Source organism: Acidovorax cavernicola, from assembly GCF_003581445.1.
Genome location: NZ_QXMN01000001.1, coordinates 222,592 through 278,562 on the forward strand (window position 1 = coordinate 222,592; position 55,971 = coordinate 278,562).

Below are 55,971 nucleotides of genomic sequence, written 5' to 3' on the forward strand. Positions count from 1 at the left end.
TGGGACAATAGAGGCCTATGAGCGAAGTTGCCTCCCCAGAACGTACTGCCACGCCGACCGCCCCCAAGGTCGGCTTTGTGAGCCTTGGTTGCCCCAAGGCCTTGACCGATTCCGAACTGATCCTGACCCAGCTGAGCGCCGAGGGGTATCAGACCGCCAAGACCTTCGAGGGTGCCGACCTCGTGATCGTCAATACCTGCGGCTTCATCGACGATGCCGTGAAGGAAAGCCTGGACACCATCGGCGAGGCGCTTGCCGAGAATGGCCGCGTGATCGTCACCGGCTGCCTGGGTGCCAAGACCGGCGACCAGGGCGGCAATCTGGTGCGTCAGATGCACCCCAGCGTGCTGGCCGTCACCGGACCGCACGCCACCCAGGAGGTGATGGATGCGGTGCATGCCAACCTGCCGAAGCCGCACGACCCGTTCATCGATCTCGTGCCGAACACCTTCGGTGTGGCGGGCCTCAAGCTGACGCCACGGCACTATGCCTATCTGAAGATCAGCGAGGGCTGCAACCATCGCTGCACTTTCTGCATCATTCCGTCGATGCGCGGCGATCTTGTCTCGCGCCCGGTGGGTGATGTGCTGAGCGAAGCCAAGGCGCTGTTCGAAGGCGGCGTGAAGGAGCTGCTGGTGATCAGCCAGGACACCTCGGCCTACGGTGTCGACGTGAAGTACCGCACCGGCTTCTGGGACGGCAAGCCGGTCAAGACCCGCATGCTCGAACTCGTGCGCACGCTGGGTGAAATCGCCGAGCCCTATGGCGCCTGGGTGCGTCTGCACTACGTGTACCCGTATCCGAGCGTCGACGAAATCATTCCGCTGATGGCGAGTGGCCAAGTGCTGCCGTATCTCGATGTGCCGTTGCAGCACAGCCACCCCGACGTGCTCAAGCGCATGAAGCGGCCGGCCAGTGGCGAGAAGAACCTGGAGCGGATCGCGCGCTGGCGCGAGGTCTGCCCCGAGCTCGTGATCCGCAGCACGTTCATTGCCGGTTTCCCGGGTGAGACGGAGCAGGAATTCGAACACTTGCTCGACTTCATCCGCGAGGCTGAGATCGATCGTGCGGGTTGCTTTGCCTACAGTCCCGTTGAGGGCGCCACCGCCAACGACATTCCGGGCATGCTGCCCGAGGCCGAGCGTGAAGCGCGTCGCGCCCGCTTCATGGAGGTCGCCGAGGCTGTGTCGATTGCCAGGCTGCAAAAGCGCATCGGCTCGACGATGCAGGTGCTGGTCGATTCAGCGCCGGCAATGGGTCGCAAGGGTGGAGTGGGGCGCACGTACGCCGATGCGCCCGAGATCGACGGCACCGTTCGCCTCCTGCCGCCTGAAAAGATCAGCAAGACGATGAAGGTCGGTGAGTTCACGCGTGCTCGCATCGTCGGCGCCGAAGGCCACGACCTGATCGCGTTGCCCGTTTGATGCACCTGATTCAAACGGCCAAGAAAAAAGCCACCGGAGGCCGGTGGCTTTTTTCAGAAGACCTGGTAGGGGTCTGTTCAATCTTGGTGCCCAGAAGAGGACTCGAACCTCCACGATGTTACTCGCTAGTACCTGAAACTAGTGCGTCTACCAATTCCGCCATCTGGGCTGATTTTGCTTTTCAGCAAAGGCTACGATTATATCCACAAATTTGGCGCAATCTTTTCGATGCGTCGAAATTTCAGCTTCTGCGCGACATTGCTCGTGCGGTGGGTGCGCTGCCGAAGGCGGGTGGGTGCGATCGTGCGCGCATGGCCGGCATCGAGGGTTGCGATCTGACGATCGCTTCGCCCATTTGATGCAGTTTCGAGCGGCCATGAAAAAAGCCACCGGAGACCGGTGGCTTCAATCGGATGACCTGGTAAAGGTCTGTTTAAACTTGGTGCCCAGAAGAGGACTCGAACCTCCACGATGTTACTCGCTAGTACCTGAAACTAGTGCGTCTACCAATTCCGCCATCTGGGCCCACATGACTGCAGAAGCAATCACGTTTTGAATTTCAGGAAAGAAGGAGATCATATCAAAAATAATGTCACTTCCAGCAGCTTGTTGGATGAAATCGAAGGAACTGTTCAAGGACATCGCGACGGGCACGGCTTCGTACTGCGCGACGACGGTGAGGCGGACATCTACCTGCCGCCGAATGAGATGCGTGCGGTGTTGCACAAGGATCGCGTCAAGGCGCGCATCGTGCGGCAGGACCGCCGCGGCCGCCCCGAGGGGCGTGTGGTCGAGATCGTGGAGCGCCCCGAGCAGCCGATCATCGGCCGCCTGCTGCACGAAGGCGGCATCTGGCTGGTCGCACCGGAGGACAAGCGCTACGGTCAGGATGTCCTGATCCCGAAGGGCGCCACCGGCCCCGCCAAGGTGGGCCAGGTGGTGGTCGTGCAGCTCACTGAGCCGCCGGCATTGTTCGGCCAGCCCGTGGGCCGCGTGAAGGAAGTGCTGGGCGAGATCGACGACCCCGGCATGGAGATCGAGATCGCCGTGCGCAAGTACGGCGTGCCGCATGAGTTTTCCGCGGAGTGCCTGGCGCAGGCCAAGGCGCTGCCCGAGAAGGTGCGTCCTGCTGACAAGAAGGGACGCATCGACCTCACCGACGTGCCGCTCGTCACCATCGACGGCGAAGACGCCCGTGACTTCGACGACGCCGTGTACTGCGAGCCTGCGAAGGTCGGCCGCGGCAAGGGCTGGCGCTTGCTGGTTGCGATTGCCGACGTGAGCGCCTATGTGCAGACAGGCTCGGCCATCGACATCGATGCGTACGACCGCGCCACCAGTGTCTACTTCCCGCGTCGCGTGATTCCGATGCTGCCCGAGAAGCTGTCGAACGGCCTGTGCTCGCTCAACCCAGAAGTCGAGCGCCTGTGCATGGTCTGCGACATGCTGGTCGCGGCCGACGGCGAGATCTACGCCTACCAGTTCTATCCGGCCGTGATGTTCAGCCACGCGCGCTTCACGTACACGGAAGTCGCGGCCATCCTCGGCAACACACGCGGTCCTGAAGCCGCCAAGCGCAAGGACCGCGTCAAGGACCTGCTGAACCTCGCCGACGTCTACAAGGCGCTGCTCAAGCAGCGCGGCAAACGCGGTGCGGTCGATTTCGAAACCACCGAGACGCAGATCATCTGCGACGACGCCGGCCGCATCGAGAAGATCGTGCCGCGCACGCGCAACGAGGCGCACCGCCTGATCGAAGAGGCGATGCTCGCGGCCAACGTCTGCAGCGCCGACTTCATCGCCGAAGGCAAGCACCCGGGCCTGTTCCGTGTGCACGAAGGCCCGACGCCCGAGAAGAAGGAAATCTTGCGCGGCTACCTGAAGGCCATGGGTGTGGGCCTGAGCATCACCGACGAGCCGCGTCCCGGCGAGTTCCAGGCGATCGCCGAAGCCACCAAGGAGCGTCCCGACGCGCAGCAGATCCACACCATGCTGCTGCGCTCCATGCAGCAGGCGATCTACACACCGATCAACAGCGGCCACTTCGGCCTGGCCTACGAGGCCTATACGCACTTCACCAGCCCGATCCGGCGCTATCCGGACCTGCTGGTGCATCGCGTGATCAAGGCAATCCTCGGCAAGACGCGCTACCAGCTGCCGATGCTGCCCACGCCCGGCGAGGCGCATGCCAAGCTGGCCAAGCGGCTCGCTTCGCGCGTCAAGGCGCCGACCAACAAGCCGCAGAAGGCGACTGTTGCGCCCAGCAAGGAAGTGCTGGCCTGGGAAGCCGCCGGCCTGCATTGCAGCGCCAACGAGCGCCGTGCCGACGAGGCCAGCCGCGACGTCGAAGCCTGGCTCAAGTGCAAGTACATGCGCGAGCACCTCGGCGAGGAGTACGGCGGTGTGGTCACGGCGGCGACCACCTTCGGCATCTTCGTCACGCTCGATGCGATGTATGTCGAGGGCCTGGTCCACATCACCGAGCTGGGTGGTGAGTACTTCAAGTTCGACGAGATGCGCCAGGAACTGCGCGGCGAGCGCACCGGCATCCGCTATGCCATCGGCACGCGGGTGCGGGTGCAGGTGAGCCGCGTCGACCTCGATGGCCGCAAGATCGACTTCCGCCTCGTGCGCGAAGGCGAAGACCTGACCTCGCGCGCCATGAAGGACAAGAGCGGCGCGCCGGTGAAGGCGTCGGCCAAGCGAAGCTCTCGCAACAAGGCGGAGGCCGGTGGCGAAGTGCGTTCGGAGCATGGCGGTGGCGCAGCCGTCATGCCCGCTGGGCCTCAGTCGGCCATGCAGGCTTTCAAGTCGGCGGTGAAGAAAGCCGCCAACAAGATGCAGGGCAAGGGGCGCAAGCCCCGCCGCGGATGAGATGAGCCGTGCACACTACCGGTTTACCGTGTGTATGGATCAGTTGAAAAGGAGACTTGGAGCATGAGCGTGGAAAACAACAAGGGCCGTATTGCCATCGTCACAGGCGCGGGGTCGGGCATCGGCCGGGCGGCCGCGCTGGCCCTGCTGGCTGACGGCTGGAGCGTGGCCCTTGCGGGGCGTCGCCTCGAGCCGCTGGAGCAGGTGGCGGAAGAGTCGGGCGCCGGTGCACGTGCCTTCGCGGTGCCTACCGATGTGGCCAATGCCGAATCGGTGCAGGCGCTGTTCGGCGCCACGGTCGAGCGCTTCGGGCGCGTCGACCTGCTGTTCAACAACGCCGGCGTGGGCAACCCGCCGGGCCCGTTCGAGGACTGGACACCCGAGCAGTGGAAGGGCGTGGTCGACATCAACCTCACGGGCATGTTCTTCTGCATCCAGCAGGCCTTCCGCACGATGAAGACGCAGACGCCGCGTGGCGGGCGCATCATCAACAACGGTTCGATCTCGGCGACCACGCCGCGGCCGAATTCGGCGGCCTACACCTCGACCAAGCACGCCGTCGAAGGCCTGACCAAGACCGCATCACTTGATGGCCGCAAATACGACATCGCGGTGGGGCAGGTGGACGTGGGCAATGCCATGACGGAGCTGGCTTCGCGCATGGCCACCGGCGTGCCGCAGGCCAACGGTGAGCTCGCGATCGAGCCGCTGATCGACGTCAAGATCGTCGGCCAGTCGGTGCTCTACATGGCGAACCTGCCGCTGGAAGCCAACGTGCTCTTCCACACCATCATGGCGACGAAGATGCCCTTCGTCGGGCGCGGCTAAGTCCTGCGTTCAGGCTGGCGTGCGGCGGGCCAGTGCGCCTGCCGTGAGCGGGGCCGCATCGGCCGGCCATGTGTCGGCGATGTGGCCGTGCTGCCAGGCGGCCTCGCACGCCGCCTCGAACGCAGGCCGGCGTCTCGCGAGTGCCGCGCCGATCATGCCGGCGAGCACATCGCCGGTGCCTGCGGTGGCCAGGCGCGCATTGCCGGTCGGATTGATGACTGGCGGCGCGTCGGTCGCATCTGCAATCACCGTCCCCGATCCCTTGAGCACCGTCACCGCGCCGAAGCGCAACGCCAGCGCGCGGGCTGCGGCGAGGCGGTTGGCTTGCACGCCACCTGTCGTGTCGCCGAGCAGGCGCGCAGCTTCCAGCGGATGCGGCGTGAGCACGGTGGGAGCGCCGGTCCGGCCGCGCGCCATCAACTGCGCTTGAAGTGATGGATCGGCGGCGATGGCATTGAGTGCGTCGGCGTCGAGCACCAGCGCGGCGGCTGTCGACAGCGCGCGCGGCAGCAGTTCGCGCACGGCATCGCCGCCACCGCAGCCGCACACGGCGGTCATGCCCGAGAGGTCCAGTGCATGCGCGTCGCGCAGCATCAGCTCGGGCTGCGAGGTGTCGACCGACATTGCGACAGGATCGAGCAGTCCGACGAACACGCGCCCCGCACCTGAATGGAGGGCTGCCGATCCGGCCAGCAGCGCAGCGCCAGTCATTCCCGAGGCGCCACCGATCACGGCGACATCGCCGTAGCTGCCCTTGTGCGAGGCGTGGGTGCGAGGTGCGTGATCGGGTGGGCCGGCGAGGCGGGCCGTAGCACTTTCTTGAATGAAGGTGCTGCAGCCCAGGTCATCGAACCACACCGTGCCGGCCGCGTCGCGGCCTTGGGCCGTGAACAGCCCGGGTTTCAGCGTGAGGAGGGTGAGGGTGGTGCGGGTCGATGCCGGTACGCGATCGGGGTCGGAAGCCAGCGTGCCGGTGTCGGCATCGAGGCCCGAGGGCACGTCGAGGGCGAGCACCGGTTGTGCGCCCGCATGCATTCGCACGAGCCACTCGGCCATCGCACCCGAGGGCGGGCGTGTCGATCCGATGCCGAGCAGCGCATCCACCGCCAGCTCGAAGGTCGAAGGTGGCTCCGAGGTGAAGGTGACGCCCGCATCGCGCGCGCGCTGCAGCGACGCTTTCGCATCCTGTGGCAGTCGGCTTTCATCGCCCAGGAAAGTGACGACCGGAAAGAAGCCTCGATGTCGCAACTGTGCCGCGGCTTCGAAGCCATCGCCGCCGTTGTTCCCTGGCCCGCAGGCGACCCAGATCGTCCGCGCGTGCGGTGTGAGCGCCATCGCGAGCCGTGCCGCTGCAAGGCCAGCCCGCTGCATCAGCGTGTGAGGGGGTAGGGCGGAGGCCGCTGTCTGCTCGATGCGGCGCGTGGCGGCGATATCGAACAGATCGGCGGCGCTGGCGGACGTGATGCGATGCATCGATCCATTGTGCCGCCGACACCGTGCCTCCTATCATCGGCCGATGACGCTCAAGACCTTCGGCTGGTTGCTGGTCTTGCTGGTGGCCGGCCTCGCCGGCTTTCTCGGCACAGCCATGGCGATGATCGCGGGCGTGGCCTGGGCACTCGGGCTGCTGGCTGTGGTGTGGGGGCTGTTCCTGCTGGCCGAGGCGTTGCGTCGGGTGCCGTTGCGCGACCTGGCCTGGGCGTTGGGTGTGGGTTACGGCGTTGGCGTGATCCGGTGGCTCGACGCGCCGGTCGAGGCGGGGTCTGGTGCGCAGTGGCTGATGATGGGCGCGGACCTGCTGGTGCTGCTGTTCTTCGGGTGGATGGCGCCAGCGGTCCTGGGGTTGATCGCTCGCCGATGGGCGCTCCGGCCTGAAGTGCCGGTTGAAAAACTGGCAAGCCCCGAGCAACTGCGCCGCTGGGGTCCTAAAGACTGAGTCGCTCGATGCCCAGGCCTTCGAGGTCGATGCCAGGGTCTTGTCCGGCGATCAGATCGCCCAGCACGCGTGCACTGCCGCAAGACAATGCCCAGCCGCTCGACCCGTGGCCCAGGTTGAGCCACACGCCGGGAATACCGCTGGCGCCCAGGATCGGCGGGCCGTCGGGCAGCATCGGCCGGGCGCCTTTCCATTGCTGGATGCCCGACTGCAGTGTGGCTGCGCCCGGAAACCAGTCGTGCAGCACCTTGTAGAGCGTCTGGATGGCGGCCGGGCTCATGGCGTCCGGCGAACCGCCGATCTCGGCACTGCCGGCCACGCGCACGCGCTGCCCCAGGCGGGAGATCGCGACCTTGTAGCGCTCGTCCATCACCGCGCTGCGTGGCGCATTGAGCGGCTCGCGTACCGGGGCGCTGACCGAATGACCGTAGACCGGCGCCAGCGGAATGCGCAGTCCCAGCGGTCGCAGCAGTGCGGCGGACGAAAGTCCGGCACACACCACGATGGCGTCGTACTTCAATGCATCGGAACCGCTGGCGAGTGCCAGCGAGGTGGGGGCTGCGCGGCTCAACGGAGCGATGTCGCAGTTGAAATGGAACTGCGCACCCAGCGCCTCGGCTTCCCACTTGAGCAGCAGCGCGAACTGGCGGCAGTTTGCCACCTCGTCTTCCGGCAGGTGGATCGCGCCTGCCAGCGGAGTGTCGGGGTTCAGTGCGGGCTCGATCAAGCGGGCCTCGTCGGCGTCGATCTCGCGGAATACGCTGCCGGCCGAGCGCAGCACTTCCAGGCCGGGCTGCACCAGTTTCTTCTCGCGCTTGGAGCGCAGCAGCACCAGATAGCCGTCGCTGCGTTCGTAGCTCAGCTCGCGCGCTTCGGTCACTGCGTGCAGCCGGGTGCGGCTGTAGAAAGCCAGCCGCTGCATGCGGGCGCGGTTGGCCAGGTAGGTCTCGAGCTTGCAGGCCTTCTGCCAGCGCGACATCCAGCCGAGGTCGCGTGAACTCAGCGGCCAGCGCAACTTGATGGCGCCGTGCGAGGACAGCAGCGAACGCAGCACCTTGCCGCGCATGCCGGGTGCGGCCCAGGGGGTGACATAGCCGGGTGCCACCACGCCGGCATTGGCGAAGCTGGCCTCTTCGGCGGCGGCGCCGCGGCGCTCGAACACGGTCACTTCATGGCCGTCGGAAACCAGTTCCCAAGCGGTGGTGACGCCGACGATGCCGGCGCCCACGATCGCGATTTTCATTGAAAGCTTCTAGATAAAGGAGGCGACTGAGGCCCAGGAGGTCGGGCGGTGGCAGCTGTTATTTCTGGAGTGCGCGTTCGGCCTGGAGTGCTACGGCAAGCACGGCGTCATCGTGCATCGCGGCATGCCAGAGCATCAGGCCGACCGGCAGCTCGCCGGCGGTGTGGCAGGGCAGCGAGATGGCGCAGCCGTCGAGCATGTTGACGATCGACGGGTTGCGTAGCAGCAGGGCGTTCACGCGGAAGAACTCGTCGTCACGCTCGGCGCCCGGTGCCACGCTGGCGATGGACGGCGCCGTGATCGGTACGGTCGGCGACACCACGGCGTCGAACGGCGCCAGCGTCTTCTCGATGCGGGCGATCCAGTCGCGGCGGGCGTGGATCAGGTCGATGTACTCGTGAGCCTTCATGCCGGCGCCGCGCAGGATGCGTTGCACCACGCGCGGGTCGTAGCCGGCGCCGCTGCGCTCCAGCAGCAGCCGATGCCAGGCGTAGGACTCGGCCGCCGAGAAGCCACCGGTGGCGTTGATGACCTGCAGGTCCGCCAACTCGGGCAGCTCGATTTCCTGGATGCGGGCGCCCGTTGCGCGCAGGGTGGCCAGGGTGCGCTCGAAAGCTGTTGCCACGACGGGCTCGAGGTCGTCGAGGAACACGTTTTTCACGACAGCCAGCCGGTAGGTCGACAGCGGCACCGAGCCGGGCGTCACTTGCCGAGCCGAAAGGATCTCGTGCGCGGTCACGGCATCTCGCACCGAGCGGGTCATGGCGCAGACGGTGTCGAGCGTGGTCGACAGCGGCAGCGCGCCGTCGGCCGGGGTGAGGCGGGCCGTGTTCTTGAAGCCGACGATGCCGTTCAGCGCAGCCGGAATGCGGATCGAGCCGCCGGTGTCGGAGCCCAAGCCGATGAAGGCCGCGCCGCTGGCCACCGAGATTGCCGCGCCGGACGACGAGCCGCCCGGAATGCGGGGCGTGGCGGTGTCGCTCACGTTGGCCGGCGTGCCGTAGTGCGGATTGACGCCGACGCCGGAAAAAGCGAACTCCGTCATGTTGGTGCGGCCGGTCAGCACGCCACCGGCGGCGCGCAGCCGTGCCACGGCGAGCGAATCGACTTGGGCTGCGGGTGCGTGCGCAAGCACGGCCGAGCCAGCAGGCGTCGGCTGGCCGGCGACGTCGAACAGGTCCTTGCTGGTGAAGGCGAGCCCAGCGAGGCGGCTTTCGGGGGCCGATTCGGCAACTGCCGCGCGGGCCTCGTCGAACATCGTGCGGGTGAAAACGTGGGCGCAGGCCGAGGATTCGGAGAGCGCGATGGCGCGCTCCATTTCGGTGCGCGCATCGGAACCGCCAGCCAGAAGGGTGAAGCGGGTGGCGTGAAGGTCGTTCATGGCTTCGAGGGTACCTTGGAACGGCTCGGTTCGAGGAAGGAGGGGGTGGCCGCCGTGCTATACTCTTTGGGTTTCGCTGGTTATGCGACAGTTTTGTCGCCGCCAGTCAAGCACATCCGCAAACCGGCCCAATCAAGGTGTTGCGACCCCGTCGAAGGGGTGCAAAACGGGCTGGATTTTAGACCCAACCTTTGGAGTAAATTCAATGTCGACCACCATGCGCGAAATGCTGGAAGCCGGTGTCCACTTCGGTCACCAAACCCGCTTCTGGAACCCCAAGATGGCTCCGTTCATCTTCGGTCACCGCAACAAGATTCACATCATCAACCTGGAAAAGTCGCTCCCGATGTTCCAGGATGCGATGAGGTACGCCAAGCAACTCACGGCCAACCGCGGCACGATCCTGATGGTCGGCACGAAGCGCCAAGCCCGTGAAATCGTTGCTGCAGAAGCTCGCCGCGCCGGCGTGCCTTTCGTGGAAACCCGCTGGCTCGGCGGCATGCTGACCAACTTCAAGACCGTCAAGACCTCGATCAAGCGTCTGAAGGACATGAAGGCCCAGCAAGAAGCCGGCCTCGACAGCCTGAGCAAGAAGGAGCAGCTCACGTTCTCGCGCGAAATCGCGAAGCTCGAAAAGGACATCGGTGGCATCCAGGACATGGCTGCTCTGCCCGATGCCATCTTCGTGATCGACGTGGGCTTCCACAAGATCGCCGTGGCCGAAGCCAAGAAGCTGGGCATTCCGCTGATCGGCGTGGTCGACTCCAACCACTCGCCCGAAGGCATCGACTACGTGATCCCCGGCAACGACGACTCGTCGAAGGCCGTCACGCTGTACGCCCGCGGCATCGCCGACGCGATCATCGAAGGCCGCAACAGCGCCGGTGGTGACGTTGTCAAGGCTGTCGCCGAAGGCAGTGGCGACGAATTCGTCGAAGTCGAAGAAGGCGCTTCGGCCTGATTGGCGCGTTCGCGAGCCTGAAGAAGGGGCTTTGGTGCCCCTTTTTTTTAACCTGATTTTTGGATTTACGGAGATACACAAATGGCTGCAATCACCGCAAGCATGGTCGGCGAACTGCGCGCGAAGACCGATGCGCCCATGATGGAATGCAAGAAGGCCCTGACGGAGGCCGACGGCAACATGGAAAAGGCAGAAGAGCTGCTGCGCATCAAGCTCGGCAACAAGGCTGGCAAGGCTTCGGGTCGTATCACTGCTGAAGGCGTGGTCACGGCGGTCGTCGACGGCGCTGCCGGCGGCATGATCGAAATCAACTGCGAAACCGACTTCGTCACCAAGAACGACAGCTTCCTAGCCATGGCCAATGCTGCCGCGCTGCTGGTCGCGAAGAACAACCCCGCCGACATCGCCGCGCTGGGTGCTCTGGCCTACGAGCAGGACGGTTTCGGCCCCACGCTCGAAGACGTGCGCAAGGGTCTGATCGGCAAGATCGGCGAGAACATGAGCTTCCGCCGCTTCAAGCACTTCGGCGGCAACGGCAAGCTGGCTTCGTACCTGCACGGCACGCGCATCGGCGTGATGGTCGAGTTCGAGGGCGACGACACGTCGGCCAAGGACGTGGCCATGCACATCGCCGCCATGAAGCCGGTCGCGATCTCGCCCGCCGACGTGCCTGCCGACCTGATCGAGAAAGAGCGCGCCGTTGCCAAGGGCAAGGCCGACGAGGACCGCAAGACCGCCGAAGCCGAAGGCAAGAAGCCGCAGCCGGACGACATCGTTGCCAAACGCATCGAAGGTGGCGTGCAGAAGTACCTCAAGGAAGTCTCGCTGCACAACCAGCCGTTCGTGAAGAACGACAAGCAGACCGTCGAAGCCATGCTCAAGGCCGTCAACACCACGATCAAGGGCTTCACCCTGTACGTGGTCGGCGAAGGCATCGAGAAGAAGGTTGACGACTTCGCTGCCGAAGTCGCGGCCCAAGTCGCTGCCGCCAAGGCTGCCGCCTGATCCGGCTGACCTGCCAGCAGCGGTGCGCGACAGCGTGCCGCCGCTTTTTCACCGCCACGTTTTACACTCGCCCCCGCCAACCCTCTAAGGAAAATGCCCATGTCTGATGCCCGTCCAGCCCACAAGCGAATCTTGTTGAAGCTGTCGGGTGAGGCACTGATGGGCGACGATGCCTTCGGCATCAACCGCGCCACCATCGTGCGCATGGTCGAAGAGGTGGCCGAGGTCGTGAACATGGGCGTCCAGGTGGCGGTCGTGATCGGCGGCGGCAACATCTTCCGCGGTGTCGCGGGAGGTTCTGTCGGCATGGACCGCGCCACGGCCGACTACATGGGCATGCTGGCTACCGTCATGAATTCGCTGGCACTCGCCGACGCGATGGACAAGCAGGGCCTCGTGGCCCGCGTGATGTCCGCCATTGCCATCGAGCAGGTGGTCGAGCCCTATGTGCGCCCCAAGGCCCTGCAGTACCTCGAAGAGGGCAAGGTCGTGGTGTTCGCGGCCGGTACCGGCAACCCCTTCTTCACGACCGACACGGCCGCTGCGTTGCGCGGTGCCGAAATCGGCGCCGAGCTGGTGCTCAAGGCAACCAAGGTGGACGGCGTGTACACGGCCGATCCGAAGATCGATCCGCAAGCCACCCGCTACGCCACGCTGAGTTTCGACGAAGCGATCGCCAAGAATCTCGGCATCATGGACGCCACGGCCTTCGCGCTGTGCCGCGACCAGAAGCTGCCCATCAAGGTGTTCTCGATCCTCAAGAACGGCGCTCTCAAGCGCGTCGTGATGGGCGAGGACGAAGGCACGCTGGTGCATGCCTAGGAGTAAATGAGATGACCATTGCAGACATCCGCAGTGCGACCGACGCGAAGATGAACCAGTCGCTCGCCGCCTTTCAGAACAACCTCACCAAGATCCGCACCGGCCGCGCCAACTCGGCGTTGCTCGACTCGATCCATGTCGAGTACTACGGCTCGCAGGTGCCGCTGAGCCAGGTGGCCAACGTGTCGGTGCTCGACTCGCGCACCATCAGCGTCCAGCCCTGGGAAAAGGGCATGGGTGCCAAGATCGAGAAGGCCATCCGCGAAAGCGACCTGGGCCTGAACCCGGCCTCGATGGGCGACCTGATCCGCGTGCCGCTGCCGGCCATGAGCGAAGAGCGCCGCAAGGAAATGACCAAGCTGGTCCGCAACGAAGGCGAAAGCGCCAAGATCGCCACGCGCAATCTGCGTCGCGATGCGAACGAAGCGGTCAAGAAGCTCGTGAAGGACAAGCTGGCCTCGGAAGACGACCAGAAGCGCGCCGAAACCGAGATCCAGAAGGTCACCGACAAGCACATCGCGGAAATCGACCGTCTGGTCGCCGCGAAAGAAGCGGAGATCATGGCCGTTTGAGGCTCCGCATGGCCTCCTCGCCGCAGACGACGACCCCTCCGCACCACGTTGCCATCGTCATGGATGGCAACGGCCGGTGGGCCACCCGACGCTTCCTGCCTCGCGTGGCGGGGCACAAGCAGGGCGTCGAGTCGCTGCGGCGCTGCGTCAAGGCTTGCGCCGACCGCGGCGTGGGCGTGCTCACCGTGTTTGCGTTCTCTTCGGAGAATTGGAACCGTCCCCCTGAAGAAGTCTCCGGGCTGATGCAGCTGATGGTCGGGGCGCTGGCGCGCGAAGTGCCGCGCCTCAACGCCGACGGCGTGCGGCTGCATTTCGTCGGCGAACGCGCCGGCCTGTCCGACAAGATGGTGGCCGGCCTAGTGTTGGCCGAGCAGACCACAGCTCACAACACGCGGCTGATCCTCAACATCTGCTTCAACTACGGCGGACGCTGGGACATCGCGCGCGCTGCGGCCAAGCTTGCCGAGCAAGGCCTGCCGATGACCGAGATGAATCTCGACCGCGCCATGGCGTTGGCCCACGTGCCCGACCCCGACCTGTTCATCCGCACGGGTGGCGAGCAGCGGCTGTCGAATTTCCTGCTTTGGCAGAGTGCCTACGCCGAGCTGTTCTTCAGCGACAAGCTGTGGCCGGAGTTCGACGAGGCTGCGCTGGACGAGGCCATTGCCGCGTTCCAGGGCCGAGAGCGCCGCTTTGGCCAGACCTCGGCGCAGGTTTCGGCTTCTGCGGCCTGACATCGGCCCGACACCACCTTCCGCATGCTCAAACAACGCATCCTCACGGCGATCGTGCTGCTCGCGATCCTGCTGCCGGCGCTGTTCTACCGAAACTACATTCCATTCGCCTGCGTGATGCTGGTGCTCATCGGCGCCGCGGCGTGGGAGTGGGGTCGGCTCAACGGCTACGGGCAGGGCATGTCACTGTTCCTCGGCGCCGAGATGGTGGCGCTTTGCGGGCTTTCGTGGTGGCTGGGTCTGCTGGAGCAGCGTCTGTTCCTCATGTGGGCCCTCGCCAGTGCGGCCTGGGTGCTTGGCGGCGCAGCGCTGCTGCGCGTCGCGGTGCCCGGCTGGCCCCGCATCCCGCGCGGGCTGCGGCTGGTGGGCGGGTTGCTGGCGCTGTGGGTCGCGTGGCTGGCAGCAGTGCAGGCGCGCATGGTCGGCATCAACTTCCTGCTGTCGATCCTGGTGCTGGTCTGGGTGGCGGACGTGTTCGCCTATTTCGCCGGCCGCGCCTTCGGCCTGAAGTTCACGCGCGTCAAGCTGGCGCCGGCCATCAGTCCCGGCAAGAGCTGGGAAGGCGTCTGGGGCGGTATGGCGGGGGTGATCGTGCTGGCGTTTGCCTGGGTCTGGGCCGACAAGAGCCTGGGCGCCACGGTGCCCAGCCTCTATACCCGTCTCCACGAGCGCGGCTGGTGGCTGCTGTTGATCGGGGCGGTGTTCCTGGCGGCGATGAGCGTTGTCGGCGACCTCGTCGAATCGCTGATCAAACGCAGCGCCGGCGCCAAGGACAGCAGCCGCCTGCTGCCGGGGCACGGCGGCGTGCTCGACCGCGTGGATGCCCTCTTGCCGGCCCTTCCCATTGCCATGATGCTGGCTTTCCTGTGAATACGACCCCTCGCCAACGTGTCACGGTGCTCGGCTCGACCGGTTCGGTCGGCGTCAGCACGCTCGATGTCATTGCCCGTCACCCCGAGCGATTCGAGGTGTTTGCGCTGTCGGCGGCTACCAAGGTCGACGAACTGCTGGCTCAATGCGCACAGTTCTCGCCACGCTTTGCCGTCATGGCGAGCGCGCCGCACGCTGCGCAGCTGGCTGAAAAGCTCAAGCAGAACAGTCTCCAGACCCGCGTCCTGATGGGCGAAGATGCTCTCGAAAGAATAGCGTCAGACGACGAAGTGGATGCCGTCATGGCTGCCATCGTCGGCGCGGCCGGCCTGGCGCCGTGCCTTGCCGCTGCGCGCGCCGGCAAGCGCCTGCTGCTGGCCAACAAGGAGGCCCTGGTCGTCGGTGGCGAGCTGTTCATGCGCACGGTGCAGGAAGGCGGCGCCACGCTGCTGCCGATCGACAGCGAGCACTCGGCCATCTTCCAGTCGCTGCCTGAAGACCCGTCGACCTGGTCGCGGCGCATCGACAAGATCATCCTGACGGCGTCGGGCGGCCCGTTCCGCACCCGCGCGCCCGAGACGCTGGGCGCTGTGACGCCCGAGCAGGCCTGCGCCCACCCGAACTGGGTCATGGGCCGCAAGATCTCGGTCGATTCGGCCACGATGATGAACAAGGCGCTCGAGGTGATCGAGGCGCGCCACCTGTTCGGCGTGTCGCCCGAGCAGATCGAGGTCGTCATTCACCCGCAAAGCGTGGTTCATTCGATGGTGCAGTTCACCGACGCCTCGGTCATTGCTCAGCTTGGCACGCCCGATATGCGGGTGCCGATCGCCGTCGGCCTGGCCTGGCCGGAGCGTATCGAGAGCGGGGCAGCCCGGCTCGATTTCCGCCAGATGGGCTCGCTGACCTTCGACGCGCCCGATCCCGCGCTGTTCCCCGGACTCGGGCTGGCGTGGCAGGCCTTGCGTGCCGCGTCGGGCACCACGGCGGTGTTGAATGCGGCCAACGAGGTGGCTGTGGCCGCATTTCTCGACCGGCGCCTGCGTTTCGATCGCATTCATGCGGTCAACCTGGAAACTTTGGAAGCGGTCATGCCCTCCAAGCCGGCATCGCTGGCCGACCTGCTGGCGCTCGACGCCAGCGCTCGCGAAGCGGCCAACGCCGCCGCGGCACGTTTCGCGGCCTGATTCCCTACCGCCCAGAGGACCCCGATGCTCACCGTCATTGCTTTTGTGGTCGCCCTCGGCGTCCTGATCGCGGTCCACGAATACGGCCATTACCGTGTCGCCGTGGCCTGTGGCGTCAAGGTGGAGCGGTTCTCGGTCGGCTTCGGCAAGGCCATCCTTCGCTGGCAGCCCAAGCGCCAACATCCGGGGCAGCAGACCGAGTTCGTGATCGGCGCTTTCCCCTTCGGTGGCTACGTCAAGATGCTCGACGAGCGCGAAGGCCCCGTGGCGCCCGAGGAACGGCATCGCGCCTTCAACACCCAGCCGCTGCGCTCGCGCGCAGCCATCGTGGCTGCCGGCCCGATCGCCAACCTGCTGCTGGCGGTCGTGCTGTACACGGCAGTCAATTGGATCGGTGTCGACGAGCCCGTGGCCAAGCTGGCCCGGCCGGTGGCGGCGTCGCTGGCGGAGGCGGCAGGCCTGCGCGGTGGCGAACACATCACCCAGGCCGGTTTCGATGGCGAGCTGTCGCCGGTCCAGTCCTTCGAAGACCTGCGCTGGCGCATGACGCGTGGTGCGCTCGACGGCCGCGACCTCACGCTCGAAGTGGCGGGCGAGGGCGGTCGGCCCGGCCGCCAGCTGGTCTTGCCCCTGAGCCGCATGCAGGCCAAGGACGCCGATCCGCAGATGTTCCGCAAGATCGGCGTGGTCGCTCCGCTGACCCGCCCCGAGATCGGCGAAGTCATGGCGGGCAGCGCGGCAGAGCGCGCGGGCCTTCGCAATGGCGACCTGGTTCTTTCCATCGGCGATACCCCCATCCTCGACGGTCAGCAACTGCGCGAGGTCATCCGCGCCTCGGTTGACGCAAGCGGGCAAGCACGTACGCAAACTTGGCAGCTTCAGCGCGAAGGACAGCCGCTGTCGCTCGAGGTCAAGCCCGAAGTGCGCGAAGAGGGAACAGCCAAGGTCGCTCGCATCGGCGCCTACGTCGGTGCGCCGCCCGAGATGGTGACGGTGCGCCAGGGCGTGGTCGACGGCGCCTGGCGTGGCGTGGTGCGTACCTGGGAGGTGTCCGCGCTCACGGTTCGCATGATGGGCAAGATGCTGATCGGCGAGGCTTCGATCAAGAACCTGAGCGGTCCCTTAACAATTGCTGACTATGCGGGCAAGTCCGCGAGCCTCGGTTTGACGCAGTATCTGGTCTTTCTCGCTCTCATCAGCGTGAGTCTCGGGGTGCTCAACCTGATGCCGCTGCCGGTCCTCGATGGGGGGCACCTGATGTATTATCTTTGGGAGGGCCTGACCGGGAAAAGCGTCTCCGACGCATGGATGGAACGGCTGCAGCGCGGCGGTGTCGCCTTGTTGCTGGTGATGATGTCGGTCGCACTCTTCAACGACGTCACGCGGCTCTTTGGTTAACTTTCTGCCGGCCCTTTCCGTGCCGGCTCAATTCACAGATGAACACAAACTTCAGTCGCTTTCGCCTGCGTAGCGTTGCCGCGGTGGTAGCCAGCGCGCTGGCGGCCACGGCCGCTTGGGCCGTCGAGCCTTTCACGGTGCGCGATATCCGCGTCGAAGGCTTGCAACGCGTCGAGGCCGGCACGATCTTCGCGTCGCTGCCCCTGCGTGTGGGCGACACCTACAGCGACGAACGCGGCTCGGCCGCGATCCGCGCGCTGTTCGACCTGGGGTTGTTCAAGGACGTTCGCATCGACGTGAACGGCAACGTTCTGGTGGTGATCGTCGAGGAGCGGCCCACCATCGCCGACGTCGACTTCGTCGGCACCAAGGAATTCGACAAGGCCGCGCTGCAGAAGGCGCTGCGCGAAATCGGGCTGGCCGATGGCCGTCCGTACGACAAGGCACTGGCCGACCGCGCGGAGCAGGAGCTCAAGCGCCAGTACGTGAGCCGCAGCCTCTACAACGCGAACGTCGTGACCACCGTCACGCCCATCGAGCGCAACCGCGTGAACCTGACGTTCACGGTGACCGAAGGCGAATCCGCCCGTATCAGCGAAGTGCATGTGGTCGGCAACAAGGCCTTCAGCGAATCGACCCTGCTGAGCCTGTTCGACCAGGACAGCGGCGGCTTCATGAGCTGGTATACCAAGTCGAACCAGTATTCGCGCGCCAAGCTCAACGCCGACCTCGAAACCCTGCGCTCGTACTACATCACGCGCGGCTACCTCGAGTTCCGCATCGATTCGACCCAGGTCGCCATCTCGCCGGACCGCAAGGACCTGACCGTCACGGTCAACATCACCGAGGGCGAGAAGTTCGTGGTGGCGGGCATCAAGCTCGACGGCAACTACCTCGGCCGCGACGACGAGTTCAAGTCGCTCATCACCATCAAGCCGGGCGAGCCCTACAACGGCGAGCAGGTCACGGAGACCACCAAGGCCTTCAGCGACTACTTCGGTACCTTCGGCTATGCCTTTGCCCGCGTGCAGGCCCGTCCGGACATCGATCGTGTGAACAACCGCGTCACGCTGACACTGCAGGCCGAGCCCTCGCGTCGCGTGTATGTGCGACGTGTGTCGGTCGGCGGCAACAACAAGACCCGCGACGAAGTGATTCGCCGCGAATTCCGCCAGTTCGAAGCCTCCTGGTACGACGGCGACAAGATCAAGGTCTCGCGCGACCGCGTGGACCGCCTGGGCTTCTTCACCGAAGTGAATGTCGAGACGCAGGAAGTCCCGGGCTCGCCCGACCAGGTGGACTTGACCGTCAACGTGGCCGAGAAACCCACCGGCACGCTGCAGCTGGGCGCCGGCTACTCGAGCGCGGAAAAAGTCGCGCTGACCTTCGGTATCTCGCAAGAGAACGTGTTCGGCTCCGGCAACTTCCTGGGCGTGCAGGTCAACACCAGCAAGTACAACCGCACGCTGTCGCTGACCACCACCGATCCGTACTTCACGAAGGACGGCATCTCGCGCACGATCAGCGTTTATCACACCACCACGCGCCCGTACTCCACGAACGAAGACGGCGACTACAAGCTGGTGAATCAGGGCGCATCGATCCGTTTCGGCGTGCCGTTCAGCGAACTCGACACCGTCTTCTTCGGTGTTGGCCTGGAGCGCTACGCGTTCGACCCGAACCGCTCGGCACTCGCCGGCCTCACGACGCCGCAGTCGTACCTCAACTACTTCCAGTGCGCGAAGGACGCGACCGGCTGGTTCGTCACCGGCTGCGACCAGAAGAGCGTCTGGGGTGTGCCGCTGACCGTGGGCTGGGGCCGTGACAGCCGCGACAGCGCGCTGGTCCCGACCACCGGCCGTCTGCAACGCGCGAACCTTGAACTGGGCGTCGGCGGGGACATGAAGTACCTCAAGACCAGCTACCAGTACCAGCAGTTCTTCGCGATCAACAAGCAGTACACCTTCGCCATCAACGGCGAAGTGGGCTATGCCAAGGCGTTCGGCGGCAAGGTCTACCCGATCTTCAAGAACTTCTACGCAGGCGGTCTGGGTTCGATCCGCGGCTTCGAGCAGAACTCGCTGGGTCCGCGTGACCAACCGCTGCTCGGCCAGACCGAAGGCGCCGCCATCGGCGGCACCAAGAAGGCCATCTTCAACGCCGAGTTGAGCACGCCGTTCCCCGGCGCCGGCAACGATCGCACGCTGCGCCTGTACGGCTTCTTCGACGTCGGCAATGTGTTCGGTTCCCGTGCGCCCAACATCACGGATGAACAGTGGAAGTCGCAGAAGAAGCTGCGCGCCTCGGTCGGCCTTGGCATCAGCTGGATCTCGCCGCTGGGTCCGCTGCGCCTGGCCTACGCCTTCCCCGTCAAGTCCCAGAAGGAAGTGCTGGACCCCAATACCGGGTTCGTCGTGATCCCGAAGGATAGAATTCAGCGCCTCCAATTCCAGATCGGAACGTCTTTCTAAATGAAGCATTTGATTCGCGCCGCAGCCGGCGCGTTCCTGATTCCCGCTTTCGCCCTGGTGGCTGCGCCCGCGCAGGCCCAGGAGAGCTTTCGCATCGGTTTCGTGAATCCCGACCGCGTGCTGCGTGAAGCACAGCCGGCCAAGACCGCGCAAGCCAAGCTCGAAGCCGAGTTCCTCAAGCGCGAAAAGGACCTGACTGCGCAGGGTGAGGCGCTGAAGTCGGTCTCGGAGAAGTTCGAACGCGAGGCGCCGACCCTTTCGGAGAGCCAGCGCGTCTCGCGCCAGCGTGCGCTGGTCGACCAGGACCGCGATTTCCAGCGCAAGCGCCGTGAGTTCCAGGAAGACCTGAACGCGCGCAAGAACGAAGAGCTCCAGCAGGTCTATGAGCGCGCCAACCGCGTGGTCAAGCAGGTCGCCGAAGCCGAGAAGTACGACGCCATCCTCCAGGAAGCGATCTACATCAACCCGAAGCACGACATCACCGACAAGGTGATCAAGGCGCTGAACGCGTCGGTCGGCTCCTCTGCGCCTGCGGCCGGCAAGTAACGCCGCGAACCGGCGTGTCGCTGCAGCTCGGAGCCATCGTTGACGCCCTCGGGGGCGAGCTTCATGGAGATGCCACGCTGTCCATCGAGCGGCTTGCGCCGCTGCAGAATGCACAGCCCGATGCGCTCAGTTTCCTGAGCCATCCCAAATACCAACAAGAACTGGCCGCCTCCAAGGCGGCCTGTGTCATCGTGTCGCCCGCCATGCGCGAGGCCGCGGCGGCGCGGGGCGCCTACATTGTCACGCCCGATCCGTACTACTACTTCGCGCGCCTGACGCAGCTGTGGAAAGCGCACCATGCGCGCCCGGAAGCCGACCGGATCCATCCGTCCGCCGTCATCCACCCAGAAGCCCTGGTCGATGCCACCGCGCGCGTCGGTGCGCTGTGCGTGGTGGAGCGGGGCGCGCGCATCGGTGCCGACACGGTGCTGAAGTCGCGTGTCACGGTCAGTGAAGACTGTGTCATCGGCGAGCGTTGCCTGCTGCATCCCGGCGTGGTGATCGGGGCCGACGGCTTCGGGCTCGCGCCGCACCAGGGCGCGTGGGTCAAGATCGAACAGCTGGGGGCGGTGCGTATCGGCAATGACGTCGAGATCGGCGCCAACACCTGCATCGACCGCGGTGCGCTCGACGACACCATCATCGAAGACGGCGTGAAGCTCGACAATCTGATCCAGATCGGCCACAACGTGCGGATCGGCAAGCACACCGCCATGGCCGGCTGCGTCGGCGTGGCCGGCAGTGCCACCATCGGCGCCCATTGCACCTTCGGCGGCGGTGCCATCGTGCTTGGGCATCTCACGGTGGCCGACGGCGTTCATGTGTCGGCTGCGACCGTGGTGACACGCTCCATCCGCAAGGCCGGCCAGTACACCGGCATGTTTCCGATCGATGACAATGCGAGCTGGGAAAAGAATGCGGCAACGCTCAAGCAGTTGCACAGCCTGCGCGAACGACTGAAGGCGCTGGAAAAAGCCCCCTCGAATCAATGAAGACGATGCAGGAACAGAACACCATGACGGAAACGACGCTCGATATCCACCAAATTCTCAAACTGCTGCCGCATCGCTATCCGTTCCTGTTGGTGGACCGGGTGCTCGACATGGAAAAGGGCAAGCGCATCACCGCGCTCAAGAACGTGACGATGAACGAGCCGTTCTTCAACGGCCATTTCCCGCACCGTCCGGTGATGCCGGGCGTGCTGATGCTCGAAGCCATGGCGCAGGCCGCGGCGCTGCTGTCGTTCCGTTCGCTGGACATCGTGCCCGACGACAACACGGTCTACTACTTTGCTGCCATCGACGGTGCGCGCTTCAAGCGGCCCGTGGAGCCGGGCGACCAGCTCACGCTGGAAGTCGAGATCGAGCGCATGAAGGCCGGCATCTCGAAGTTCAAGGGCCGTGCGCTCGTGGGCACCGAGCTGGCGTGCGAAGCCTCGCTGATGTGCGCCATGCGCCAGATCAACAGCTGATTCGGCTCATCGTCTTCTGCAAGGCATGACCCAGGTTCATTCGACCGCGATCGTCGACCCTCGGGCCCAACTCGACGCCTCGGTGTCGGTCGGCCCCTACGCCGTGATCGGTCCGCACGTGCGGATCGGCGCGGGTACCACCATCGGTCCGCACTGCGTGATCGAAGGGCGCACCACCATCGGCCGCGACAACAGGATCTTCCAGTTCTCGTCGCTTGGCGCGATTCCCCAGGACAAGAAGTACGCGGGCGAGCCGACCGAACTCACCATCGGCGACCGCAACGTGATCCGCGAGTTCTGCACCTTCAACCTCGGCGTGCCAGGGGCAGGGGGCATCACGCGCGTGGGCAGCGACAACTGGATCATGGCGTACACGCACATTGCGCACGACTGCCAGGTCGACAACCACACCACGCTGTCCAACAACACGACGCTGGCCGGGCACGTGCATCTGGCCGACTGGGTGACCATCGGCGGCCTGACCGGCATCCACCAGTTCGTCTCGGTCGGTGCGCACGCCATGGTCGGTTTCGCGAGCGCGGTGACGCAGGACGTACCGCCGTTCATGCTGGTCGACGGCAATCCGCTGGCCGTTCGCGGCTTCAATGTCGTGGGTCTACGGCGGCGCGATTTCTCGGCGCAACGGCTGGCGGCGGTCAAGCAGATGCATCGCCTGCTGTACCGGCAGGGCAAGACGTTCGACGAGGCGCGCGCCGGTATTGCCGCGCTCGCGACGGAAATGCCCGAGGCCGCCAGCGATGTCGCGCTGATGGAGGCCTTCCTTTCCCATTCGACGCGCGGCATCGCGCGCTGACATGGGCGCGATGAGCACGAACGAGCAGCGCCGCTTCGCGCTGGTCGCGGGCGAAGCGTCCGGCGATCTGCTCGCGGGCCTGCTGCTCGACGGCCTCGAAGCCCGCTGGCCTGCGTTGCAGACCGTCGGCATCGGCGGTCCCCGCATGCTGGCGCACGGTTTCCAGAGCTGGTGGCCGCAGGAAAAGCTGGCGGTACGCGGCTACATCGAGGTCTTGCGGCACTACGCTGAAATCGCCGGCATCCGCCGTCAGCTCAAGGCCCGGCTGCTGCGCGAGCGCCCCGAGCTGTTCATCGGCGTGGATGCGCCGGATTTCAATCTCGACCTCGAAGCCGGCCTGCGTCGCGAAGGCATCAAGACGGTTCATTTCGTCTGCCCGTCGATCTGGGCTTGGCGCCCCGAACGCATCAACAAGATTCGCGCGGCTGCCGACCACGTGTTGTGCATCTTTCCGTTCGAGCCCGAGCTGCTCGAAAAGCAGGGCGTCGCAGCAAGCTACGTGGGCCATCCGGTTGCCAACGTGATCCCGATGACGCCCGACCGCGCCGCCGCTCGCGCTGCGCTGGGGCTGGACCCCGAGGCGCAGGTCGTCGCGCTGCTGCCCGGCAGCCGCCGGTCCGAAATCCGCTACCTTGCGGCTCGTTTCTTCGCCGCTGCAGCGCTGATGCAGAAGGCCAAGCCGAAACTGCAGTTCATCGCACCGATCCTGCCGGGGCTACGCGACGAGGTCGAAGGCTTGCTGCAGGCTGCCGGCATGGCAGGGCAGGTGACGCTGCTCCATGGCCAGTCGCACGCCGCACTCGCCGCCTGCGATGTCACGCTGATCGCCAGCGGCACGGCCACACTCGAAGCGGCGCTGTTCAAGCGGCCGATGGTCATCGCCTACAACATGAACGGGCTCTCCTGGCGCCTGATGCAGCGCAAGCAACTGCAGCCTTGGGTCGGCCTGCCAAACATCCTGTGCCGCGAGTTCGTTGTGCCGGAATTGCTACAGGAAGCCGCCTCGCCGGAGGCGTTGGCAAGCGCCACGCTCGAGTGGCTCGACGCGCCCGTGAAGGTGCAGGCACTGCAACAAAGATTTTCAGCGCTGCATGTGCAACTGCAGCGCGACACGCCCACACTCTGCGCCGATGCGATCCAGAAAGTTCTTGAAGGCTGAGCAGGCCCCACTGGTGTGGGACGCGCCGGGCCTGATGGCGGGCGTCGACGAGGCGGGGCGCGGCCCCCTGGCCGGCCCTGTAGTGGCCGCGGCAGTGATCCTCGACGACCTGCGCCCGATCCGCGGCCTGGCCGACTCCAAGACGCTCACGGCGCTGCAGCGCGAACGCCTGCACGACCAGATCCTCGCCAAGGCGCTGTGCTGCTCCATTGCCCAGGCTTCGGTCGAGGAGATCGACAGCCTCAACATCCTGCAGGCCACGATGCTCGCGATGCGTCGCGCGGTCGAGGGGCTGCGACTGAAGCCGGTCAAGGTGCTGGTGGACGGCAACCGGCTGCCGAGGCTGGACGTGCTGGCCGAAGCCATTGTCAAGGGCGATGCGCGGGTCAAGGCGATCTCGGCGGCGTCCATCCTCGCCAAGGTTCACCGCGACCGGCTCTGCAAGCAGTTGCACGATGAATTCCCGAACTACGGCTTCGCTGGCCACAAGGGCTACGGCACGCGTGAGCACCTCGAGGCGCTTCAGCGCCATGGGGCCTGTGTGCACCACCGCCGGTCGTTCAGCCCGGTGGCGGCGGCGCTGGCGCGCACGGCCGCCGAGATGCCGACCGCTGTCGTGATCGCCGCCTCCTGAGTTCAGCATGACTACCGACATCGGACCGAGCCACATCAGCTCGCGCGACAACCCCTTGCTCAAGGACTTGCGCAAGCTCGCACAAGACCCTGGCGCCTACCGCAAGCTGGGCCGCCTCTGGCTTGAGGGCGATCATCTGTGCCGTGCGGCGTTGGCCCGCGGCGTCAAGCCGGCGGTCGCAGTTTTTTCGGAGTCATTCTGGCCTTCCGCGCCTGCTGAATGGGTGCAGGCTGCTATCAAAACGGTAGTGGTTGCTGATGACCTGCTTCGCGCGGTCAGCGGTCTCGAGTCGCCCGCGCCGATGGGTTTCGTGCTCGACCTTCCGGCGCGGCCTGAAATCCTGTCCGACGCCCCGAGCGTGGTGCTTGACCGCCTGCAGGATGCCGGCAATGCAGGTTCCATCCTTCGCAGCGCAGCCGCTTTCGGCTTCACCCAGGTGATCGCGCTCAAGGGCACGGCGGCGCTGTGGGCGCCGAAGGTGCTGCGCGCCGGCATGGGGGCGCACTTCGGCCTGCGGCTGGTCGAAGGCGTGGACATCGACGCGCTCGGTGCGCTCCGGGTGCCGTTGGTGGCCACCAGTTCGCACCGTGGCGAATGGCTGCACAAGGCCGACCTGCCGCACCCCTGCGCCTGGCTGATGGGCCACGAAGGGCAGGGCGTCTCGCCCGCGCTGGAGGCCCGGGCGAGCCACCACATCCGCATCGCCCAACCGGGAGGCGAGGAGTCCCTGAACGTGGCGGCAGCAGCCGCCATCTGCCTGCATGCGAGCGGAGCAGCCCTGCAGGCCAAATAACACACCCAGTCCGGGCTACAATCGGGGGCTTACTCGCAAACAGCGTCGCCCGGCCGCCTTCACGCCAAAATCCCCTTAAGCAGCAGTCCGCAGGCAACGCGCCTGGGGCTCCGGGCGACCGTAACCATCCGGAGAACCCAGTGCTTTTGTCTCTCAAGGGAAGTTTCCCGCCCGCCATCCTGGCGCTCGCAGACGGCACGGTCTTTCTCGGCAACTCGATCGGAGCCGCCGGCTCCACGACCGGTGAAGTGGTGTTCAACACCGCGATGACCGGTTACCAGGAAATCCTCACCGACCCCAGCTACTGCCAGCAGATCGTCACCCTGACGTATCCGCACATCGGCAACTACGGCGTCAACGGCGAGGACATCGAAGCCGACAAGATCCATGCCGCGGGCCTGATCATCAAGGACCTGCCCCTCGTTGCGTCCAACTTCCGCAAGACCGCCACGCTGACCGAATACCTCGTGTCCGGCAACACGGTGGCCATCGCGAACATCGACACCCGCAAGCTCACCCGCCACCTGCGCACCCATGGCGCGCAGAACGGCTGCATCCTGGGCCTGGCCGCGGGCGAGACCGTGACGCAGGCGCTGATCGACAAGGCCGTGGCGGCCGCCAAGGCCGCGCCGAGCATGGCGGGCCTGGACCTTGCTAAGGTGGTGTCGGTCAAGCAGACCTACGAATGGACGGAAACCGAGTGGAAGCTGGGCTCGGGCTACGGCGTGCAGATCACGCCGAAGTTCCATGTCGTCGCTTTCGACTACGGCGTCAAGAAGAACATCCTGCGCATGATCGCGCAGCGCGGCGCGCGCATCACCGTGGTGCCGGCACAGACGCCCGCGGCCGACGTGCTCAAGCTCAAGCCCGATGGCATCTTCCTGGCCAACGGCCCCGGCGACCCGGAGCCCTGCGACTACGCCATCAGCGCCGTCAAGGAACTGATCGAGACCGGCATCCCGACCTTCGGCATCTGCCTGGGCCACCAGATCATGGCGCTGGCCTCGGGCGCCAAGACCTTCAAGATGAAGTTCGGCCACCACGGCGCGAACCATCCGGTGAAGGACCTGGACAACGGCCGCGTGAGCATCACCAGCCAGAACCACGGCTTCGCGGTCGACGAGAAGTCGCTGCCGGCCAACCTGCGTCCCACGCACATCAGCCTGTTCGACAACACGCTGCAGGGCCTGGCGCGCACCGACAAGCCCGCGTTCTGCTTCCAGGGCCACCCTGAAGCCTCGCCGGGCCCGCACGACATCGGCTATCTGTTCGATCGCTTCACGGCACTCATGGAAAAGCACAAGACGGAGAACAAGAATGCCTAAGCGCACAGACCTCAAATCGATCCTCATCATCGGCGCCGGCCCGATCATCATCGGCCAGGCCTGCGAGTTCGACTATTCCGGCGTGCAGGCCTGCAAGGCGCTGCGCGAAGAGGGCTACAAGGTCATCCTGATCAACAGCAACCCCGCGACGATCATGACCGACCCGGCCACGGCCGACGTCACCTATATCGAGCCGATCACCTGGCAGACGGTCGAAAAGATCATCGCCAAGGAGCGTCCCGACGCGATCCTGCCGACCATGGGTGGCCAGACCGCGCTGAACTGCGCGCTCGACCTGTGGCGCAACGGCGTGCTCGACAAGTACAAGGGCGCTGCCACCAACAAGCCCGTCGAGCTGATCGGCGCCACGCCCGAAGCCATCGACAAGGCCGAAGACCGCCTGAAGTTCAAGGACGCGATGACCAAGATCGGTCTCGGTTCGGCGCGCTCCGGCATCGCGCATTCGATGGACGAGGCCTGGGCCGTGCAGAAGTCGCTCGGCTTCCCGACCGTGATCCGTCCCAGCTTCACGCTCGGCGGCACGGGCGGCGGCATCGCCTACAACCCCGACGAGTTCGAGACCATCTGCAAGCGCGGCATCGAAGCCTCGCCGACCAACGAGCTGCTGATCGAAGAATCGCTGCTCGGCTGGAAAGAGTACGAGATGGAAGTCGTGCGCGACAAGGCCGACAACTGCATCATCGTCTGCTCGATCGAAAACCTCGACCCGATGGGCGTGCACACCGGCGACTCGATCACCGTGGCCCCTGCGCAGACGCTGTCCGACAAGGAATACCAGATCCTGCGCAATGCCTCGCTGGCCGTGCTGCGCGAGATCGGCGTGGACACCGGCGGTTCGAACGTGCAGTTCTCCATCAACCCGAAGGACGGCCGCATGGTCGTCATCGAGATGAATCCGCGCGTGTCGCGTTCGTCAGCGCTGGCCTCCAAGGCCACGGGCTTCCCGATCGCCAAGGTCGCGGCCAAGCTGGCCGTGGGCTACACGCTCGACGAGCTGCGCAACGAAATCACGGGCGGCGCCACGCCTGCGTCGTTCGAGCCCTCGATCGACTACGTGGTCACCAAGATCCCGCGTTTCGCTTTCGAGAAATTCCCGCAGGCCGACTCGCGTCTCACGACGCAGATGAAGTCGGTGGGCGAGGTGATGGCCATGGGCCGCACCTTCCAGGAATCGTTCCAGAAGGCCCTGCGCGGCCTCGAAGTGGGCGTCGACGGCCTGAACGAGAAGACGCAGGACCGCGAAGTGCTCGAGAAGGAACTGGGCGAGCCCGGCCCCGAGCGCATCTGGTACGTGGGCGATGCCTTCGCCATGGGCCTGAGCGTCGACGAAGTGTTCGCACTGACCAAGATCGATCCGTGGTTCCTGGTGCAGATCGAAGAGATCGTGAAGATCGAGCTCGAACTGGAAACCAAGTCGCTGGAAGACATCGACAAGGACACGCTGCTCGCGCTGAAGAAGAAGGGCTTCTCCGACCGCCGCCTCGCCAAGCAGCTCAAGACCACCGACACGGCCATCCGCGAGAAGCGCCGCGCCCTGGGCGTGCGCCCGGTCTACAAGCGCGTGGACACCTGCGCGGCCGAGTTCGCGACCAACACCGCCTACATGTACTCGACCTATGAAGACGAGTGCGAGGCCGAGCCGACCGACAAGAAGAAGATCATGGTGCTCGGTGGCGGTCCCAACCGCATCGGCCAGGGCATCGAGTTCGACTACTGCTGCGTGCACGCCGCGCTCGCCATGCGCGAAGACGGCTACGAGACCATCATGGTCAACTGCAACCCAGAGACGGTCTCGACCGACTACGACACCTCCGACCGCCTGTACTTCGAGCCGCTGACGCTCGAAGACGTGCTCGAGATCGTCGACAAGGAAAAGCCCCTGGGCGTGATCGTGCAGTACGGTGGCCAGACACCGTTGAAGCTCGCGCTCGACCTCGAAGCCAACGGCGTGCCGATCATCGGCACCTCGCCCGACATGATCGACGCGGCCGAAGACCGCGAGCGCTTTCAGAAGCTGCTGCACGAGCTCAAGCTGCTGCAGCCGCCGAACGCCACCGCGCGCACCGAAGCCGAAGCACTCGAAAAGGCCGCGCAACTGGGCTACCCGCTCGTGGTGCGCCCGAGCTACGTGCTCGGCGGCCGCGCGATGGAAATCGTGCATGAGCAACGCGACCTGGAGCGTTACATGCGCGAGGCCGTGAAGGTCAGTAACGACTCGCCGGTGCTGCTGGACCGCTTCCTGAACGACGCCGTCGAGTGCGACGTCGACTGCCTGCGCGACGCCGAGGGCCAGACCCTGATCGGCGGCGTGATGGAGCACATCGAACAGGCCGGCGTGCACTCGGGCGACTCCGCCTGCTCGCTGCCGCCTTACAGCCTGAGCGCCGACACGGTGACCGAGCTGAAGCGCCAGAGCGCCGCGATGGCGGCCGCGCTGAACGTGGTCGGCCTGATGAACGTGCAGTTCGCCATCCAGCAGAAGGACGGCAAGGACGTCATCTACGTGCTCGAAGTGAACCCGCGCGCATCGCGCACCGTGCCTTACGTGAGCAAGGCCACGGGCATCCAGCTCGCCAAGGTGGCGGCACGCTGCATGGCCGGCCAGTCGCTGAAGTCGCAGGGCGTGACGAAGGAAGTCACACCGCCGTACTTCAGCGTGAAGGAAGCGGTGTTCCCGTTCGTCAAGTTCCCGGGCGTGGACACGATCCTCGGCCCCGAGATGAAGTCGACCGGCGAAGTGATGGGCGTGGGCAAGACCTTCGGCGAAGCCTTCGTGAAGTCGCAGCTGGGGGCGGGCACGCACCTGCCGAAGTCGGGCAAGGTCTTCATCTCGGTGAAGAACAACGACAAGGCGCGTGCTGTGGAAGTGGCGCGTGGCCTGGCCAAGCTGGGCTTCGAGCTGGTCGCGACCAAAGGCACCGCCGCGGCCATCAGCGCCGCCGGCATCGCCTGCGAGACGGTGAACAAGGTGACCGAAGGCCGTCCGCACATCGTGGACATGATCAAGAACAACGAAATTGCCTTGGTCATCAACACGGTGGAAGAGCGCCGCAACGCGATCACCGACTCGCGCCAGATCCGCACCTCGGCGCTGCTGGCGCGCGTGACGACCTTCACCACGATCTTCGGTGCCGAAGCCGCGGTGGAAGGCATGGGCTTCATGGACGAGCTGGGCGTGATCTCGGTGCAGGAGATGCACGCGCAGCTGGCCACCGCCTGATCGGGCGCCGCCATGGAAACGCAGCTGGTCGAACTGGACCTGACGGACTGGAACGCGGCCACGCCCAATGAGGCGTGGATCGCGGAGCTCGAGGCCGGCAAGGTGCTGTACTTCCCGCGGCTGGGCTTCGAGCTGCTGGCTGAAGAACGTAGCCTTCTGACGCCCAGCCTGCTGTCGCCCGACGTGCGCAACATCAGCCTCGATGCCAACGGCAAGCTCAAGGGCGCCGTGGGTGACGAGGCGGTGCAGCGCGCCACGGCGGCGATGGTGGGGCGCTTCCGCGCGCAGGCCACGCAGCTCATCCACGGGCTGTTGCCGCACTACACGCCGGCCCTGCGCCTGGCGCCGACCAGCTACCGGCCGGCCCAGGTCGAGACGCGCGTGCAATCGTGGCGCGCCGATGACCGGCGCCTGCACGTCGATGCGTTTCCGTCGCGGCCCAACTACGGCGAGCGCATCCTGCGCGTGTTCACCAACGTCAATCCCGACGGTGCGCCGCGCGTGTGGCGGGTGGGCGAGCCTTTCGAGGACATCGCCAGGCGTTTCCTGCCGCGTGCCAAGCCTTATGCGCGGTGGCAGGCCAAGCTGCTGCAGGCGCTGCACGTCACCAAGTCGTTCCGCAGCGAGTACGACCACCTGATGCTGCAGCTGCATGACGGCATGAAGTCGGACATGGCGTACCAGGAAAACTCGCCGCAGGAAACGGCCAAGTTCCCGCCGGGTTCGGTGTGGGTGTGCTTCTCGGACCAGACCTCGCACGCCGTGATGGCGGGCCAGTACATGCTCGAGCAGACCCTTCATCTGGCCGCATCGAAGCAATACAATCCCGAGTCGAGCCCGCTCGCCATCCTGAGCCGGCTGACCGGACGCAAGCTCGTCTGAGCCTGTCCCTCACATCGACCGCCGAACGGCAGCGTTCGGCGGTTTCGCTTTATGGAGAACCCACCGAATGGCCACCATTCCCATCACCAAGCGCGGCGCTGAGAAGCTGCGCGCCGAACTGCACCAGCTCAAGACGGTCGACCGTCCCTGGGTCATCAACGCCATTTCCGAGGCGCGCGCCCAGGGTGACCTGAGCGAAAACGCCGAATACGAAGTCGCCAAGGACCGCCAGGGCTTCATCGAAGGCCGCATCCAGGAAGTCGAGGGCAAGCTCTCGGCCGCCCAGATCATCGACCCGAGCGAGCTCGACGCCGGCGGCAAGGTGGTGTTCGGCTCGACCGTCGAACTCGAGGAAGAAGAGTCGGGCGATGCCGTCAAGTACCAGATCGTGGGCGAAGACGAAGCCGACCTGAAGCTTGGCCTGATCAACATCTCCAGCCCGATCGCGCGCGCGCTGATCGGCAAGGAGGAGGGCGACACGGCCGAAGTGCAGGCGCCGGGCGGCCTCAAGCGCTACGAGATCGTGGCCGTTCGCTACCTCTGAGCCCGTGAAAGACCGCGTCGCGCTGATGCTGGCGGCCCTCTGGTGGGGCAGCCTCACCACGATCGGTTTCCTGGTGGTGCCGATGTTGTTCGCGAAGCTCGGTAACCCGGCGGTGGCGGGTAACTTTGCCGCCCAGCTGTTCGAGGCGCAAAGTTGGATCGCCATCGGCTGCGGGCTGATCCTGCTGATCCATTTCCGCCAGAAGGCCGACGAGGGCATGAGCGGGCCCGCGCTGACCGCCATCTTCCTCGTGCTGGGGGCGTTGCTCCTGGCGCTGCTGCAGCAGTACGCCGTGGCGCCGCGCATCGTGGCGCGCGAGAACCTCAAGCTGTGGCATGCCGTGGGCACCGGCATGTACTTCGTTCAGTGGGTGTGCGCCGGCACGCTGCTGTGGCGCCTGGGCGCCGCTCGGGCGCCACGCTGAACAACCGAGGCGGCAGCAGTGGCCGCCTCCTGTGTCACTCTTTCCAGTGCTTGGCGACCCAGCTCGCCGGGCGGATGTAGCGGAAGGCACGGTTGCGTCGTCCCGCCAGCGCATCGGGCGGGTTGCATTCGCCGTGGAACACCATCACACGGGCGCCTTCGGGCACGAAGGGCTCTTCCCAGTAGTTGGTCGGCCAGGTCGGGATGCCGTGGTACTTGAAGCTCGGGCACCAGGCTGCCGGCCAATAGGCCAGCTTGCCTTGCTTGTGGAGCACGTCCGACAGGTAGGCCTGCTCGTTGCGGTACTCGGCCTGGACCTTGTCCATGTTGGCGCGGAAGTACGCCAGCACGTCGGCGTGAGCGCCCAGCTCGAAGCGGTAGACCGATGAATTGCCCGTGATCCGCTCACGCCGCCAGGGGCGGGCGTAGTCGTGAATGATCAGGAACTCGCCGGGCTGCTCGAAGAAGGCATCGAGGCTGCCGACGATCACCACGTCGACGTCCAGGAAGAGGGCGGTACCGCGCAGGCCGTGCAGGTCCTGCTCGAAGGTCGTGAGCTTCTTCCAGGCGCCGTCGCGCTGACCCGGAGCCAACTGGAGGTTGAGCGGCGGGATGGGCAGGCACGTCACCTCGGGGCGGATGCCATTGCCGTCATCCGTCAGGCAGACGAACTTGAAGTCGCCGCTGAGGTGACGGCGCACCATGGCGTAGAGCCGGTTGACGTACTCGGGGCCGTACTTGGTGCCCCACTTCATGCAGAGGATGTGGCGCTGGGCGCCTTGCGCTGCCACCAAGTTCAATCCGCCTGGTTGCGTTTCTTGGCCGACAGCGGACGCTTGGCCTTGGCGCGCTTGATGGTGCCGCCAGGGGTGAGGCGCTGGTTGCCGAGCACGCGCAGGGTCTTGATTTCAGGGCGTTGACCGCCGCGCTTGCTGTACTTGACGATCTTGACGTCGCGTGGGCCGGGCATGCGGTCTTCGTCGATCACACGCTCTTTTTCGGGCTTCGGGCGCCACAACACGAGCAGCTTGCCGATGTGCTGGATCGGGGCTGCGTCGAGTTCTTCGGCGAGCTCGTGCAGCATGGCGTCGCGGGCAAGGCGGTCGTCGGAGAAGACACGAACCTTGATGAGGCCATGGGCCTTCAGGGCTGCGTCGGCCTCCTTTTTCACGGCAGGGGTGAGCCCGTCTCCACCGACCATGACGATCGGATCCAGGTGGTGAGCTTCGGCGCGGTGCACCTTGCGCTCGGCAGGGGTAAGTTGAATGGCGGGCATCCCCGTATTATCGACGCGCACACGAACACCCTTATGAGCACCAAAGCCAAAAGCAAGAAAGTCAACAAGGCGTGGCTTCACGACCACATCAACGACCCCTACGTGAAGCTCGCCACGCGGGAGGGCTACCGCGCGCGCGCGGCCTACAAGCTCAAGGAAATCGACGAAGCGCTCGGGTTGGTCAAACCCGGCCAACTGGTGGTCGACCTGGGTTCGACGCCGGGAGCCTGGAGCCAGTACCTGCGGCGGCGCATGTCGCCAGGCGGGGCGGCGGTCGGTGACCTCAACGGCACCATCATTTCCCTGGACCTGCTGCCGATGGAGCCGATCGAGGGCGTGACCTTCCTGCAGGGCGATTTCCGCGAAGACGCACTGCTGGCGCAGCTTCTGGAGGTGCTCGCTGGCCGCAAGGCCGATCTTGTGGTGTCCGACATGGCGCCCAACCTGTCAGGCATCCATTCGGCCGACGCCGCCCGGGTAGCGCACCTGATCGAGCTGGCCATCGACTTCGCCCAGAACCACATGAAGCTCGAAGGGGCGCTCGTGGCCAAGGTGTTCCACGGCAGCGGCTACGACGAATTGGTCAAGATGTTCAAGGCCCATTTCCGCGTCGTGAAGCCGCTGAAACCCAAGGCATCGCGCGACAAGTCGGCTGAGACCTTCCTCATCGGCATGGGGTTGAAGGCGTCGGATACGCATTGATACCTTGCCGCAGGGCGTGCGCCGGGGGCGCAAACCCTTGTCAGCCTATGGCTGCTATAGGGAAATGTCCGCTTTTCGCAGCTTGAAAAGCCTAAAATGGGGCGCAATTGCGTACCCTCAGCGCGTATTTCATATTCCCGTCACGCGCTTTCGACTGGAGCTTCGTTTGAACAATCAGTGGTTTTCCAAAGTTGCCGTATGGCTCGTCATTGCCATGGTGTTGTTCACTGTGTTCAAGCAGTTCGACACCCGCGGTGGCGTCGGCTCGGGAACGGTGAGCTATTCCGAGTTCCTGGACCAGGTCCGCAACAACCAGATCAAGAGCGCCATCATTCCTGAAGGTGCTGGCGGCGGCGAGATCGTCGCTGTCACCAACGACGATCGCAAGATCCGCACGACCGCCACGGTGCTCGACCGCGGCCTGGTTGGCGACCTGATCGACCACAACGTCAAGTTCGACGTCAAGCCGCGCGAAGAAGGCTCGCTCCTCATGACCCTGCTGGTCAGCTGGGGCCCGATGCTGCTGCTGATCGGCGTCTGGATCTACTTCATGCGCCAGATGCAGGGCGGCGGCAAGGGCGGGGCGTTCAGCTTCGGCAAGAGCAAGGCCCGCATGATGGACGAGAACAACAACACGGTCACCTTCGCCGACGTCGCAGGCTGCGACGAGGCCAAGGAAGAAGTCCGTGAAGTCGTCGACTTCCTGAAAGACCCGCAGCGCTTCCAGAAGCTCGGCGGCCGCATTCCGCGCGGTCTGCTGCTGGTCGGCCCTCCCGGCACCGGCAAGACGCTGCTGGCCAAGTCGATCGCCGGCGAAGCCAAGGTGCCGTTCTTCTCGATCTCGGGCTCCGATTTCGTCGAAATGTTCGTCGGCGTGGGCGCGGCCCGCGTGCGCGACATGTTCGAGAACGCCAAGAAGAACGCGCCCTGCATCATCTTCATCGACGAAATCGATGCAGTGGGTCGTCAGCGCGGTGCCGGCCTCGGCGGCGGCAACGACGAACGCGAGCAAACCCTCAACCAGATGCTGGTCGAGATGGACGGCTTCGAAACCAACCTCGGCGTGATCGTGGTGGCTGCCACCAACCGCCCCGACATCCTCGATGCCGCGCTGCTGCGTCCCGGTCGTTTCGACCGCCAGGTCTACGTCACGCTGCCCGACATCCGTGGCCGCGAGCAGATCCTCGGCGTGCACATGCGCAAGGTCCCGCTGGGCCAGGACGTGAACCCGAGCGTGATCGCCCGCGGCACGCCCGGCATGTCCGGTGCCGACCTGGCCAACCTGTGCAACGAAGCCGCCCTGATGGCCGCCCGCCGCAATGCGCGCGTGGTCGAGATGCAGGACTTCGAGAAGGCCAAGGACAAGATCTTCATGGGCCCCGAGCGCAAGAGCATGGTCATGCCCGAGGAAGAGCGCCGCAACACGGCCTACCACGAGTCCGGCCACGCCCTCATCGGCAAGCTGCTGCCCAAGTGCGACCCGGTCCACAAGGTCACGATCATTCCGCGCGGCCGCGCCCTCGGCGTGACCATGAGCCTGCCGTCGCAGGACCGCTACAGCTATGACCGCGAGTACATGCTGAACCAGATCAGCATGCTGTTCGGTGGCCGCATTGCCGAAGAAGTGTTCATGCACCAGATGACCACTGGCGCCAGCAACGACTTCGAGCGCGCGACTTCCATTGCCCGCGACATGGTCACGCGCTACGGCATGACCGACGCGCTGGGCCCGATGGTCTACGCGGAGAACGAAGGCGAAGTGTTCTTGGGTCGCTCGGTCACCAAGACCACGAACATGAGCGAGCAAACCATGGAAAAGGTCGACAGCGAGGTGCGCCGCATCATCGACGAGCAGTACGCCCTAGCGCGCCGCCTGATCGAAGAGAACAGCGACAAGATGCACGCCATGGCCAAAGCGCTGCTCGAATGGGAAACCATCGACAGCGAACAGCTCGACGACATCATGGCCGGCCGCGCGCCGCGCCCGCCCAAGGACTGGACGCCGCGCGTCCCGCCTTCGGGCACCGGCGGCAGTGGTGGTACGCCGGCCGTCACGACCGACCCGGCGCCCACGGCGGCCTGAGTGGGTACGACGGCAAACAGCAACGGGGCCTCTGGCCCCGTTTTTCATGGCGCATCGACGCACGGCGATGCGGTCTGGCAGACCTCGCGTTTTCGCATCGATCTCGCGCAGCCGCGGGTGATGGGCATCGTCAACGTCACCCCTGACTCCTTCTCCGACGGCGGCGCACACGCGTCCACCGAGACTGCACTGAAGCACTGCGAGCAGTTGCTGAAGGAGGGGGCCGACATCCTCGACATCGGCGGTGAGTCGACCCGCCCCGGCAGCCCCGCCGTGCCGCTCGATGCCGAACTGGCGCGCGTGGTGCCAGTGGTGCGCGAGGCCGTGAAGCTGAACGTGCCCCTGTCCATCGACACCTACAAACCCGAGGTGATGCGGGCGGTGCTCGATCTGGGCGCGGACATCGTCAACGACATCTGGGCGCTGCGCCAGCCGGGCGCGCGCGAGGTGGTGGCGGCGCACCCGACCTGCGGCATTTGCCTGATGCACATGCACCGCGACCCGCAGACCATGCAAGCGCTGCCGATGCAGGGCGACGTGATTCCCGAGGTCCTGGCTTTCTGGGACGAACAACTGGCGCCTTTGAAGGCGCTGGGAATCGATCCCGCGCGCATCACGCTCGACCCGGGCGTCGGCTTCGGCAAGAGCGTGGCGCAGAACTTCGCGCTCCTCGGGCGACAGCGGGAATTGTTGGCAACTGGTTACCCCTTGTTGCTAGGTTGGTCCCGCAAGTCCTCCATCGGGGCGGTCACGGGCATCGACAATGCATCCGGGCGTACCGTGCCCAGCGTGGCAGCCGCCGTGCTGGCCGTGGACCGGGGCGCAGCGATCGTGCGGGTGCACGACGTGCGCGACACGGTCGCCGCCCTCGCCGTATGGCGTGCCATGCGCGCGGAAGCACCGCAACGAACTTCACCACAAGAGCAATAACAGCAAATGACCCGTAAATACTTCGGCACCGACGGCATCCGTGGCACGGTCGGCCAATCGCCCATCACCCCCGATTTCGTGCTGCGCCTCGCGCACGCCGTGGGCCGCGTACTCAAGAAGACCCAGGCCCGTCCGACGGTGCTGATCGGCAAGGACACCCGCATCTCGGGCTACATGCTCGAATCGGCGCTCGAGTCGGGCTTCAACTCCGCCGGCGTGGACGTGGTGCTGCTCGGCCCGCTGCCCACGCCCGGCGTGGCGTACCTCACGCGCGCACAGCGTGCGAGCCTGGGCGTGGTGATCAGCGCCAGCCACAACGCCTTTCCCGACAACGGCATCAAGTTCTTCAGCGCGCAGGGCACCAAGCTCGACGACGCCTGGGAGCTGGCGGTCGAGGCCGCACTCGAAGAAGACCCGGTCTGGGCCGCTTCCGCCGACCTCGGCAAGGCCCGCCGCCTCAACGACGCGGACGGTCGCTACATCGAGTTCTGCAAGAGCACCTTCGCCAACGACCTGTCGCTGCGCGGCATGAAGCTCGTGGTCGACGCCGCGCATGGCGCGGCCTACCAGGTGGCACCCAATGTGTTCCACGAACTGGGCGCGGATGTCACGAGCATCGGCTGCGCGCCCGACGGCCTGAACATCAACAAGAATGTCGGCGCCACCCATCCCGAAGCGCTGGTGGCCGCCGTGATCGCGCAGAAGGCCGACTACGGCATCGCCCTGGACGGCGACGCCGACCGGCTGCAGCTGGTCGACGCCAGCGGTCGCCTGTTCAACGGCGACGAGTTGCTGTACCTGATGGTGGCCGAACGCATCGCGCGCGGCGAAAAGCCGGTGGGCGTGGTCGGCACGCTGATGACCAACAAGGCCGTCGAGATGGCCCTGCGCGCGCAGGACATCGAATTCGTGCGCGCCAAGGTCGGCGACCGTTACGTGCTCGAAGAGCTCGACAAGCGCGGCTGGCTGCTCGGTGGCGAGGGCTCCGGCCACCTGCTGGCGCTCGACCGCCACACCACCGGCGACGGCATCGTGAGCGCACTGCAGGTGCTGCAGGCTTGCGTGCGCAGCGGCAAGACGGTGGCGCAACTGCTCGAAGGCGTCACGCTGTTTCCGCAGACGCTCATCAACGTGCGCCTCGCGCCCGATCAGGACTGGAAGAGCAACCAGGCGCTCGCCAGCGAAACCAAGCGCATCGAAGCCGAGCTCGGCGATGCGGGCCGCGTGCTCATCCGCGCGAGCGGCACCGAGCCGCTGGTGCGCGTGATGGTCGAGGCGCGTGATGCCAGGCAATCCCAGTCCTGCGCTGAACGCCTCGCGGCCACGCTGAAGCCGGGCGCATGACGGGCCGCATCGAAGCCCGCCTGGCCGACTACCGCGATCCGCTACAGGCAGCCGCGGTGGTCGGGCTGCTCGACAGCTATGCACGCGACCCCGCCGGCGGCGGCACACCGTTGCCGACGTCGGTGCTCGAAGGCTTGCCCGCCGCGCTGGCGGCGCGTCCGCAGGCGTTCAGCGTGCTGGCTTTCGACGGCGACACGCCCGTGGGCCTGATCAACTGCATCGAGGGTTTCTCGACCTTCGCCTGCCAGCCGCTGGTCAACGTGCACGATGTGGTTGTGCGCGACAGCCATCGTGGCCAACGCGTGGCGCAGCAGATGTTTGCGCTGGTGGAGCAGGAAGCGCGCAGGCGCGGCGCCTGCAAGCTCACGCTCGAGGTGCTGTCGGGCAATGCGCCCGCGCTGCGCAGCTACGAGCGCGAGGGCTTCATCAGCTACCAGCTCGATCCGGAGTTCGGCCACGCCGTCTTCCTGCAGAAGAAGCTCTGACCGAGTGATGTGAACAATAAAAATGCCGCCGACGCGCAAGGCGTGGGCGGCATGGCCAGAACCGAAAGAGAAGGGCGCGGCGAACGCGCCCTTTCTTTTTTCCGATCAGAAGCGGGTGACAGGCGCGTCGGCGTTGGCAGCCGACTTGTCGGTGGCGTACTTGCCCAGCTCCCACTTGGCGATCGCATTGCGGTGCACTTCGTCCGGACCGTCGGCGAAGCGCAGCGTGCGTGCCTGCGCGTAGGCGGAGGCCAGCGGGAAGTCGTCGCACATGCCGCCGCCGCCGTGGACCTGCATGGCCCAGTCGATCACCTGGCAGGCCATGGTGGGCGCCACCACCTTGATCATCGCGATCTCGGTGCGTGCGACCTTGTTGCCGGCCACGTCCATCAGCCAGGCGGCCTTCAGCGTGAGCAGGCGGGCCATGTCGATCTTGCAGCGTGCTTCAGCGATACGTTCCTGCGTGACGGTCTGCGAGGCGACGGTCTTGCCGAAGGCCACGCGCGAGGAGGCGCGCTTGCACATCAGCTCGAGCGCACGCTCGGCCAGGCCGATCAGGCGCATGCAGTGGTGGATACGGCCGGGGCCAAGGCGACCCTGGGCGATCTCGAAGCCGCGGCCTTCACCCAGCAGGATGTTGCCGACCGGCACGCGCACGTTCTCGAAGTACATCTCGACGTGGCCGTGCGGCGCGTCGTCGTAGCCCATCACGTTCAGCGGGCGCACGATGCGGATGCCCTTGGCATCGGCCGGCACGATGACCATGCTCTGCTGCGAGTGCTTGGGCGCCTCGGGGTCGGTCTTGCCCATGGTGACGAACACGGCGCAGCGCGGGTCGGCGGCGCCGGAGATCCACCACTTGTGGCCGTTGATGACGTACTCGTCGCCCTGGCGCTCGATGCGCGTGCAGATGTTGGTGGCGTCGCTGGAGGCCACTTCGGGTTCGGTCATCGCGAAGGCCGAGCGGATCTGGCCTTCGAGCAGCGGCTTGAGCCAGCGCGCCTTGATCTCTTCCGAGCCGTAGCGGGCGATGGTTTCCATGTTGCCGGTGTCCGGCGCGGAGCAATTGAAGGCTTCCGAGGCCCATGGCACGCGGCCCATGATTTCGGCCAGGGGCGCGTACTCCTGGTTGGTCAGGCCCGCGCCTTCATAGCCCGAGGCGGCGGCGCTGTCGACCGGCAGGAACAGGTTCCACAGGCCCTGGGCCTTGGCCTTTTCCTTGAGCTTCTCGACGGTCTGCAGGGCGCTCCAGCGCTTGCCTGCGGCCGTGTTGGCAGCCAGTTCTGCGCTGTACTCGGCTTCGGCCGGGTAGATGTGGTCTTCCATGAAGGCGGTGACGCGCCTTTGAAGGTCCTGGGTTTTGGCCGAATATTCGAAATCCATGCGTGCTCCTCTGGTGGGGTTTAAAAGGGCTGGTTATGCCTTCTGGGCAAATTGCCAAGCCATCTCGGCCATCGGTCGCGCGCCGCGGGCGGACGCCACGGCTTGCTCGCTCGATGCGGTACCGGCCTCGACCCGTTTCGCAATGCCCTGCAGGATGGCAGCCATGCGAAACAGGTTGTAGGCCTGATAGAAGTTCCAGTCGGGCGCCAGCGCCTCTGGCGTGCTGATGCGGGTGCGCTCGCAATAGCGACGGATGTATTCGCTCTCGGTGGGAATGCCCAGCGCCGCCACATCCACGCCGCCGATGCCACGGCCGGTGGTGGGAGGCATGTGCCAGGACATGCAGTGGTAGCTGAAGTCGGCCAGCGGGTGGCCCAGTGTGGAGAGTTCCCAGTCGAGCACCGCGATGATCCGCGGCTCGGTGGCGTGGAACATCACGTTGTCCAGGCGGTAGTCGCCATGGACGATCGAGACCTTGGTCTCGTCGCGCGCGCTCGCCGGCATGTGGGCGGGGAGCCAGTCGATCAGGCGCTCCATGGCCTCGATGGGTTGCGACAGTTCGCCGGCGCCATCGGCCGAGGCCTTGTACTGCTTGCTCCAGCGGCCGATCTGGCGCTCGAAGTAGTTGCCGGGCTTGCCGTAGTCGACCAGGCCTCGGGCGGCGAAATCGACCGTGTGCAGCGCGGAGATGACAAGGTTCATCTCGTCGTAGTAGGCCGCGCGCTCGGCGTTGCTGAAGCCGGGCAGCGACTGGTCCCACAGCACGCGACCTTGCATGAACTCCATGATGTAGAAGGCGCGGCCGATGACGGACTCGTCTTCGCACAGGCAGTACATGCGCGGCACGGGCACGTCGGTGCCGGCCAGGCCGCTCATCACCTTGAACTCGCGTTCCACCGCATGGGCCGAGGGCAGCAGCTTGGCGACCGGGCCGGGCTTGGCACGCATCACGTAGCTTTGCTTCGGCGTCACGAGCTTGTAGGTCGGGTTCGACTGTCCGCCCTTGAACATCTCGACCGTCAGCGGACCCTGGAAGCCCTCGAGGTTCTTTTCGAGCCAGGCCGCGAGCGCGTCCACGTCGAAGGTGTGCTGTTGGGACACCGCGCGGGTGCCGATGAAACTGGAGAAGTCCTGGCTCATGTCGATTCTTTTAGTTGTCTGCTACGGAGATTTGCATCAGCGCCGAGCGGTCCAGCACGACCAGTCCGGCCGGCTCGATCCGGATGGTGCCCTCGCGCTCCATCGTCTTGAGTTCCTGGTTGACCCGCTGGCGCGAGGCGCCGAGCAGCTGCGCGAGCTCTTCCTGCGCCAGTTGCAGGCCGATGCGCGTCTGGCTGCCGTCGTCCAGGTTGGGCACGCCGTAGCTGCGCACCAGGTGAATGAGCTGCTTGGCCAGCCGTGCACGCAAGGGCAGGGTGTTGAGGTCTTCCACCAGCCCGAACAGCGTGCGGATGCGGCGTGCCTGCAGCCGCATCAGCGCTTCGTACAGCTCGACGTGCGTGGCCAGGATCTTCTGGAAGTCGGCCCGTGCCACGCACAGCACGGTGGTGTCCCCGTGCGAGTACGTGTCGTGCGTGCGGCGCTCCCCGTCGAACATCGCCACGTCGCCGAACCAGATGCCCGGCTCGACGTAGGTCAGCGTCACCTGCTTGCCCGACACCGCGGTCGAGCTCACGCGCAACGCCCCCTTGGCACAGGCGATCCAGTGCTCGGGCGGGTCGCCGCGCGCGGCGAGCAGGTCGCCGTCCTTGTAGCGTTTGACAAAGGCGCATCGGAGGATGTCGTGCCGTAGCGATGGAGATAGGGAAGAAAACCAGCGACCACTGTTGATCGCTTCACGTTCTTCGATGGTAAGAATGGGGTCGTCCATGGTCTGTCCTCTCGGCGACTGAAAAGCTGTGGGGTGTCTCGGGAGCGACGCCGCGAGGTGTTACTCGTAGCGCGGCGGTTTTTTCTCGAGGAACGCGGCGATGCCGATGCCCGCGTTCGCGTGGTGCAGGTTGCGCACGAAATGATCGCGCTCCTGCGTGAGCTGTGAGGCCAGCGTGGCGCCGCGCGCTTCACTGAGTAGCTCCTTGATGCTGGCCAGCGAATTCGGCGCACGCGCGTTCAGGCGGTTGGCCAGGGCCAGTGCTCCGGCCAGCGCCTGCCCGCTGTCGGCGAGTTCGTTGACGAGGCCGAACCCATGCAGGCGCGCGGCCTCGATGCGTTCGCCGTTCATCAGCCATTCGCTCGCCAGCTGGCGCGGCAACGCCTGCCCGAGGTGCCAGCTCAGGCCGCCGTCGGGCGAAAGCGCCACGTTGCTGTACGAGGCGGCGAACACGGCGTCGCGCGCGGCCACGACGAAGTCGCAGGCCAGCGCAAGCGAGAAGCCGGCGCCGGCCGCCGCGCCCTCGACGGCCGCGATGACCGGCTTGGGAAAGGTGCGGATCGAGTCGATCCAGTTGTGCAGGCCCTCGATGCTTTCGGCCTGCACCGAACGGTCGAGCTGGCGGTTGGCCAGCAGCCGCTGCAGCGAGCCGCCGGCGCAGAACCAGGCGCCTTCGCCCACGATGACGACGCTGCGGATCTCGTCGCTGCTCTCGGCGCCGTTCAGCGCCTCGATGCCGGCGGCATAGATCTCGGGGCCCAGCGCATTGCGCTGGGTCGGGTTGACGATGGTCAGCACCATGGTGCTGCCTTCGCTGGTGCTCCTGAGTTCGGCGGTCATGGCGTGTGTGCCTGTTCTTCGTTGCTCATTCTTCTTCGTGCAGCAGGCTCAGGCCCAGCGCGCCACGGCGGCGCAGCCACGGGCTCGGGCGATAGCGCGGATCGCCGTACACGGTCTGCAGGTTGAACAGCACTTCGAGCATGTTGGTCGGCCCGTAGAGGTTGCCCATGGCGAGCGGGCCGCGCGGGTAGCCCAAACCGAGCTGCACGGCGGTCTCCAGGTCGGCCGGGGTGCACACGCGCTGCTGGCACATGTCGGCGGCGATGTTGACGATGGCGCCGATCACGCGCTGCGTGACGAAGCCGCCGCTGTCGCGGATCACGCTCACGGCCTTGCTGTCGCGCGCGAAGAGGGCGTGCGCCGCATCGCGGACATCGCGACGCGTGGCCGGGTTGGTGGCGAGCACGCGGCGCTTGGTGGCGGCATCGTCGATGAGCATGTCGATGCCGACGGTGCGCGTGGCGTCCAGCCGCTCGACGGCCGCGACCGTCGTCACGTCGAAGCCCAGCGGCGCGACCAGGATGATCGACTGCGGTGCGGCTGCGGCGCCACTGTCGATCTGCGCGCCCAGCGTGTTCACCAGGCGCAGCAGCTCGGCACGGCGCGCGGCGCGAGGCGACACCCAGACCGAGGGCGTGCCTTCGACCACCGGCGGCGGCGCTTCGGGCGTCTGCTGCATCACACCGTCTTCGTAGCGGTAGAAACCTTCGCCGGTCTTGCGGCCCAGGGCGCCGGCGGCCAGGCGCTGCGCGGTGATCACGCTCGGGCGGAAGCGCGGCTCTTCGAAGTACTGGTGGTAGATCGACTCCATCACCGGATGCGACACGTCGAGCGCCGTGAGGTCCAGCAGCTCGAACGGGCCGAGGCGAAAGCCCGCCTGGTCCTTCAGGATGCGGTCGATGGTCACGAAGTCGGTCACGCCTTCACCCACGATGCGCAGCGCCTCGGTGCCGTAGCCGCGGCCCGCGTGGTTGACGATGAACCCGGGCGTGTCCTGCGCCTGCACGGCGCTGTGACCCATCTGCGCGGCATAGCCGGCGAGTTGCTGGCAGACCTCGGGCGAAGTCTTGAAGCCCGCCACCACCTCGACCACCTTCATCAGCGGCACGGGGTTGAAGAAGTGAAAGCCCGCGAAGCGCGCCGGGTGCCGCAGGCCGGCCGCGATGGCCGTGACCGACAGCGACGAGGTGTTGGTGACCAGCGTCGCGGTGGGCGCGACCACGTCTTCGAGTTCGCGGAACAGCGTGCGCTTGACCTCGAGATTCTCGACCACGGCCTCGACCACGAGGTCGCAGCCCGCCAGCGCCTGCATGGCGTCGACCGCCTTCACGCGGGCGACATACGCGTCGCGCGTGGGGGCGTCGATCTTGCCCTTCTCGTGCAGCTTGTTCCATTGGGCGGCCAGGGCCTCGCGACCGCGTTCGGCGGCGCCTGCGAAGCTGTCGAGCAGCAGCACCTCGCTGCCGGCCTGGGCGGCGATCTGTGCGATGCCGCGCCCCATGGCGCCGGCGCCGATCACGCCGATTCGGGGGTAGTTCACTGTCATGGGATCAAGGTTCTCATGGGTTGGTGGGTGTCCGGACGGCCGCGCCGGCGCAGGTGCGCGACACGGACGAAAGCTCCGATTTTGCAATTTCGCGGAAGACCCGCGCCCCGGGTGTTACGCGGGGCATCGGATTCAGGCCGGACGGCGGCTGCGGTCGATGGCGATGCTCAGGCCCATGGCCAGCAGCATCAGTCCGAAACCGACCCGGCTCATCCACTCGGTGGCGTCGTTCGCCAGCAGCCAGCCGCCGAGCGCCGCGCCCAGGGCCTGGCCGATGTAGATGCCCGAACTGTTGAGTGCCACCGAGCCCGGCGCCAAGGCGGGCGCCAGCCCCACCAGCCGCGCCTGCTGCGAGGAGTTGGTGGCAAAGCAGCCCAGGCCCCAGGGAACCAGCACCACCGCGAGCCACGCCAGCGTGCTGGCCAGTGGCCATAGCAGGAGGCTCAGCGCGATCAGCCCGGTCGTCAGCAGCACCATGCGCCCGGCCCCAACGCGATCGATGTAGCGGCTCACCACCATGTTGCCCACCAGGCCGAAGGCGCCGAAAAGCGCCCACATCAGGCTCAGCGTGTTGGCGTCGGCGCCGAAGCCCTGCTTGAGCAGCGGGCCGAAATAGCTGAACAGCACGAACTGGCCGACGCCCTGCAGCGCGGTGACCGACACGATGCCCATCAGCACCGGGCTGCGCAGCACGCGCGACCAGGCTGCGGCTGTGAGCGCGGCCGGCCGGATGCCGTTGGGCAACGTCAGCCAGACCGAGGCGGCGCTCACGACGCTGAGCGCCGCGATGGTCATGAAGGCCATGCGCCAGCCCAGGTGGCCGCCGATCAGTGCGCCGATCGGCAGGCCCAGCACCGAGGCCACCGACCAGCCGAGGAAGACGAAGGTCACGGCGCGCCCGCGCTGCTCCGGCGGCACGAGCATGCCGGCGCAGGCCGCCGCTTGAGGGGTGAAGATGGCGGGCGCGATCACCGTGAGCATGCGCACCGGCAGCAGCGCGCCGAAGCTGGGCATGAGCGCCGCGACCACGTGCCAGGCGGCGTACCAGAGCAGCGTGAGGGCCAGCAGCTTGCGGCGGTCCCAGCCGGCGACCGCGGCGGCCAGCAGCGGGGCGCCCAGGCACATCACGAAGGCGGCCGCGCTGATGAGCTGGCCTGCCGTGGCGACCTGGATCGACAGCGAAGCGCTGATTTCGTTGAGGGTGCCCGGCACGACCATCACACCCGTGCCGATCACGAAATTGCCGGCCAGCAGCGCCCAGAGCGCGCCTCGCTGCGGCGCGGGCCGGCTCATGCCTTCACCGCCGGACCTGCAGCGCGCCGGGATTCACGATGTTCGTGGGGTTGCCCTTGATGAAGCTCACGACGTTGTCGAAGGCCTGGCCGAAGTAGCTCTCGTAGCTTTCCTGCTCCACATAGCCGATGTGCGGCGTGCAGATGCAGTTTTCGAGGCGCAGCAGCGCGTGGCCCTGCAGCGGCGGTTCGCTCTCGAACACGTCGATGGCCGCCAGCCCGGGGCGCCCGCGATTGAGTGCGGCCAACAGGGCATCGGCCTCCACCAGTTCGGCGCGCGAGGTGTTGACGAACAGCGCCGTCGGCTTCATGCGAGAGAGGTCTTCGAGCGTCACGAGGCCCTGGGTGTCCTCGTTGAGCCGCAGATGCACCGACAGCACGTCGGCCATGGCGAAGAATTCGTGGCGGTTCTGCGCCACCTGGAAGCCGTCGGAGCGCGCCTTGGCGCAGCTGGCCTCGCGGCCCCAGATCACGACCTGCATCCCGAAGGCCTGCCCGTAGCGCGCCACCAGCTGGCCGATGCGGCCATAGCCCCAGATGCACAGCGTCTTGCCCTTGAGCACCGAGCCCACGCCGAAATTCGGCGGCATCGAGGCCGATTTGAGCCCCGACTGCTGCCAGGCGCCGTGCTTGAGGTTGCTGATGTACTGCGGCAGGCGACGCATCGCCGCCATGATCAGCGCCCAGGTGAGTTCGGCAGGCGCCTGCGGCGAGCCCGAGCCTTCGGCCACCGCCACGCCACGCTCGGTGCAGGCCGTGACGTCGATGTGGCCGCCGACGCGGCCGGTCTGGGAAATCAGCTTGAGCTTGGGCAGCTTCTCGATCAGTTGCCGGGAGATCTGGCTGCGCTCGCGGATGAGCACGATGACGTCCGCGTCCTTGAGGCGAACCGACAGTTGACCGATGCCCTTGACCGTGTTGGTGTAGACCTTGGCGGCGTACGCGTCCAGCTTGGCGGCGCACTGCAGCTTGCGCACGGCGTCCTGGTAATCGTCGAGGATCACAATGTTCATGGCGTGCCATTGTGCCTCGCAGCATCGGCACGTCGCACGTGTGAACGTTTGGATACCCGGCGCCTTGTGGTGCCCGGAGCGCCTGCTTCAGGCGGGAGAAGGTGAATCCACCATGCACAGGGGGCGCGGATGGCGCAGACACGGCGGATTCGTTTGCACCGTCTCAGTGCAGGCAGCTGGGGCGGGGCGTGCCGCTCCCGGTTTCCGCCGCTTCCAGCGCGGCGAGCCGGTCGAGCTCGGCGCACACGTCCGCCATGCGGCCGGAGATAACGACCCGGTTGGCGCAGCCACGCTGCGAGCCTTGCCGGTCGACCACGCGGACCACGCGCAGCGGACGAGCGGGCGTGGCGGCGGAGGGCGACGTTGTCGGCGCAGGACTGCCGGCGGTGCGCGCCGTGCAGGCCGGACGCACGGCCACGTAGCGCAGGCCAGCGGCCGCGTCGCTGCTGTCACCGCGCGAAGAGCGGCGGGCGGGCATCCAGCGGGTGGCCAGCGATTGCAGGGGCGACCAGATGTCGGCGATGGCGAGGAGGGCGATTCCCATGTGAACTCCAAAAAAGTATGAGGTTGAACACAGGCAGGATTTCTTGAATCGGCCGCAACAGGGTGATGGCGACTTCGCGCCATACGCCCGCCACCTGTCGCGGCCGGATGAGGTACTGCTGCTTATGGGCAGCAGCAGGCCCGGGGCCTACATCAGCATGGTGTTGCGGATGAGGCCGACCGCGAGGCCTTCGATTTCGAAAGGTTCGCCGGGCTGGACGATGATGGTCGGGTAGTCGGGGTTCTCGGCGTGCAGCTCGATCACCTGCTTGTTGCGCTTCAGGCGCTTGACGGTGACTTCCTCGCCGAGGCGAGCCACCACGATCTGCCCGTTGCGTGCTTCCTTGGTGGCCTGCACGGCGAGCAGGTCGCCGTCCATGATGCCGGCGTCGCGCATCGACATGCCGCGCACCTTGAGCAGGTAGTCGGGCTGGCGCTGGAACAGCGTGTTCTCGACGTAGTAGGTCTGGTCGACGTGCTCTTGCGCCAGGATGGGCGAGCCCGCCGCGACACGGCCGATGAGCGGCAGCGCGAGCTGGGCCATGCCGGGCAGCGAGAGCGAGAACTGGTTGCCTTCGCGGTGGCGCGTTTCGTGGAGCGAGCGCAGTGCATCGCCTTTGAGGCGGATGCCGCGCGAGGTGCCGCTGACGAGTTCGATGACGCCCTTGCGGGCCAGTGCCTGCAGGTGCTCTTCGGCGGCGTTGGCCGACTTGAAGCCCAGCTCGTTGGCGATTTCGGCGCGCGTGGGCGGCGCACCGGTGCGTGCGATGGCGCCCTGGATCAGGTCCAGGATCTGCTGCTGGCGGGCGGTAAGCTTCACTGCGAACTGCATAGTGGTTTCCTTGCGGCACTGGCTAGATATCCAGTACCTGTATTTTTAACCAGTTTTCAAAAGTTGACAAGTCATGACTCATTCCTCTTCGTCCGAGATGCGCCGTGTAGTGGTGCTGGGCACCGGCGGCACCATTGCCGGCAAGGCGGCCAGCAGTGGCGACAACATCGGCTACACAGCGGGGCAGGTGGGCGTGGCAGACCTACTGGGCGGCATCGAAGCGCCGGCTGGCGTGACGCTGGTGGCGGAGCAGGTCGCACAGCTCGACAGCAAGGACATGGACGCCGACACCTGGCGCCGGCTGGCCGAGCGTTGCGCGCACTGGCTGGCGCAGCCCGACGTGGCGGGCATCGTGATCACGCACGGCACCGACACGCTGGAGGAAACGGCTTTCTTCTTGCATGCCGTGCTGGCACCGATCAAGCCGGTGGTGCTGACCTGCGCGATGCGTCCGGCGACGGCCTTGTCGCCTGACGGTCCGCAGAACGTGCGCGATGCGCTCGTGGTGGCATCGACGACAGGTGCGCAGGGCGTGACCGTGGTGTGTGCAGGCACGATTCACAGCGGGCTCGACGTGCAGAAGGTGCACACCTATCGCCTCGATGCCTTTGCGTCGGCCGATGCCGGGCCGGTCGGCTACGTGGAGGAGGGCGAGGTTCGGCGCGTGCGCGCGTGGCCGTTGGGGGCGTCGCTCGATGCCGCACGCCTGGAGGCTGTGTCCAAGCCGTGGCCTCGCGTCGAGATCGTCATGAGCCACGCGGGCGCAAGCGGCGCGATCGTCGAGGCGCTCTTGCTGCCGTCGCCAACGGCAGCGCCCTTGCGCGGACTGGTCGTGGCCGCGACCGGAAACGGCACCGTGCACCACACATTGGAGGCTGAGGCGCTGAAGGCGCAGGCCTCAGGCGTCGCGGTGCTGCGCGCCACGCGCTGCACGAACGGACGCATCCTGCCGAAGCCCGGCGACGGGCTGCGGGATGCGGGCGCACTCACGCCGGGCAAGGCGCGGGTTGCGCTGGTGTTGGAACTGTTGGGAGTGGTCGCCCTGCCTGCGTCGGAGGGCGACTGAGAGGCTGACGGCTCAGCCGTCAGCCGTTCGTTGGATCAGCTGTTCAGTGCGGCAAGGGCGCGCTGCGTGATCTCGTCGACCGTGCCCACGCCCTGGATGGCGCGGTACTTCGGCGCGGCGGCCGGGTCGGCCTTGGCCCAGGCCGAGTAGTAGTCCACCAGCGGACGGGTCTGCTGGCTGTAGACGTCGAGCCGCTTGCGCACGGTCTCTTCCTTGTCGTCTTCACGCTGGATCAGTTCTTCACCGGTCACGTCGTCCTTGCCTTCTGCCTTGGGCGGGTTGAACTTGACGTGGTACGTGCGCCCCGAAGCCGGGTGCGAGCGGCGGCCGCTCATGCGTTCGATGATGTCGCCGAAGGGCACATCGATCTCGAGCACATAGTCGAGCTTGACGCCGGCCGCCTTCATGGCGTCGGCCTGCGGAATGGTGCGGGGGAAACCGTCGAACAGGAAGCCGCCGTTGCAGTCGGGCTGCGCGATGCGTTCTTTCACGAGGTTGATGATCAGGTCGTCGCTGACCAACGCACCCGCATCCATGACCGCCTTGGCCTGCAGGCCGAGGGGAGTGCCCGCCTTGACCGCGGCACGCAGCATGTCGCCGGTGGAGATCTGGGGAATGCCATATTTCTGGCAGATGAAGGTCGCTTGCGTGCCTTTGCCTGCCCCGGGCGCGCCCAGCAAAATAAGTCTCATGGTGTCCTCGGATGGTTCTTAGATTTTGTGTCGCGCCCCATGCGCGCCCTCAGGCGCACCGAGGCGGAATTGCATCGAGGATAGCACGCGTGCCCGTGACAAATTTCCACCGTCTCCCTCGGAGGCGGCCAGCAACTCACGCGGGGGAGCCGGCAGCGAAGACGGCGCGCACGCGCGCCAGGTCTTCGGGCGTGTCGATACCGGGGCCCGGTGCGACATCGCTCACATGCACCGCAATGCGATGCCCGTGCCACAGCGCGCGCAGCTGTTCGAGCGCTTCGGTGGCCTCGACAGGCGCGGGCGACAGCAACGGAAATTGCCGCACGAAGCCCGCACGATAGCCATAGATGCCGATGTGGCGCAGCGGTGCGGGGCTGGGTAATACCGAGGGCGCCGCGCCGTTCGAAGAGCCGTCGCGCCACCAGGGGATCGGCGCGCGGCTGAAGTAGAGCGCGTGACCCTGCGCGTCAAGCACGGCCTTCACGACATTCGGATTCATGAAGTCGGCCAGCGAGTCGATCGCGTGGACGGCGGTGCTCATCGCCGCTTGCGGCCGTGCGGCCAGCGTGGCCGCCACGGCGTCGATCAGCGCCGGGTCGATCAGCGGTTCGTCGCCCTGCACGTTGACGACGATGGTGTCGCCGTCGAGTCCGAGCTGTTCGCAGGCTTCAGCCAGCCGGTCGGTGCCGCTGGCATGGTCCTGGCGGGTCAGCAGGGCCTCGACGCCGTGCGCCTTGCATGCGTCGAGGATGGAGGCGTCGTCGCCGGCCACCACCACGCGCAGGGCGCCGGACTGGCGTGCGCGTTGCGCCACGCGCACGACCATCGGCAGGCCGGCGATGTCGGCCAGCGGTTTGTTGGGAAGTCGCGTCGAAGCCAGTCGGGCCGGCACCAGAACAGTGAAGCTCACAGGCCCAGCTCTTCGTCGGACAGCGTACGCGCCTCGTTCTCGAGCAGCACCGGGATGCCGTCGCGCACCGGGTAGGCCAGGCGCGCGCTGCGCGAGCAGAGCTCCTGCTTTTCGGCATTCCAGGTCAGCGGGCCCTTGGTGACGGGGCAGACGAGCAGTTCAAGCAGCTTGGTATCCATCGAGCGATGATAGCTTTGCGTCGAGCGCGGCGAAGAACGCCCGCGAGGGTTCGAAGCGCAGCGGCACGGCGAGCGCGTCGGGGGCCTGCACCCAAAGTTTCACCGCGTCTTTTTCGGTGCAGATCAGGGGCAGGGCGGGGCCGGCCGGGCGTTGCCAGCCTGTGAAGTCATGGTGGTCGGGCAGCGCGAGGGTGTCCGCGAGCGTGAGGCCGCGCGCGCGCAGCATCGCGAAGAAGGCTTCCGGCCGCGCGATGGCGGCGAGCGCGATCACGGGTTGGCCGGCGAGCGTGTCCAACGGAATGCGTCGACCGTCCTTGGCGAGCGCGTACGGCGCCAATTCGCGCGTGGCGGTGTAGCCGCCGGTGAGCGCGGGCCGCTCACCGCTGTGCAGCAGCAGGTCACAAGGGCGGGGCCATGGCTCGCGCAGGGGGCCGGCAGGCAGCAGCCAGCCATTGCCGATGCCGCGGTCATCGAACACGCAGATCTCGATGTCGCGTGCCAGCGCCAGGTGCTGCAGGCCATCGTCGCTGACGATGACCTGCGCGGCCGGGTGCCGTTCGAGCAAGACGCGTGCGGCCTCTATGCGCTCTCGGGCCACGAAGACGGGCGCGCCGGTGGCATGGTGGATCAGCGCGGGTTCGTCGCCGACGTCCTGCGGATCGCTGTCGGATTGGACTTCACGGCAATCGTCGGTGCGTCGACCGTAGCCGCGCGACACCACGCCCACCTGCAGTCCGCGTGCCTGGAGATGGCGCACGACCGCCATCACGACCGGTGTCTTGCCGGCTCCGCCCGCGATCACATTGCCGACCACGATGACGGGGACCGGCACGCGCCCGGTCTTTTTCCAACCCCAACGATAGAAGGTGCGCCGCAGCGCGAAGAGGGCGCCGTAGACCTGCGACAGCGGCCACAGCAGGCAGGCCATCGGGCCGCGGCGCAGCCAGACATCCTGCAGCCGCGAGGCCGAGGGCGCCGGACTGCCGTGGCCCGCAGCGCTCGACACGCTCAGTGACCAGCCTGGGCCGTCGACTGGGCGGCGAAGGTGATCTGCATCAGGCCGGCGCGGCGCGCGGCCTCCATCACCGTCACCACAGCCTGGTGCGGGCTGGCGGCGTCGGCGCTGATGATCACGACGCTGTCCTTGCCGCCGGTGGCAGCGGCGCCGAGCGCGGCGGCCACGGTGTCGACGCTGCGGTCTGCCAGGGGGGACTTGTTGATCACGTAACGGCCGTCGGCGGACACCGCCACGATCACTTCCTTCGGGTAGTCGCGCTGCGCATCGACGTCCGCGGTCGGCAGGCGCAACTGCATCTCGGTGAACTTGCTGTAGGTGGTCGACAGCATCAGGAAGATCAGCACGACCAGCAGCACGTCAATGAACGGGATCAGGTTGATCTCCGGCTCGTCACGTGCCCCATGACGAAACTGCATGCGGCCACGCGAACTCATTTGCGCAGAGCGTTCAGGTGGCGGGCAAAGCGCTCGCCAGAGAGTTCGAGGTTCAGCAGGTACTCGTCGACGCGGCTGCGGAAGTAGCGCCAGAAGATCAGCGTGGGAATGGCCACGATCAGGCCGAAGGCCGTGTTGTACAGGGCGATCGAGATGCCATGCGCCAGTTGCGCCGGATTGCCCGAGCCGACCGCACCGCTGCCGGGCGATTGCGATCCGAAGATCTCGATCATGCCGATCACCGTGCCCAGCAGGCCGAGCAGCGGCGCCGCCGAGGCAATGGTGGCCAGCGCTGGCAGGTAGCGCTCCAGCTTGTGCGCCACGGTACGGCCCGAGGCCTCCATGGCGGCGCGCAAGTCGTCTTCGGTGCAGCGCGGGTTGGCGTTCAGTGCACGCAGGCCGGCGGCCAGGACCTGCCCGAGCATCGAGTTGCTTTCCAGTTTGGTCACGACGTCCGGGCCGGGAACCGCGCCGCGCGACACGGTGATGGTCTCGTCCAGCAGCTTCGGCGGCAGGACCTTGACGGTCTTGAGGCTGGTGAAACGTTCAATGACCAACGCGAGTGCGATGACCGAACAGGCGAGCAATGGCCAGATTGGCCAGCCCGCGGCAACAATGATGGAAAACAAGAAAATCCTCCGGCCCGTAGACTGCAAATGCGCGGCGATTATCCACCGAGCCACCATCGGCTTGCGGCTTGTTTGCGTGTCGGCAAGGACGCACAGATTCTGTGGATAACTTTGTGATTAACCCATTGCGCAATGTCTCCGAACCCGCATGGGACGGGCTTTCCGTTAGATCGATTGAATTTTGAGCAGCACTTTTTTTAATGAAATCAACAGCTTGCACGAGAACTCGTGCATCTGTTCCACCATACCCCTCCAAAGTGGGGGGCGCGACGCCCGTTGTGGAAGAGTGGCGATCGACGGCAAGGGGGCGCCATGAGCTTCCGGGAGCCGAATGCAGCGCCCGGGCCGCGCGTCTGGGCCGTGGGCGCGCTGTGCCGCGCGGTGGCCGATGCGCTCGACGCGCGCTTCAATCCGGTGTCGGTGCGCGGGGAGATCTCGGGCTTCTCGCGCGCGTCGAGCGGCCATTGCTATTTCTCGCTCAAGGACGAATCCGGCCAGCTGCGATGCGCGATGTTCCGCCGTGCCGCCGGCCTGCTCGACTTCACGCCGCGCGACGGCGACCAGGTCGAGGTGCGCGGCCGGCTGGCGGTGTACGAGCCGCGCGGCGACCTGCAACTGGTGGTTGAAAGCCTGCGGCGCGCGGGGCAGGGCGCGCTGTTCGAACAGTTCCTGCAACGCAAGGCACGCCTCGAGGCCGAGGGCCTGTTCGATCCGGCGCGCAAGCGGCCGCTGCCGTCCATGCCGCGCGCAGTGGGGGTTGTTACCTCACTGGGCGCTGCGGCACTGCACGACGTCGTGACAGCGTTGCGGCGGCGCGTGCCTCACATCCCTGTGGTGCTGGCGCCGGCGGCGGTGCAAGGGGCCAACGCACCGGTCGAGCTGGTGCGCGCCCTGCAGTCGCTCTACGCGCTCGAGCCGGCCGTCGACGTGATCCTGCTGGTGCGCGGTGGCGGATCGATCGAGGACCTCTGGGCCTTCAACGACGAAACCCTGGCGCGCACCATCGTGCAGAGTCCAGTGCCGGTGATCAGCGGCGTGGGGCACGAAACCGATTTCACCATCGCCGACTTCTGCGCCGACCTGCGCGCACCGACACCGACGGCCGCCGCCGAACTCGTCAGCGCGCCGCGCGATCTGTGGCTCGGCGCGCTCGATCTGCTTGACGAACGGCTCGGCGATGCGCTGGGCGGGCGGCTCGATGTGCTCGGACAGCGGCTGGACCAGGCGGCCTCACGGTTGGGGCGGCCATCCGGACTGGTGGCTCGCCAGCAATTGCGGCTGGCGCATCATGCGCAGCGTCTGCACTATGCGGTGCTGTCCCGGCGGGAGCGCCTGGCGCAGGTGCCACAAGCCATCGCGGCGGACTTTCCCCTCAAGTTTTCTCGCGCGCTGGCCCAACGGCGCGAGCGGCTCGAACGCGTGGCGCTTCGCCTGCAACTGCTCGACCCCACGCTGGTTCTGCAGCGCGGCTACGCCTTGCTCACGGACGAAGCGGGCCACGCGATTGTCAGCAGCCAGAATCTGCAGGCAGGAGACGCAGTGCTGGCGCGACTTTCGGACGGGGCGGTGCGCATGACCGTCGACCCCGGCGACAGCACGGGGCCACGTCCGACGTCGGCGCGATGATTCCTTCCTAGAATCCTTTGTTTCCCACAACCAACCCACGAGAAAAAACCATGGAACATGTGCTCCCACCCCTGCCGTACGCCATCGACGCACTGGCCCCCGAGTACTCGAAGGAAACGCTCGAGTACCACCACGGCAAGCATCACAACGCCTACGTGGTGAACCTGAACAACCTGCAAAAGGGCACCGAGTTCGAAGCGATGACGCTCGAAGAGATCGTCAAGAAGTCCAGCGGCGGCATCTACAACAACGCCGCCCAGATCTGGAACCACACCTTCTTCTGGAACTGCATGAAGCCGCAAGGCGGCGGCGCACCGACGGGTGCACTGGCCAAGGCCATCGACGCCAAGTGGGGCAGCTTCGACGCCTTCAAGGAAGCCTTCGTGAAGTCGGCCGTGGGCAACTTCGGCTCGGGCTGGACGTGGCTGGTGAAGAAGGCCGACGGTTCGGTGGACATCGTGAACACCGGCGCCGCCGGCACGCCGCTGACGACCGCCGACACCGCGCTGCTGACGGTGGACGTGTGGGAGCACGCGTACTACATCGACTACCGCAACCTGCGTCCGAAGTTCGTCGAGACCTTCCTGGCCAAGCTGGCCAACTGGGACTTCGCAGCAAAGAACTTCGGCTGAAGCCGGGTTCGGCGTTCGCCATGAAAAAAGCCGACCTGCGGGTCGGCTTTTTAGTGGGTGCTGAATTCAGCGCTTGGCGGCCGAGAAGAGTTCGCCGCCGAGCTTGGCCCCCTTCTTGATGTTCTTCTTGGCGAACCAGCCCTGGTTCATTTCGAGCACATAGCGCACCGGCTCTTCGGAGCAATGCGAGTTCTCGGTCATCGGCTGCATGTCGACCAGATTGACGATGCGGCCGTCGTCGGCCACGAAGGCGGCCGTCAGTGGCAGCAGCGTGTTGCGCATCCAGAAACACTGCGTGGCCGGCTGCTCGAACACGAAGATCATGCCCTCGGCCTGCGGCATCGTCTTGCGGAACATCAGGCCAATCTCGCGCTCGCGAGGCGATTGCGCCACCTGCGCATCGATCTTGTAGAGGCCGACCGACAACTGGGTACGTGCCAGGTCGGTTTGGGGTTGCGGTTGGAGTTGCTGCTGCGCGTGGGCCGGCGCCAAAAAGGACGCGGACACCAGAAGCAGTGCGGCGAAACGCTGAAACATCGGATGACTCTTTCAGGGCCGGGACACACAAGGTCGGCCCGTGACCAATAAAAATGCCCGCCGAAGCGGGCATTGCCGGGAGCTGGAAAGCTTACACCTTCTTGGCGGCGGCCGCGTGGGCCTTCGAGACGTGACGCACCTTGTGCTTCTTGACGGCGTGCTTGGCCTTTGCCTTGTGCACTGCGGGGGCGGCCGGCGCTGCGGCTGCGGGTTCGGCGGCTTGCGCAAATGCACCGGCTGCGAAGAGGCCGGCGACCAGGGCTGCGATCAGCTTGTTCATGAGAAATCCTTTGAGATTGTTGATTTGGATCACCTCCCTGCGGAAGGTCTCCATTCAACGGGCCTCAGGAACCCCGGTTGACAATGGTTGAACAAAACTGCGGACGAAAAAAAGCGCTCCGGAGAGCGCTTTTTCGTGGGGCAGTCCGGCTTACTTGGCGCCGGGCATGTCGGGCGTGCCGCCCTGGGTGGCCTTGCGCTTCACGCTGCCGTCCTTGTTGCGACGACGATCATCGCGGGTCTTGGCGCGCTTTTCGCCAGCAACGCCAGCCTTGTCAGCGCCGAACGTGCC

At 66.1% G+C, this 55,971-nt stretch carries 57 protein-coding genes and 2 tRNA genes (1 of these 59 only partly in view); 33 read left to right on the forward strand and 26 right to left on the reverse strand.

What is annotated here, in order from left to right; genetic code table 11:
• The first annotated feature begins 17 nt into the window (after positions 1-17).
• Positions 18-1,424, forward strand: coding sequence for a 30S ribosomal protein S12 methylthiotransferase RimO (gene rimO, locus D3H34_RS01045; RefSeq protein ID WP_119551343.1), 1,407 nt, complete (start codon positions 18-20; stop codon positions 1,422-1,424).
• Between the two features lie 84 nt (positions 1,425-1,508).
• Here rimO and D3H34_RS01050 read toward each other — a convergent pair.
• Positions 1,509-1,593 (reverse strand) — tRNA-Leu (locus tag D3H34_RS01050).
• A 271-nt stretch (positions 1,594-1,864) separates the two neighbouring features.
• A tRNA-Leu gene (locus D3H34_RS01055) sits at positions 1,865-1,949 on the reverse strand.
• An 81-nt stretch (positions 1,950-2,030) separates the two neighbouring features.
• Here D3H34_RS01055 and rnr point away from each other — a divergent pair.
• Both rnr and D3H34_RS01065 read left to right on the forward strand, forming a co-directional pair.
• A complete protein-coding gene (gene rnr, locus D3H34_RS01060; protein ID WP_434057670.1) occupies positions 2,031-4,298 on the forward strand; it encodes a ribonuclease R in 2,268 nt (755 codons plus the stop codon).
• A gap of 63 nt (positions 4,299-4,361) precedes the next feature.
• A complete protein-coding gene (locus D3H34_RS01065) occupies positions 4,362-5,126 on the forward strand; it encodes an SDR family oxidoreductase (protein WP_119551345.1) in 765 nt (254 codons plus the stop codon).
• A 9-nt stretch (positions 5,127-5,135) separates the two neighbouring features.
• On the opposite strand, the gene D3H34_RS01070 is transcribed toward D3H34_RS01065, so the two are convergent.
• Positions 5,136-6,599 (reverse strand): NAD(P)H-hydrate dehydratase, encoded by a 1,464-nt coding sequence (locus D3H34_RS01070; protein ID WP_119551347.1) that lies wholly within the window; start codon positions 6,597-6,599, stop codon positions 5,136-5,138.
• A 43-nt stretch (positions 6,600-6,642) separates the two neighbouring features.
• On the opposite strand from D3H34_RS01070, the gene D3H34_RS01075 reads away from it, so the two are divergent.
• Complete coding sequence (locus D3H34_RS01075) at positions 6,643-7,062, forward strand: hypothetical protein (RefSeq protein WP_119551349.1); 420 nt, start codon at positions 6,643-6,645, stop codon at positions 7,060-7,062.
• On the opposite strand, the gene D3H34_RS01080 is transcribed toward D3H34_RS01075, so the two are convergent.
• Complete coding sequence (locus D3H34_RS01080; RefSeq protein ID WP_119551352.1) at positions 7,052-8,305, reverse strand: D-amino acid dehydrogenase; 1,254 nt, start codon at positions 8,303-8,305, stop codon at positions 7,052-7,054. The genes D3H34_RS01075 and D3H34_RS01080 overlap by 11 nt on opposite strands.
• Before the next feature lie 58 nt (positions 8,306-8,363).
• Entirely contained in the window at positions 8,364-9,686 is a 1,323-nt protein-coding gene (locus D3H34_RS01085) for an amidase (protein ID WP_119551355.1), read from the reverse strand.
• Between the two features lie 205 nt (positions 9,687-9,891).
• On the opposite strand from D3H34_RS01085, the gene rpsB reads away from it, so the two are divergent.
• From rpsB to D3H34_RS01190, 21 genes are all read left to right on the forward strand, one after another.
• Complete coding sequence (gene rpsB, locus D3H34_RS01090; protein WP_119551356.1) at positions 9,892-10,647, forward strand: 30S ribosomal protein S2; 756 nt, start codon at positions 9,892-9,894, stop codon at positions 10,645-10,647.
• 81 nt (positions 10,648-10,728) lie between these two features.
• Positions 10,729-11,652, forward strand: coding sequence for a translation elongation factor Ts (gene tsf, locus D3H34_RS01095; protein ID WP_119551359.1), 924 nt, complete (start codon positions 10,729-10,731; stop codon positions 11,650-11,652).
• A gap of 99 nt (positions 11,653-11,751) precedes the next feature.
• Positions 11,752-12,474 carry a UMP kinase gene (gene pyrH / locus D3H34_RS01100; protein ID WP_119551361.1) on the forward strand — a complete coding sequence of 241 codons (723 nt, stop codon included), beginning with the start codon at positions 11,752-11,754 and terminating at the stop codon, positions 12,472-12,474.
• An 11-nt stretch (positions 12,475-12,485) separates the two neighbouring features.
• Positions 12,486-13,046 (forward strand): ribosome recycling factor, encoded by a 561-nt coding sequence (frr, locus tag D3H34_RS01105; RefSeq protein ID WP_119551364.1) that lies wholly within the window; start codon positions 12,486-12,488, stop codon positions 13,044-13,046.
• 8 nt (positions 13,047-13,054) lie between these two features.
• A complete protein-coding gene (gene uppS, locus D3H34_RS01110) occupies positions 13,055-13,780 on the forward strand; it encodes a polyprenyl diphosphate synthase (RefSeq protein WP_119551366.1) in 726 nt (241 codons plus the stop codon).
• Between the two features lie 24 nt (positions 13,781-13,804).
• Entirely contained in the window at positions 13,805-14,650 is an 846-nt protein-coding gene (locus tag D3H34_RS01115) for a phosphatidate cytidylyltransferase (protein ID WP_119551368.1), read from the forward strand.
• Positions 14,647-15,837, forward strand: coding sequence for a 1-deoxy-D-xylulose-5-phosphate reductoisomerase (ispC, locus tag D3H34_RS01120; protein ID WP_119551371.1), 1,191 nt, complete (start codon positions 14,647-14,649; stop codon positions 15,835-15,837). Before D3H34_RS01115 ends, ispC begins: the two co-directional genes overlap by 4 nt.
• A 24-nt stretch (positions 15,838-15,861) precedes the next feature.
• Positions 15,862-17,235 (forward strand): RIP metalloprotease RseP, encoded by a 1,374-nt coding sequence (gene rseP / locus D3H34_RS01125; protein ID WP_119551374.1) that lies wholly within the window; start codon positions 15,862-15,864, stop codon positions 17,233-17,235.
• Between the two features lie 38 nt (positions 17,236-17,273).
• Entirely contained in the window at positions 17,274-19,706 is a 2,433-nt protein-coding gene (bamA, locus tag D3H34_RS01130) for an outer membrane protein assembly factor BamA (protein WP_119551376.1), read from the forward strand.
• The gene (locus D3H34_RS01135; RefSeq protein WP_119551379.1) at positions 19,707-20,252 is read left to right on the forward strand and encodes an OmpH/Skp family outer membrane protein; all 546 of its coding nucleotides are present in this window, start codon (positions 19,707-19,709) and stop codon (positions 20,250-20,252) included.
• Between the two features lie 14 nt (positions 20,253-20,266).
• A complete protein-coding gene (lpxD, locus tag D3H34_RS01140) occupies positions 20,267-21,244 on the forward strand; it encodes a UDP-3-O-(3-hydroxymyristoyl)glucosamine N-acyltransferase (RefSeq protein ID WP_119551382.1) in 978 nt (325 codons plus the stop codon).
• Between the two features lie 23 nt (positions 21,245-21,267).
• The gene (fabZ, locus tag D3H34_RS01145; protein ID WP_119551920.1) at positions 21,268-21,723 is read left to right on the forward strand and encodes a 3-hydroxyacyl-ACP dehydratase FabZ; all 456 of its coding nucleotides are present in this window, start codon (positions 21,268-21,270) and stop codon (positions 21,721-21,723) included.
• 25 nt (positions 21,724-21,748) lie between these two features.
• The gene (lpxA, locus tag D3H34_RS01150) at positions 21,749-22,537 is read left to right on the forward strand and encodes an acyl-ACP--UDP-N-acetylglucosamine O-acyltransferase (protein WP_119551385.1); all 789 of its coding nucleotides are present in this window, start codon (positions 21,749-21,751) and stop codon (positions 22,535-22,537) included.
• Between the two features lie 10 nt (positions 22,538-22,547).
• Positions 22,548-23,696: a lipid-A-disaccharide synthase gene (gene lpxB, locus D3H34_RS01155; RefSeq protein WP_119551922.1), complete on the forward strand. Its 1,149-nt coding sequence runs from the start codon at positions 22,548-22,550 to the stop codon at positions 23,694-23,696.
• The gene (gene rnhB / locus D3H34_RS01160; RefSeq protein ID WP_119551921.1) at positions 23,668-24,330 is read left to right on the forward strand and encodes a ribonuclease HII; all 663 of its coding nucleotides are present in this window, start codon (positions 23,668-23,670) and stop codon (positions 24,328-24,330) included. Before lpxB ends, rnhB begins: the two co-directional genes overlap by 29 nt.
• 7 nt (positions 24,331-24,337) lie before the next feature.
• Positions 24,338-25,123 (forward strand): TrmH family RNA methyltransferase, encoded by a 786-nt coding sequence (locus D3H34_RS01165; RefSeq protein WP_119551387.1) that lies wholly within the window; start codon positions 24,338-24,340, stop codon positions 25,121-25,123.
• 140 nt (positions 25,124-25,263) lie between these two features.
• Positions 25,264-26,448, forward strand: coding sequence for a glutamine-hydrolyzing carbamoyl-phosphate synthase small subunit (carA, locus tag D3H34_RS01170; protein WP_119551390.1), 1,185 nt, complete (start codon positions 25,264-25,266; stop codon positions 26,446-26,448).
• Positions 26,441-29,689 (forward strand): carbamoyl-phosphate synthase large subunit, encoded by a 3,249-nt coding sequence (gene carB / locus D3H34_RS01175; protein WP_119551393.1) that lies wholly within the window; start codon positions 26,441-26,443, stop codon positions 29,687-29,689. The genes carA and carB overlap by 8 nt, the downstream gene beginning before the upstream one ends.
• 12 nt (positions 29,690-29,701) lie before the next feature.
• Complete coding sequence (gene kdoO / locus D3H34_RS01180; RefSeq protein WP_119551395.1) at positions 29,702-30,571, forward strand: Kdo hydroxylase KdoO; 870 nt, start codon at positions 29,702-29,704, stop codon at positions 30,569-30,571.
• 67 nt (positions 30,572-30,638) lie between these two features.
• Entirely contained in the window at positions 30,639-31,115 is a 477-nt protein-coding gene (greA, locus tag D3H34_RS01185; RefSeq protein WP_056518766.1) for a transcription elongation factor GreA, read from the forward strand.
• Between the two features lie 4 nt (positions 31,116-31,119).
• Positions 31,120-31,539, forward strand: a complete 420-nt coding sequence (locus D3H34_RS01190; RefSeq protein WP_119551397.1) for a DUF4149 domain-containing protein — start codon at positions 31,120-31,122, stop codon at positions 31,537-31,539.
• A gap of 34 nt (positions 31,540-31,573) precedes the next feature.
• Here the strand turns inward: D3H34_RS01190 and D3H34_RS01195 are convergent, their stop codons facing one another.
• Together D3H34_RS01195 and D3H34_RS01200 are read right to left on the reverse strand one after the other, a co-directional pair.
• Entirely contained in the window at positions 31,574-32,332 is a 759-nt protein-coding gene (locus D3H34_RS01195) for a glycosyltransferase (RefSeq protein ID WP_070060536.1), read from the reverse strand.
• A 2-nt stretch (positions 32,333-32,334) separates the two neighbouring features.
• Positions 32,335-32,814: a YhbY family RNA-binding protein gene (locus D3H34_RS01200; RefSeq protein WP_119551399.1), complete on the reverse strand. Its 480-nt coding sequence runs from the start codon at positions 32,812-32,814 to the stop codon at positions 32,335-32,337.
• Positions 32,815-32,847: 33 nt separating this feature from the next.
• Here D3H34_RS01200 and D3H34_RS01205 point away from each other — a divergent pair, with 33 nt between their 5' ends.
• From D3H34_RS01205 to D3H34_RS01225, 5 genes are all read left to right on the forward strand, one after another.
• Positions 32,848-33,516, forward strand: a complete 669-nt coding sequence (locus D3H34_RS01205) for an RlmE family RNA methyltransferase (RefSeq protein WP_119551402.1) — start codon at positions 32,848-32,850, stop codon at positions 33,514-33,516.
• A gap of 166 nt (positions 33,517-33,682) precedes the next feature.
• Positions 33,683-35,599, forward strand: a complete 1,917-nt coding sequence (gene ftsH, locus D3H34_RS01210) for an ATP-dependent zinc metalloprotease FtsH (protein WP_119551404.1) — start codon at positions 33,683-33,685, stop codon at positions 35,597-35,599.
• Between the two features lie 120 nt (positions 35,600-35,719).
• Positions 35,720-36,529, forward strand: a complete 810-nt coding sequence (gene folP / locus D3H34_RS01215) for a dihydropteroate synthase (protein ID WP_119551923.1) — start codon at positions 35,720-35,722, stop codon at positions 36,527-36,529.
• Between the two features lie 6 nt (positions 36,530-36,535).
• Entirely contained in the window at positions 36,536-37,873 is a 1,338-nt protein-coding gene (gene glmM, locus D3H34_RS01220; protein WP_119551407.1) for a phosphoglucosamine mutase, read from the forward strand.
• Entirely contained in the window at positions 37,870-38,358 is a 489-nt protein-coding gene (locus D3H34_RS01225; protein WP_119551410.1) for a GNAT family N-acetyltransferase, read from the forward strand. The genes glmM and D3H34_RS01225 overlap by 4 nt, the downstream gene beginning before the upstream one ends.
• A 105-nt stretch (positions 38,359-38,463) precedes the next feature.
• On the opposite strand, the gene D3H34_RS01230 is transcribed toward D3H34_RS01225, so the two are convergent.
• The 9 genes from D3H34_RS01230 to lexA all read right to left on the reverse strand — a co-directional run bounded on the left by D3H34_RS01230 (position 38,464) and on the right by lexA (position 47,677).
• Positions 38,464-39,741: an acyl-CoA dehydrogenase family protein gene (locus tag D3H34_RS01230; protein WP_119551412.1), complete on the reverse strand. Its 1,278-nt coding sequence runs from the start codon at positions 39,739-39,741 to the stop codon at positions 38,464-38,466.
• A gap of 33 nt (positions 39,742-39,774) precedes the next feature.
• Positions 39,775-40,881: a phosphotransferase gene (locus D3H34_RS01235; protein ID WP_119551415.1), complete on the reverse strand. Its 1,107-nt coding sequence runs from the start codon at positions 40,879-40,881 to the stop codon at positions 39,775-39,777.
• A 10-nt stretch (positions 40,882-40,891) separates the two neighbouring features.
• Entirely contained in the window at positions 40,892-41,611 is a 720-nt protein-coding gene (locus D3H34_RS01240; RefSeq protein WP_119551418.1) for a Crp/Fnr family transcriptional regulator, read from the reverse strand.
• A 60-nt stretch (positions 41,612-41,671) separates the two neighbouring features.
• The gene (locus D3H34_RS01245) at positions 41,672-42,451 is read right to left on the reverse strand and encodes an oxepin-CoA hydrolase, alternative type (protein ID WP_119551421.1); all 780 of its coding nucleotides are present in this window, start codon (positions 42,449-42,451) and stop codon (positions 41,672-41,674) included.
• 25 nt (positions 42,452-42,476) lie between these two features.
• Positions 42,477-43,997 (reverse strand): 3-hydroxyacyl-CoA dehydrogenase, encoded by a 1,521-nt coding sequence (locus D3H34_RS01250; RefSeq protein WP_119551423.1) that lies wholly within the window; start codon positions 43,995-43,997, stop codon positions 42,477-42,479.
• 132 nt (positions 43,998-44,129) lie between these two features.
• Positions 44,130-45,290, reverse strand: a complete 1,161-nt coding sequence (locus D3H34_RS01255) for an MFS transporter (RefSeq protein ID WP_119551426.1) — start codon at positions 45,288-45,290, stop codon at positions 44,130-44,132.
• A 4-nt stretch (positions 45,291-45,294) separates the two neighbouring features.
• Positions 45,295-46,302, reverse strand: a complete 1,008-nt coding sequence (locus D3H34_RS01260; protein WP_119551430.1) for a D-2-hydroxyacid dehydrogenase family protein — start codon at positions 46,300-46,302, stop codon at positions 45,295-45,297.
• 163 nt (positions 46,303-46,465) lie between these two features.
• Complete coding sequence (locus D3H34_RS01265) at positions 46,466-46,846, reverse strand: hypothetical protein (protein WP_119551432.1); 381 nt, start codon at positions 46,844-46,846, stop codon at positions 46,466-46,468.
• A 147-nt stretch (positions 46,847-46,993) separates the two neighbouring features.
• Complete coding sequence (gene lexA / locus D3H34_RS01270; RefSeq protein WP_062471522.1) at positions 46,994-47,677, reverse strand: transcriptional repressor LexA; 684 nt, start codon at positions 47,675-47,677, stop codon at positions 46,994-46,996.
• A gap of 73 nt (positions 47,678-47,750) precedes the next feature.
• Between lexA and D3H34_RS01275 the strand changes: the two genes are divergently transcribed.
• Positions 47,751-48,743 (forward strand): asparaginase, encoded by a 993-nt coding sequence (locus tag D3H34_RS01275; protein ID WP_119551434.1) that lies wholly within the window; start codon positions 47,751-47,753, stop codon positions 48,741-48,743.
• Positions 48,744-48,778: 35 nt separating this feature from the next.
• Here D3H34_RS01275 and adk read toward each other — a convergent pair whose 3' ends face one another.
• The 7 genes from adk to D3H34_RS34140 form a co-directional block, all read right to left on the reverse strand.
• The gene (gene adk, locus D3H34_RS01280) at positions 48,779-49,435 is read right to left on the reverse strand and encodes an adenylate kinase (RefSeq protein WP_119551436.1); all 657 of its coding nucleotides are present in this window, start codon (positions 49,433-49,435) and stop codon (positions 48,779-48,781) included.
• Between the two features lie 136 nt (positions 49,436-49,571).
• The gene (kdsB, locus tag D3H34_RS01285; RefSeq protein ID WP_119551439.1) at positions 49,572-50,345 is read right to left on the reverse strand and encodes a 3-deoxy-manno-octulosonate cytidylyltransferase; all 774 of its coding nucleotides are present in this window, start codon (positions 50,343-50,345) and stop codon (positions 49,572-49,574) included.
• Positions 50,342-50,524 (reverse strand): Trm112 family protein, encoded by a 183-nt coding sequence (locus D3H34_RS01290; RefSeq protein ID WP_013541700.1) that lies wholly within the window; start codon positions 50,522-50,524, stop codon positions 50,342-50,344. Before D3H34_RS01290 ends, kdsB begins: the two co-directional genes overlap by 4 nt.
• The gene (lpxK, locus tag D3H34_RS01295) at positions 50,505-51,452 is read right to left on the reverse strand and encodes a tetraacyldisaccharide 4'-kinase (RefSeq protein ID WP_119551924.1); all 948 of its coding nucleotides are present in this window, start codon (positions 51,450-51,452) and stop codon (positions 50,505-50,507) included. Before lpxK ends, D3H34_RS01290 begins: the two co-directional genes overlap by 20 nt.
• An 80-nt stretch (positions 51,453-51,532) precedes the next feature.
• The gene (locus tag D3H34_RS01300) at positions 51,533-51,958 is read right to left on the reverse strand and encodes an ExbD/TolR family protein (protein ID WP_062471507.1); all 426 of its coding nucleotides are present in this window, start codon (positions 51,956-51,958) and stop codon (positions 51,533-51,535) included.
• A gap of 14 nt (positions 51,959-51,972) precedes the next feature.
• Complete coding sequence (locus tag D3H34_RS01305) at positions 51,973-52,605, reverse strand: MotA/TolQ/ExbB proton channel family protein (protein ID WP_095947709.1); 633 nt, start codon at positions 52,603-52,605, stop codon at positions 51,973-51,975.
• Entirely contained in the window at positions 52,523-52,825 is a 303-nt protein-coding gene (locus tag D3H34_RS34140; RefSeq protein ID WP_167481088.1) for a hypothetical protein, read from the reverse strand. Before D3H34_RS34140 ends, D3H34_RS01305 begins: the two co-directional genes overlap by 83 nt.
• 92 nt (positions 52,826-52,917) lie before the next feature.
• Between D3H34_RS34140 and xseA the strand changes: the two genes are divergently transcribed.
• Positions 52,918-54,231 (forward strand): exodeoxyribonuclease VII large subunit, encoded by a 1,314-nt coding sequence (xseA, locus tag D3H34_RS01310; protein ID WP_119551442.1) that lies wholly within the window; start codon positions 52,918-52,920, stop codon positions 54,229-54,231.
• Between the two features lie 50 nt (positions 54,232-54,281).
• A complete protein-coding gene (locus tag D3H34_RS01315) occupies positions 54,282-54,863 on the forward strand; it encodes a superoxide dismutase (RefSeq protein WP_119551445.1) in 582 nt (193 codons plus the stop codon).
• A gap of 66 nt (positions 54,864-54,929) precedes the next feature.
• Here the strand turns inward: D3H34_RS01315 and D3H34_RS01320 are convergent, their stop codons facing one another.
• The 3 genes from D3H34_RS01320 to D3H34_RS01330 form a co-directional block, all read right to left on the reverse strand.
• The gene (locus D3H34_RS01320) at positions 54,930-55,400 is read right to left on the reverse strand and encodes a DUF192 domain-containing protein (protein WP_119551447.1); all 471 of its coding nucleotides are present in this window, start codon (positions 55,398-55,400) and stop codon (positions 54,930-54,932) included.
• 91 nt (positions 55,401-55,491) lie between these two features.
• Positions 55,492-55,680 carry a hypothetical protein gene (locus tag D3H34_RS01325; protein ID WP_119551925.1) on the reverse strand — a complete coding sequence of 63 codons (189 nt, stop codon included), beginning with the start codon at positions 55,678-55,680 and terminating at the stop codon, positions 55,492-55,494.
• Between the two features lie 150 nt (positions 55,681-55,830).
• On the reverse strand, positions 55,831-55,971 hold the 3' end of the coding sequence (locus D3H34_RS01330; RefSeq protein ID WP_119551451.1) for a cell envelope biogenesis protein TolA. It continues 198 nt past the right edge of the window; only the last 141 of its 339 coding nucleotides appear in the window; its start codon lies off the right edge, out of view; the stop codon is at positions 55,831-55,833.

Coding starts and splice junctions, on each gene's coding strand:
- rimO (WP_119551343.1), top strand. CDS start 18: ATGAGCGAAGTTGCCTCCCCAGAACGTACTGCCACGCCGACCGCCCCC.
- D3H34_RS01065 (WP_119551345.1), top strand. CDS start 4,362: ATGAGCGTGGAAAACAACAAGGGCCGTATTGCCATCGTCACAGGCGCG.
- D3H34_RS01070 (WP_119551347.1), bottom strand. CDS start 6,599: ATGCATCGCATCACGTCCGCCAGCGCCGCCGATCTGTTCGATATCGCC.
- D3H34_RS01075 (WP_119551349.1), top strand. CDS start 6,643: ATGACGCTCAAGACCTTCGGCTGGTTGCTGGTCTTGCTGGTGGCCGGC.
- D3H34_RS01080 (WP_119551352.1), bottom strand. CDS start 8,305: ATGAAAATCGCGATCGTGGGCGCCGGCATCGTCGGCGTCACCACCGCT.
- D3H34_RS01085 (WP_119551355.1), bottom strand. CDS start 9,686: ATGAACGACCTTCACGCCACCCGCTTCACCCTTCTGGCTGGCGGTTCC.
- rpsB (WP_119551356.1), top strand. CDS start 9,892: ATGTCGACCACCATGCGCGAAATGCTGGAAGCCGGTGTCCACTTCGGT.
- tsf (WP_119551359.1), top strand. CDS start 10,729: ATGGCTGCAATCACCGCAAGCATGGTCGGCGAACTGCGCGCGAAGACC.
- pyrH (WP_119551361.1), top strand. CDS start 11,752: ATGTCTGATGCCCGTCCAGCCCACAAGCGAATCTTGTTGAAGCTGTCG.
- frr (WP_119551364.1), top strand. CDS start 12,486: ATGACCATTGCAGACATCCGCAGTGCGACCGACGCGAAGATGAACCAG.
- uppS (WP_119551366.1), top strand. CDS start 13,055: ATGGCCTCCTCGCCGCAGACGACGACCCCTCCGCACCACGTTGCCATC.
- D3H34_RS01115 (WP_119551368.1), top strand. CDS start 13,805: ATGCTCAAACAACGCATCCTCACGGCGATCGTGCTGCTCGCGATCCTG.
- rseP (WP_119551374.1), top strand. CDS start 15,862: ATGCTCACCGTCATTGCTTTTGTGGTCGCCCTCGGCGTCCTGATCGCG.
- bamA (WP_119551376.1), top strand. CDS start 17,274: ATGAACACAAACTTCAGTCGCTTTCGCCTGCGTAGCGTTGCCGCGGTG.
- D3H34_RS01135 (WP_119551379.1), top strand. CDS start 19,707: ATGAAGCATTTGATTCGCGCCGCAGCCGGCGCGTTCCTGATTCCCGCT.
- fabZ (WP_119551920.1), top strand. CDS start 21,268: ATGACGGAAACGACGCTCGATATCCACCAAATTCTCAAACTGCTGCCG.
- lpxA (WP_119551385.1), top strand. CDS start 21,749: ATGACCCAGGTTCATTCGACCGCGATCGTCGACCCTCGGGCCCAACTC.
- lpxB (WP_119551922.1), top strand. CDS start 22,548: ATGAGCACGAACGAGCAGCGCCGCTTCGCGCTGGTCGCGGGCGAAGCG.
- rnhB (WP_119551921.1), top strand. CDS start 23,668: ATGCGATCCAGAAAGTTCTTGAAGGCTGAGCAGGCCCCACTGGTGTGG.
- D3H34_RS01165 (WP_119551387.1), top strand. CDS start 24,338: ATGACTACCGACATCGGACCGAGCCACATCAGCTCGCGCGACAACCCC.
- carB (WP_119551393.1), top strand. CDS start 26,441: ATGCCTAAGCGCACAGACCTCAAATCGATCCTCATCATCGGCGCCGGC.
- kdoO (WP_119551395.1), top strand. CDS start 29,702: ATGGAAACGCAGCTGGTCGAACTGGACCTGACGGACTGGAACGCGGCC.
- greA (WP_056518766.1), top strand. CDS start 30,639: ATGGCCACCATTCCCATCACCAAGCGCGGCGCTGAGAAGCTGCGCGCC.
- D3H34_RS01200 (WP_119551399.1), bottom strand. CDS start 32,814: ATGCCCGCCATTCAACTTACCCCTGCCGAGCGCAAGGTGCACCGCGCC.
- D3H34_RS01205 (WP_119551402.1), top strand. CDS start 32,848: ATGAGCACCAAAGCCAAAAGCAAGAAAGTCAACAAGGCGTGGCTTCAC.
- folP (WP_119551923.1), top strand. CDS start 35,720: ATGGGCATCGTCAACGTCACCCCTGACTCCTTCTCCGACGGCGGCGCA.
- glmM (WP_119551407.1), top strand. CDS start 36,536: ATGACCCGTAAATACTTCGGCACCGACGGCATCCGTGGCACGGTCGGC.
- D3H34_RS01225 (WP_119551410.1), top strand. CDS start 37,870: ATGACGGGCCGCATCGAAGCCCGCCTGGCCGACTACCGCGATCCGCTA.
- D3H34_RS01230 (WP_119551412.1), bottom strand. CDS start 39,741: ATGGATTTCGAATATTCGGCCAAAACCCAGGACCTTCAAAGGCGCGTC.
- D3H34_RS01235 (WP_119551415.1), bottom strand. CDS start 40,881: ATGAGCCAGGACTTCTCCAGTTTCATCGGCACCCGCGCGGTGTCCCAA.
- D3H34_RS01240 (WP_119551418.1), bottom strand. CDS start 41,611: ATGGACGACCCCATTCTTACCATCGAAGAACGTGAAGCGATCAACAGT.
- D3H34_RS01245 (WP_119551421.1), bottom strand. CDS start 42,451: ATGACCGCCGAACTCAGGAGCACCAGCGAAGGCAGCACCATGGTGCTG.
- D3H34_RS01250 (WP_119551423.1), bottom strand. CDS start 43,997: ATGACAGTGAACTACCCCCGAATCGGCGTGATCGGCGCCGGCGCCATG.
- D3H34_RS01255 (WP_119551426.1), bottom strand. CDS start 45,290: ATGAGCCGGCCCGCGCCGCAGCGAGGCGCGCTCTGGGCGCTGCTGGCC.
- D3H34_RS01260 (WP_119551430.1), bottom strand. CDS start 46,302: ATGAACATTGTGATCCTCGACGATTACCAGGACGCCGTGCGCAAGCTG.
- D3H34_RS01265 (WP_119551432.1), bottom strand. CDS start 46,846: ATGGGAATCGCCCTCCTCGCCATCGCCGACATCTGGTCGCCCCTGCAA.
- lexA (WP_062471522.1), bottom strand. CDS start 47,677: ATGCAGTTCGCAGTGAAGCTTACCGCCCGCCAGCAGCAGATCCTGGAC.
- D3H34_RS01275 (WP_119551434.1), top strand. CDS start 47,751: ATGACTCATTCCTCTTCGTCCGAGATGCGCCGTGTAGTGGTGCTGGGC.
- adk (WP_119551436.1), bottom strand. CDS start 49,435: ATGAGACTTATTTTGCTGGGCGCGCCCGGGGCAGGCAAAGGCACGCAA.
- D3H34_RS01290 (WP_013541700.1), bottom strand. CDS start 50,524: ATGGATACCAAGCTGCTTGAACTGCTCGTCTGCCCCGTCACCAAGGGC.
- lpxK (WP_119551924.1), bottom strand. CDS start 51,452: ATGGCCTGCCTGCTGTGGCCGCTGTCGCAGGTCTACGGCGCCCTCTTC.
- D3H34_RS01300 (WP_062471507.1), bottom strand. CDS start 51,958: ATGCAGTTTCGTCATGGGGCACGTGACGAGCCGGAGATCAACCTGATC.
- xseA (WP_119551442.1), top strand. CDS start 52,918: ATGAGCTTCCGGGAGCCGAATGCAGCGCCCGGGCCGCGCGTCTGGGCC.
- D3H34_RS01315 (WP_119551445.1), top strand. CDS start 54,282: ATGGAACATGTGCTCCCACCCCTGCCGTACGCCATCGACGCACTGGCC.
- D3H34_RS01320 (WP_119551447.1), bottom strand. CDS start 55,400: ATGTTTCAGCGTTTCGCCGCACTGCTTCTGGTGTCCGCGTCCTTTTTG.
- D3H34_RS01325 (WP_119551925.1), bottom strand. CDS start 55,680: ATGAACAAGCTGATCGCAGCCCTGGTCGCCGGCCTCTTCGCAGCCGGT.